This window comes from Myroides odoratimimus (assembly GCF_038039805.1).
Classification (GTDB): domain Bacteria; phylum Bacteroidota; class Bacteroidia; order Flavobacteriales; family Flavobacteriaceae; genus Flavobacterium; species Flavobacterium odoratimimum_B.
In genome coordinates, this window is record NZ_JBBPHK010000007.1 from 1 (window position 1) to 57,671 (window position 57,671).

Sequence of the window (57,671 nt, forward strand, 5' to 3'; positions counted from 1 at the left end):
TTATTGAAGCAATATTGAACAGATATTGTAGCACTCTTGAACAAGACTAATTAAAGTACAGCAACAAAAAAGCCCTAGACTGTATAAGCCAGGGCTGTAAAATTATCTAATATTATTTCTTACTTCTTTAATACTTTTGCTCTAATCCGTTCTCCTCCTACATTTATATTCAATAAATATATTCCTCTTTTCAATTCTCTCATATCAATCACTGCACGATTAGTCGCTGTAAAATTAAATCGTTTTACTAATCGATTACTTAAATCAAAAACTTCTACCTCAGAAACAGTAAATACTTTATCCTTGGTCACTTCTACATTTGCAATATCTTCAACAGGATTTGGCCAAATCACTATATCTTGAGGATCTACTCCTGTAGTACTGGCTACTTTTTCTATTCCTTCTAAATCATCATTACTGATTAATAGACTAAAGTCCTGTCTACCATAAGACAATTTACCTTTATGGCTCACCACTACTTCATATTCTCCTGCATCAGGGTCTATAACCTCTATTCTTTCCAGATTATCGACATCATTGTCTCCTTTTAAAGCAATTAGATTATCACTATTTTTATTTAAATACCATGGAAAATACTCTTCTCCATCTTTATACAATCTAATATCTAAATCATTGATAAGTTTATTATGCTTAAAACTTCCACTTAATTCTCTTGAATCAACTAGCGCTTCGATATCTGTCCAGCTTAATGTAACTAATAATCTATCTGAAGGATTATTCAATTTAAACTTGTACTTAAAATCTTTTTTATTAAGCAAAACACTTTCTTTTAGAACAGCCCTTTCATCTTTTACATTCTTAATGAATTGTATTCCCCTCTCTGCATTAATCATTCCCCAACCTATTTTATTCGTTGGGTATTTTTCTTCCAGATACTCTGCTGTATGCGTCATCAGTCCTCTTAACGTAGCAGAGCGCATCGGAAAATTATATACTTCTATATATCCTTGTTGCCAAAGAGTCAAAATACCAGATACGACAGGTGAAGCCATAGATGTACCACTCATCTCTTTATATATACCTACTGTAGGATTAGCATGATGATATCTAGGCAACTCATATCCTGAAGATATAATCTTTACTCCTGGAGCAGCAATATCGGGCTTAATTCTAAAATCTCCAGTAGGACCATAACTACTAAACTTAGCAATACTTAATTTATCAGAGCTATCTAATCCTACTGCAGCTACTACCACTGCATTCTTTGCGTTAGTATTCCCTAATAATAGATCATTGCCATTCATAGTAGGATTTATTACAGCAAAATCTTCCCTATCATTCCCTGCTGATATTACAGGTTGATAATAAGGGTAAGTATAAGTAAGTTTATCCAACTGATAAGCATCTTTATTATAATATCCAAAATATGTTGCAGGAACAAGCGGTATATCGTCATCATCTAATGCAGCTATCCCATAAGAATGGTTAGATACTAACAAACCTGATTGTGCTGCTGAGGCCATCTCTACTATATCATTATTCCAATCATAACTCCATACACTAGCCTCAGGAGCTATCCCCTTAGCTGGAGCATAAACTCCACTTGCTATCAAAGTTCCTGTTACATGAGTCGCATGATTCTTTCCCTGCTCAACGCGATCTAACTCATCATTATTAAGTTTGGCAATATTACTATCTTGGTCTTTTAAAATCACACGACTTGCAGCCATATTCTTAAACTCCTGATGTTGATCAAAAGCGGGTTTGCCATCCCATACCCCTATAATCATATCTCTACCTTGGAGATTAACACTCTGCCTCCCCCCTTTCGCAATACTATTTACACCTGTAAGACTACGTGACAACGCATTCTGAGTAACATAATAAATGGGAATATCTCCACTATCAATACTTCTCAATTGATAAATACGTCCATCCTTATAAACTCCTTTAGTAGAAACATTATTTTGTTGCTGAAATCGCAATACAGCTTCTTTATCTGACATTACCTCTCTGCTAAACTGCTGAATAAGCTCTCTGTTCTTCTGCTCATTCTGTTGATTACTAATCTCACTTCGCAATTGAGGGCTTTGGGCAAACAGTGAACTACTAAATAATAAAGCATATACTATACTTCTTACATCCTTCATCAATATCAATGTGGTTAGAATTATATTCTTTAGAAGTCCAAAATATAATTGTGTTCTAAAAAAACTATTATTTTGAATATAAAAATACAACCAAAATAAATAATCTATCTAAAAAAGAAGTATAAATATACCTTAAATACTCAATAAAACATATCTTTCTAAGCTACTTCAGATACATATCTCTCCATTTAGAAACAAGGTTATATAGCTGAATCGACATCCACACTCTTCACCTACCCTAACTACAATGCGGTATAATGTATAGAACAGATGTCGTGGGATCAGACATAAATCTTTATATTTGAACAAATCTAACAGTAACCTTAATATTTATGAAAATCAAAAAAACCGTACTTGGTGTAGTCACAGGGGCATCGATTTTGTCTATCTCTTGTGATAAAGTAAAGAACGAAACTGCTTCATCAGGAGATTGGAATGAAAGTAATGCTTTCTTTAATGAAAGCACATTGCCATACTATACAGCAGACTTTGACAAGATTAAAGACAAAGATTTCAAACCTGCTTTATTAGAAGGCATGCGTCGTCAGATGGAAGCTATCGACAAAATAGTAGCGAATACAGAGGAACCTACTTTTGAAAACACTTTAGAAGCCCTAGAGCGCTCTAGTGAATTACTAGATAGAGTGAGCTCTGTATTTGGTCTATTGACAGGAGCTCATACTAATGATGAACTAAAAGCAATTAACGCAGAGTTGGCTCCTAAATTTGCAGGACATCGCGATGCTATTTACTTAAATGATGGTCTATTTCAACGAATTAAAAAACTTCATGACAATCAAGCTTCACTTAATCTAAATGAAGAACAGAATAGACTGTTAAATGTATACTATGAAGACTTCGAAAAATCAGGTGCTAATCTATCTCCTGAAGATAAAGAGAAATTAAAGCAACTGAACCAAGACATTGCGACTTTGAACAATCAGTTTGGGGATAAATTATTGGCAGCTACGAAACAAGGTGGCGTTAAGTTTACTAAAGAGGAATTAGCAGGATTATCTGATGATGAGCTTAATGCCATCAAACAAGAAGATGGCAGTTATGTAATCGCATTAAACAATACTACTCAACAGCCAGATCTAGATAAACTGACAAATAAAGAAACTAGAAAAAAACTATTTGATCAAGCATGGATAAGAGCTGAAAAGGGAGATGATAATGATACAAAAGCATCTATCTTAGCTCTAGTAAAAAAACGTGCTGAGAAAGCTAAATTAATGGGATTCGATAACTATGCAGAATGGAGTCTACAAGGTTCTATGGCACAGAATGCCACTAATGCTACTAAAATACTAAAAGACCTAAGCCCTTATGCAGTAGGAGCAGCTAAAGAAGAAGCAGCTGATATCCAAGCATTAATTAACAAAGAGGCAGATCCATTCACTCTAACAGCTGCTGACTGGAACTACTATGCTGAGAAAATCAGAGAAGAAAAATATGCTTTAAATCAAAATGAACTTAAGCCTTATTTTGAGATGAATAGTGTATTAGAGAACGGCGTGTTCTATATGGCTACGCAATTATATGGCCTTAGCTTTAAAGAACGCAAAGATATCCCAGTATGGCAAGAAGATGTAAAAGTATACGAAATCTTCAATGAAGATGGTAGTCAAGTAGGGTTATTCTACACAGATTACTACCAAAGAGATTCTAAACGCGGTGGTGCATGGATGAGTAATATCGTAGGTCAGTCTAAATTATTAAACAGACTTCCAGTAATCTACAATGTAGGTAACTTCCCAAAACCAGCGAAAGGTCAACCTACACTATTATCACAAGATAATGTAATCACAATGTTCCACGAGTTTGGGCATGCGTTACACGGGTTCTTTGCTAATCAAACTTACCCTACTCTATCAGGTACTAGTGTGTCACGTGATTTCGTAGAGTTCCCTTCACAATTCCACGAGCACTTCGCATTCGAGCCTTCTGTATTAAAGAACTATGCTAAACATTATAAAACAGGAGAAGTAATCCCTGATGCTTTAGTTCAAAAAATGAAGAATGCAGGAACATTCAATAAAGGATACAGCATGACAGAGCTATTAGGTGCATCTCTATTAGATATGGAATGGCATACTGTGTCTACTGATAAGAATATCACTGATGTACTTGCTTTTGAAAAAGAAGCCTTAGCTAAGTATGGTTTAGACTTACCTACTGTTCCTCCTAGATATAGATCTACTTATTTTAGTCACATCTTTGCAGGTGGATATGCAGCAGGATACTATTCATACAAGTGGTCAGAAATGTTAGACTTCGACGCTTATGATTGGTTAGTTCAAAACGGTGGTATGACTCGTGAAAATGGTCAAATCTTTAGAGATAAGATTCTATCTAAAGGAAACTCTGTTCCATTAGATCAATTATATAAAGACTTTAGAGGTAAAAACCCTACAATAGATGCTTTATTAAAGTACTCTGGTTTTACGAAGAAGTAATCAGAGTCATCTTATAAGTAATTACTATCATAAAAGCCCCTCATTCTAAGAATGAGGGGCTTTTATATTAGGTAATAAGTTGGTCTATTACTTTAACCTATTTACTTAAAATAGCCTTTAGTTTTGTTTGCTTGTGCTTCATCAATTGCCCAATGGATTAAATTAAGTACAAACCAAGCATTGTAGACATCTCCCTTAGTATTACGAGTTGTAGCTGGTTCCCTATTAGAATCAACACCTACTGGATAACCATCAAGTGAACTACCACTTCTTCTACCTCCCATAAATGAGCCATTTCCTACTCCTACAAATGGATACTCCGTATGTCTAAATGCTAAAGTACCACCATTATCATAATTAATTAATGATTCATAGAACATGGGATTTATAGCAAAAGAAATATTCGCATTATTATGCTCAGAACCGTGATTGGATCCTGTAATTCTTCTATTATCAATAAGTACATTCTTATACTTATAGAAATTCTTACCAACCTGACCTCTAATAAGTTTGGACTCTTCTGAAGAAGCTCTAAAAATCCCACCAGGTTTCGCATTTGCATGCGTCACAGGATTCGCAGATATCTGAGAAGACACTCCAAATTTCTTAGTTAAACTTACCATATACTCTGATTTACTTTCACCATAAACTAAAACACCTCCATCATTAATCACATAGTCAGCAAGTGCTTGTAAAGCTCCGTCACTTTTAGGAAATAATTGTGCATTACTATTATTCTCAAAACGACCACGACCACCAATGAATACCATATCTGCTTCTAGCAAATCTATTTTCAACAAATGATAATTACTTCCCATATAATCTAATAAAAAAGTTGGTACACCATCACCTACATTAGGAATAGATGTAAAAATCTTAAAACCATCTACACGTACCTTCCCATTCCAAGCAAAATGGTTTTCATTACTCAATAAGTGTCCTAAACCATCCCATGCTTTATCCACATCATTAAATTTACCAGCAGGATGCCATGCTTGATTACCAATTGAAAGTAACTTCATAGGTTGATAAACAAAATCTATATACACTTCACCTCCATATTGGGCTGAAGATCCATCAAAACTCTTACCCATCACAATAAACTGCAAAGGATCTGAATCATTCTCTGATTCACCATAAGCCTTCAATGTTACAGATATCGTTTTACCAATATCGTCAGTAGAAAATATATCATTCGCTTTAAAATAAACTCCATTCATTTCATTTGTAAAAAGTTCAAATTCACCCGCAGATTGAACTTTAACATCAATTTCAAGAGTTATTTTATCAGTTCCATTAGCTCCCATTTTTGTACGTGGAGTAATATAAGATTTATAATAATCAACACCGGTACCAGTAAGGGACTTAAACGGACTTTTAAAAATTACATCAGAATATGGAAAGGTATATTTAGCAAAATCACTTTCCACATTAATTGTAAATCCACAACTGCTTTCTACAACAGCTGGTACAGGATCTACAAAAGGATCATAATCGTGTTTTCCGTTTGATCGAAGTTCTAACTTACCAGTTAGTTTTCCACTTGTTGTCGGTTTACCAGTTCCATATACTGGATACAAAGCCACAGTCTGAACCCTACCTACATCAGTCACTCTGAAATCAATCATTTCAGATTCATACTTAATTACTTCTGTTTGTTTACCTGATTTACTTACATCACCAAACACTTTTCCTCTACCAGGTTTAGTTACTGTAAAAGGTACAATGATACGATTTGCACTACTTAAAGGTTCGTCAACTTTATACTTTCCTTCAACAGTGATTTTATTATTAGCATCATTACAAACAAAAGCAGCTTGTAAAGGCTCAAAGTCAGGTTTTACGTGATTTTGAACTTGACAAGTTACTTCCTTCTTGTTTAAGAAAAATTTGATTGTATCTTTTACATTTGTATCAGCACTACCTACTTTAGGTGTACCACTTCCTTTGAGTACCAAAAGGAAGTTACCACTTGAAGGAAATACTCCTCTTGCCGTAAAGCTATAACCATTCTCTGCACCAGTAGTAGTATAAGCAATAGCTTCAATCTCGAATGTACCAGGAGTACTCACATTGACTTCTAAAGAAATAATATTTCTTCGTTCGTTCAACAACACACCTTGTATGTAATCTCCACTAATCTTGTCCTTTAATTCATTACACTTATCCAAAGGAATAGTAAAAACTGCAGGTTCAACATCACCACACATATTCATCCACAACTGTCTATTAGTATTGTAGAACTCAATACATCCAATTGTTGTATTGTAGATAACTAAACCAGCAGTTAAGCTTTGTTTAGGAATATTATCTCTTTGTCCGGTGGTTAGTCGAGGCATCAAAAAACCACGTTCTGTAGAGCTCAAATCCAATAAACTAAAAGAAAGGGGATCTAGAGAATTAGGTGTAGAATCATCGGATATTTGTGTACCCTTAGCTGTTCTTTGAGTAACTTCTTGTGCGTATACATCACTATTAAAAATCACACCAAAAGCAAAGATAAAGGTAAATAGGCCTCTAATTATATACTTTAACTTACTATATTTTTTCATACATAAAACATTAAAACAAGCCAGGGCATAGATGCCCTAGCTAAATTATTTACCTTGTTTATTTCTTATGCTCTAATACGTATTCAATAGCCCATTTCAACATATTAGCATACAAAATACTGTTTGAAACTTCGTACTTACTTCCACTATATAAGAAAGGTTTAGAAAATAGTCGTCCACTATTATCATAAGCAGCAGGCCAAATAGTCAAATCGGGATGCCCTCCTTCGCTACCTGAAAAAGCTCCACCATCACCTATAAAAACAAATCCATACTCATTATGTCTAAAACAAGAAATCCAATTTTCGTCTTTACTACTTACAATTAATGGTTTATAATCTTTCTTACTAAGATTACTAAAATACCAACCATTTCCAGCAGCATCATTTCCTGTATACTTAACACTTCCAAATTCCGTTGACTTAATAATTGGGTCATTTGAAGCATCTGATTTAGCAATATTAACCATTGTGAATGCTTCACTTCCATTTGTAGACTGTACATTCGTAGAACCTAATTGCAGAGCATTAACCAGCATATTAGCTGTTCCAGTTCCTGCCCTATTAAGGTTTAACTCATCTGCTAAAATAACAGCTCCCTTATCATTTTTAATAAAATCTCTTAAAGCCATAAAGTCTGATTCGCTAAATCGTGTTGGATACCCTATAATCACAATATCGATATCATTACTCTTCAAATAACTCGCCAGGTTATCCGGCATTCTATAAACGGGACTATTTTTAAAGATTCTAATATTCTCAATGCTCACTTTTCCATTTGGTCCAAATAAATTAGTATTTTGTATAATAGCATTTGGAGCATATCTTTTAGCATCATCTGTCGGTGCATAAGCGATTGTTCCCACAGCCAATACATTAATAGTTGGTCCTACAAAGTTTACTCTAGCCTCACATACGTGATATACTGAACCATCAGCCGCTAAAGAAGTAACCTCAAAATGATGAACTCCATTATCTACAGGTGTTCCTGTACCTTGCAGCCTAATTCTCACTGTTCCATCAGCTCTATCCTGATCTGTAAAAGTTCCAGACCCTTCAAAAGAAACGCCATTAACAGTATTCGTTTTGATATGGTATTTATCTGCATAGCCAACATCAACACTAACCAAGATTCCATCTTTCGTACCTACTAAAGGCTGTCCTATTTTATATGTACCCGTAGCACTTACTTTACCACAATTCACTGAATACACTTTAGATCGCTCTCTAACGGGTACAGTAGGCATTGTAGAACACATTGTTACAGATTCAGGCTTCATTGATGTAAAAGTAATCGCCGTTGTATTTAAAGGAATTTGAATGCGATCAGCACTTAAAGTAATTTCTTGAATATCTCCTTTTTTCCCTAAAAATATACCAGTCGCTTTAAATTTAGCTTCTTGACTAGAATTTCCACCAGTAAAAGACCCTATTAGTTCAATATCTATTGGCCCTGGATTAATAACCTTTACAGGTATTGTCACCGAATTACCACGACTTAAAGTCATTCCTTCTTGATAATCACCTCTTGCAACAAACTGAGAACTCATTTCACTACAAGCTAACTCAAATGAAGCTTCAAGAGTCGTAATATTAACAGTTACATTAGGTGCTTTATTATTTTTGGAGTTAGTAACAAACTTAAAGTTACTTACACCCGCTTTCTGAGGTGTACCCTGTCCATAAACATAAATTTTTTGTGTTGTTCCAACATGAGTATCGTCAAACTCTCCTGATCCACTTAAACTAATTCCATTGTCTGTTTTCTCACTTTGGATTCTCCAAAAACCAGCCGTCGTAACGCGAACACTTAATTCAATCTTATTATCATCGCCACTTAGAGCAATACCTTTATAAGCATTCCAATTAAAACTTGCTGCACTTAAAACTTCATAATCAATCTCAGAAGATTTAACTTTTACGTTTGTTCCAGAACAGTTAGGATCTGCTTTACCATTAAGCGTAAATGAAACCAAATCTCCCTCTCCACTACTTGCTTCCATAGGTGTTCCAAATCCTTCTAATGCGATTGAATACACACCTGGAGTTTCAAATACCCCAGATTTACTAAAAGAGTAACCGTTAGAAGATACTGCACTAATTGTGTAAGAACCAGAATGTATCACCTTAACTGATACATATAAAATATCAGTATCACGTAAACTACGTCCTTGTGTTAGCTCTTTTTGTCCACTGGCATTCAATGTAGCCTTACAATTATTCATTTCTACTGTAGCAGGAGGCAATGCACCGCAAACGCTTAGCCATTTTCCCTCAAAAGATCCATCAGGCTTTTTCGCACCAGCAGTCTTGCTCCAATAATTAATACAATCATCTGTAATATTATAGATAGCTAAACCATTTCCACGGTCTTTGTCTGTTATTTTAGCGGTTAATGCATCGCGTTCTGATGTAGTCATACGCGGCAACAAAAACCCCTTAGTATTACTCTCTAACTCTAAGATTGCAAAATCAACCGCGGGTTGATTTATACCACTTCCAATACTACCATCTGTAATTTTAGTAGTTTTAACCGGATTCTGTCCTAATGATAGTGTTACATTCATTAACAACGTAATTACTATCAACAGAATCGAATGAAACGGTTTTATATTTATATAGTTACTTTTCATCAATACAAAATTTAATAATTATTACTTCGTTAATAATGCTTCTAATGCTTCTAAACGCTTAGCCATGTCAGATATTTCTGATTCTAACTCCTCTATACGTCCCTCTTTTGCATCTAACTCTTTTTGTTGCTCAATAACGTGTAAGAACAACTCTTCTGTTTTTTCCAGTAATTGGATCGATAATTCAGAAACGTTAAACGAATAACCTGTTTCTGTTTTTTCCAAATCACTTATTGGTGTAATACCTGGTAAGTGTCTATTTGAAGCAATAAAATCGCTCACGCTACTTAAATCATTAAACTTATAGTCGTATTTCAAATTAGAATATCCTTCAAAGTAGCTTTCAAAAACGTAATCGGCATAGTAACTATTAGTTGCAGTTATACTACCATTAACACGTAATTTCTCATTGATATTATCAGCATTTGGAGATTTTTTATCATAGCCAATTCCTACCCAACCTTGTGTGTAGATATCTTGATTATTCTTAGTCGCTTGTTTTGCAACATCATTTGTAGAAGTTTTTGCAACGTACCATGGTTCTTGCACTAAATCGTCAAAAGTATCAGTTTTAGGTATACCTGTTTCGTTGGTATAAGTAATCTGGCGATTAGTATTGTCTATTTCTAAAGTTGTAATCGTCTCAGATTGTTTAAACATATCTCCAATTCTAATAAAACTCTCTTGTTTCAGCTCATCCACATACACTAAGCATGGACCATTTTCTTTATAATTTTCAATAAACAAAAGAGAAGTCAGAGTTTCCAAACCTCCATTAGGATCTGGATTTTCTCCTTGTTTAATCTGACGCATTAAATCACTACCTTTCACTTCTACTAATTCGCCTTTCTCATTCTCATAAACAATTTTATTAGCTTCATATGTATCATGCAATACCTTATTTCCAGGATCTGTTAGAGCGTTATCGTAAACATATGTTACCTCTTCTTCTCCTTGAGCATTAACTTCCTTATATACAAACACTTTATATTTTTCTAAAGCAATATTAGTCAATGTCTCTGCAAATTTAACATCTGCTTCTCCTGCTTTCCCATTATTAAAAGTAAAACCAGCTTTCACTTCATCTGCATTCTCTGCAGCAGGCGTTACTTTCATACTTGAAACGGCACCTGGACCTGCAACATCTTTAGCGATATTCTCGATAATTGTTTTATTCGTACCTGTATTAACAATTGTGGCAAAGTCATTACTTACATCTTCTGAAACTGATATATATCTAGCTTCTGGTGTTTCATTATCGTACTTATAATAAGTAAAGCCATCTGCAGGTTTAGCTGAATTCTCAACTTGAGCTCCTGTAGCATCAAATTTTGTTACAGCAGTTTTTGTTTCATACTCTTTTACTATACTAGACATATCTAAAGTCTGAGGGTTACCATCCTTATCTGTATAATTAAAGATGTGTTTGTTATTCTCAAAGGTATATGTAACTGTTCCTCCTGCTGGTGGATTAGCTGTGAAGTAATCATTAAATATCTTCTTAACGTCTTCATTATTAATAACATCTCCGAAGTTATTCGCTACATCCTCTGTTACATTAATGGTAATTTCTGTACCTTTTTCAGACTTGTATTTATATTCCCCTGTACGAACATCTTTTCCTCCTACATCCTTTAAAGTAGCAGTAATAGGCGTATCTGTCTCTTCTATTAGCGTACTTAAATCGATTAATTCTTTCGTTATAGTTCCTCCTTCATTCTTCACAAAATAGAATTTATCGCCTTCATAAGTAACATTTCCTTCTGCGTTATCTTTTAAATAATTATTAATTACATCCTTGAACTTTTGATTCTTAACAATCGTATCAAAGTTATTCGCTACATCATCTACTACTGTTATCTTAACATCTGTTCCTGCCTCATTCTTATATGTATAGGTACCTTTTGTATCTGATGTTATCGTAGTTAAAGTTTCGTAATCCTTAACTACCTTAGACATATCTAAAGTCTGAGGGTTACCATCCTTATCTGTATAATTAAAGATGTGTTTGTCATTCTCAAAGGTATATGTAACTGTTCCTCCTGCTGGCGGATTAGTTGTGAAGTAATCATTAAATATCTTCTTAACATCTTCATTGTTGATAATATCTTCGAAGTTATTCATTACGTCACCCACTACTGTTATCTCTACAGGCTCATAATTCGAATCTGCTCTCTTTTCGTTATAGTACTTATAGGCACCTGTCTTTTTAGTACCATTCATCACAGCAATTATACTTGTTTCTGTTTGCTTTTCAGCAATAAGCTCTGTTAAATTGACAGTTACAGGTTTATTATCTTCTTTATATCCAATGATAACATCTCCATTGCCATTCTTAGATACAGTGACACTACCTGTTGCACCTGAAATAAACGCACTTAAACTATTATTTACTGTAGGATCTTTAATAATCTCACTAAAACTATTAATCACATCTGAAGTAACTGTAATTTGCGTAGTTGCATCATTTGCACCTGTTTCATCTTTGTAATTATAAGCTATATAATTACCTTGTTTACCATTTTCTGTACCTTTTGTGATCGAAGTTAATGTCTCTGCAAACTCGACAGATGTTGACCCTGCTTTACCATCATTAAATGTAAATACTCCTTTTACATTGTCCGCATTAGTCGCGTTTGTCAACACTAAAGAAGATAGATAAGAGTTGTCTTTTATGATTTCTTCTATACTAACTTCTTTTTGTTCATACGTATCACCATTTTTGATTGTATAATAAAACTTGCCGCCTTCATAGGTAACATTACCCTCTACATTCTCTGTTAAATATGTATCGAATACTTTTTTAAACTCCTCATTATTAATAATATCCCCGAAGTTATTCGCTACATCCTCTGTTACATTAATGGTAATTTCTGTACCTTTTTCAGACTTGTATTTATATTCCCCTGTACGAACATCTTTTCCTCCTACATCCTTTAAAGTAGCAGTAATAGGCGTATCTGTCTCTTCTATTAGCGTACTTAAGTCGATTAATTCTTTGGTAATAGTATCTCCGTCCTTCTTCACAAAATAGAACTTACCGCCTTCATAAGTAACATTTCCTTCTGCGTTATCTTTTAAATAATTATTAATTACATCCTTGAACTTTTGATTCTTAACAATCGTATCAAAGTTATTCGCTACATCATCTACTACTGTTATCTTAACATCTGTTCCTGCCTCATTCTTATATGTATAGGTACCTTTAGCATCTGATACTATCGTAGTTAAAGTTTCGTAGTCCTTAACTACCTTAGACATATTTAAAACTTGAGGCTTACCATCCTTATCTGTATAATTAAAGATATGATTACCACCATCTAATTTATATGTCACAGTTCCTCCTGCTGGTGGATTAGCTGTAAAGTAATCATTAAATATCTTCTTAACATCTTCATTATTAATAACATCACCGAAGTTATTCGCTACATCCTCTGTTACATTAATGGTAATTTCTGTACCTTTTTCAGACTTGTATTTATATTCCCCTGTACGAACATCTTTTCCTCCTACATCCTTTAAAGTAGCAGTAATAGGCGTATCTGTCTCTTCTATTAGCGTACTTAAATCGATTAATTCTTTCGTTATAGTTCCTCCTTCATTCTTCACAAAATAGAATTTATCGCCTTCATAAGTAACATTTCCTTCTGCGTTATCTTTTAAATAATTATTAATTACATCCTTGAACTTTTGATTCTTAACAATCGTATCAAAGTTATTCGCTACATCATCTACTACTGTTATCTTAACATCTGTTCCTGCCTCATTTTTATATGTATAGGTACCTTTTGTATCTGATGTTATCGTAGTTAAAGTTTCGTAATCCTTAACTACCTTAGACATATCTAAAGTCTGAGGGTTACCATCCTTATCTGTATAATTAAAGATGTGTTTGTTATTCTCAAAGGTATATGTAACTGTTCCTCCTGCTGGCGGATTAGTTGTGAAGTACTTGTTTAACTCTTTCTTGAAAGTTGGATTATTAGCAATAGTTTCGAAGTTGTTTACCACATCATCTACTACTGTTATCTCTACAGGCTCATAATTCGAATCTGCTCTCTTTTCGTTATAGTACTTATAGACACCAGTCTTTTTAGTACCATTCATCTCAGCAATTATACTTGTTTCTGTTTCGGTGATACTTGCAGAACTAACGAATACTTTCAGAAACTCATTAAACTCCTTACTATCTTTAAGTAGTTTTGTAAGATCTATTTCTGTATCAGGTGTTGTGCTATCCTCATTTTTATAAACTAAAATAGCCTTTTCAGTACCTGTACCAGGAGCTAAAGTAGTCACTGTTTCAAACTCTTTTACTAAATCACTGATAGAAACCTCTTTCTCCTCTTTAGTTGATTTATCAATCCATTTAAAAGTAAAATTATTATCACCTTCATTAGTAATTGATACATTGCCATCTTGAGCTGTTTCTTTAATATACTTATATAATGTACTATTTGAAACCAAAGCATTCCACTTAGCATTTGACCAAAAGTAAAATCCTGCTTCTAAAGTAGTATTACCTGTATGATATACCATTAAACCAGTCGGGTAATCCCCGCCTGTAATAGTTGTCTTATCTGTTTCACTCTTAAGTTCTAAGCGTGGAATCAGCATACCTTTATTGTTTGAAGAAACTTCTAACTCAGCAGCTCCATGAGGTAGCGGAGTACCTATACCTGTTTGTGCATAGAGACTCATAGTACCAAACAGTACAAATAATGGAATAATTTTCTTTTTCATAGTATATTTTATTTACATACAAAATTAACATAAAATAATAGTAAATACATGTTATTTTTTCATAAAACAAATAAAAACACATATAGTAAATCAAAATAACAACACATAATACATAAAAAACAAAAAATAAATTAAAAATATTTACTTATACAGTAAAACGGATAAAAAAAAACTAAACTTACACTCCTTTAACTGCTTATATAATAAAAATTACAATTAAAAGAACATACATACACAATCTGTCTAGAAAAAGTTATAAATAAAAAAAGAGAGATTTCTATCTAGAAATCTCTCTTCATTATAATAAAAATACTATTTAAAGAGTCATTACTTCACGTAATCAATGACAACGTAATAACTCCCCGCAGGTAACTTCTGACTATCAATATCATTCACTGTGATATACGTCTTGCCATTATTCACCTTCTTATGTAACAAATCTCTTGTAACAGCATTAGTTGTCTCGTTAATCAGTTGAAAATTAACAATTAATCCTCCTATTTCTTTTTCAAATTCTACTACATTAAAATCAGTAGCAACGTTTAGGCGCTTTGCATATCTCAGTAGATCTTTATCTATCCACTTACCTACTACCTCATCCTCTTGAATCTTCTCATTAACACCTAAGGTATTTGCACTCCTCAGATGATTATCATTCGGATTAAAAGTTCCGTCGATTAACTCCTTGATATAATCTTGAAAGTCATAACTTTCTGCAATTAGTTTAGACAAATCAAATTCGTGAACATCAGCATTTTCATCTTTAAAGGTAAGCTTAGTAGTCTTTTTATCTGGTGTATTAAACACATCTATTGCAGTTACCGTTTCCATTTCCCTTATCCATGTAGGTAAGAACTTACTTTCCTGAAGACCATTTTCTCCCTTCCATATAAAACCTAATTCACCACTACTTACATAAGCTTTCACATATCCCTCTTGTTCTAATTTCTTTTCTTCAATATCAGACACTATATACTCCAATAAACTTTTCATAGGGGGTGCCGTAAAAACTTCATAGCTCCCATCTATAAAAGACTGTACCAAGTCTATCTCATACTTTTTACCACTTTCACTTATATAATTATACTTCCCTGTAAATTCACCATTCTCACGTATTTCTTCTATACTCGTATCTGTTTCGACAAGATTATTAACTTTAATCTCTTTTAATTCTAAATTCCCTTGTTTTCTAACGACCTCATAAAAAGTATCATCCTTATAAACAATACTATTCTCTACCCATTCAGTATTCTGAGAAGTAAACTTCTTTAATTGTTCTTGTACCTTATTATCTTTTAAAACGTCTTGAAAATTATTCTTAACATCTTCTACAACAGTTATTACAGTGGGTACCTCTTCTCCATCTTCCTCTTTCTTATTGTAAAAATTATATACCCCTGAATGTTCACCATCATCATTTAACTCAGGTTCTAATTTCGATACAATCAGATCTAAAGAGGCAAAAGCCCCCATTTCCTCCATCATACTTTCCTTAAAGCGAGGATTTTTAAAGAACATCTCTGTCAAATTAAACTTCGATTCATTACTATCTTCATCTTTATAAGTAAGTATCACACCATCCTCTTGACCTACAACCTTCAAGGAGGTCAAAGTCTCAGATCCCGTAACAATATCCGTCAAGTTAATTTGTTCAATTTCTCCACTATCGCTTTTCCAAGTTATGTACACTTTACCCTTTTCTTCTTTAATAGAAACCTCACCTTCTTCTTTTTCAATCAACTTGATAATTTCATCTTTAACTAATTTCTGTTCAAAAATTGTTTTACTATTCTCTATCACATCTTGTACGATATCAAAAGTAAATACCTCCTTTTCTTCATTAACATACTTATAGCGACCTGTGTACTTTCCATCTCGATCAACAATGGCTGACAACTCTGTATTAGTCTCCTTTAAATCCTCAATATCAGAAGCAATAATTAAAAAATCTTGGTAATTGTTGTTATCTTTTTTGGTCACGTAGAACTTACCTCCAAAATAAGTTACAGCATCCTCTTGATTTCTTTTAAAATATTGATCAAACTGATTCTTTACATTTGGAACTTCCAATAGCTTTCCAAAATTAGTTGCTACATCTCCGATCACATTAAGCTTTGTGGGTACATAAGTGGGATCACTATCTCTTTTTTCATTATAATAGTAATACACTCCTGTTCTAACATTATCCACTACATCAGGTACAATTTCAGTAATGGTTTCTTCTTTAGATACCTGATTAACGTAATCTATAATATACTTTTCAAAAACAGTACTTTTTTTGAGAATGTCCGTTAAATCAATTGTTGTCTTATCTCCTTTTTCATCTTTATAAATAATTTGAGCTTTTCCTTCCTCAGCCGAACTAGATAACGAAGTCAAATTTTGGAGATTATTCACAATTGAAGAAATACTAAAATGCTGATCTAAGTTATTCTCGTCTTTCCAATGAAAAATATAATCATCTCCATTTTGCTCTACTCTCACTTCTCCTGAAACACTATTACTTCTAATAGCACGTGTTTTTGAGGATGCAATATATTTTTGAATAGTTGAATTTGACACGAGAGTGTTCCACTTCTTACCTTCCCAACAATAAAACCCGGCATCTAATGAAGGCGTCCCTAAATGATAGACAATTAAACTCTCAGGATATGGAGCTCCATCTATCGTTGTAATATCTGTATCTGAACTCAGTGTGACTCTCGGTATTAAGACCCCTTTTTTTGTAGATTGTACTTCTAACTGCACACTAGGATGGGGCAAGTCTGTCCCTATTCCAATTTGAGCTTGTGTTGTTATTGTTCCCAACAAGAACAACATTGGTAATATATTTAACTTCATACGTATCAACCTTTAATATCTATTGTTTTTTTAGATAATCTATTATCACATAATAATTACCTTTGGGTATTGTATTATCAGAGTCTTTTGCGTTTTTTAAAAAAAACTTAGCCTTATCTCCTGAACTACTTACTAACTCTATTTTATTGTAAATCAAATTAGAATCTTCATTGATTATTTTTACTTCTAATGGCAAGCCGTCTTTCCAATTAGCTAAAACCAAGTCATCAGTATCACTTTGCTTTACCACTCTCTCCATATACCTAAATCTCTGCTGGTTATTGATCTCTCCCACATAACTTTCTCCATCCAACAAATACTCGTCTAATGACTGATTAACTAGTTTAGTACTCTCTCGATGCTGATCAACATTGGTCGTCTTTAACTTCGCTTTTGCTTGATCAATATATCCTTGAATTTGTTCGCGTAAGGTTTCGTTTTCCGTCAATTTTTTTGCCAATTCTCCTTGATTATAGGCCAAGCTTTCACTTTCCAAATACAATATCCCTTGATGAGCGCTAAGCATTTTTACCTTTCTGTACATTTGGTAAACTTCTTTTAAAAGTCTTCGTTTAGTGATAAAACTAATATCTTCACTATACTCATCCATAGTTATCCACTCATACCCTATTTCTCCATTCTCCACAAAGAATTTTGGTCGCCTTTCTATGCCGTCAACACCACTTTCAATAGCAGTTAAGACTTTAGGAACACTCAATATTCTATCTATAGAAGACTTTACGGCATCACGAGATCTTAGTGGATATTCTTTCTTTTTCTCATTTACATAAACATAGTCTACAGGATAATTATTCGTTTCTTCTTTTCTAAAGAAAGTCTGGTTTTGTCCTAACATATTCATATTGACTGGTAGAAAGACATCTTTATTATCTTCTATTACATAATATTTAAAACTATCATCTTTAAATAACACTAAGTTCTCAGGTAGAACTGTTAGTTTTGAAAAAAAATCTGAAAGAAGGCTCTGCACTTTAGCGTCATCGAAGACAACCTCTGAATTATTTGTAAAATCATTGAGTACATCCATTATGGTGTTATCATTCATACTATCAAGTGACCAATTTTTAAACTTATATGGCACGTATGGTTTAGTAGGATCTCTATAATAAAAGTAAGATGAATTTGGTATCATCTTTAAAAACTTTTCGTACTGTACCACAAGCAAGGGGTCTTTTCCTACCCCCTGTAAGTAAGTAGAGTAATCTTTCGCTTCAATGATCTCATCACTAAAATAAATAAAATTAGTATTCTTCTTTTCATCCAAATACTTTAAATTATAATAATTTGAAGTATCCCATCCAATTCCAGTTGATTCTAACTTTGTTAATGTAGGTTCGTTATCTACTATATTTGATAGCAAAAAAGTCTTTATCTGATTATTACTATCTTTCCAAGTAAACTTAATATCACTACCATTTACAACTTCTACTGTTATTGGGGCATTATTTTTCCGAGCATTCTTTACTATTTCACGAGTATACTCATTATCAAATATTTCCTCACTTCTATTGACAATATCACCTAAGACATGGATCTTATAAGAGAGGTTATTCTCTTCTATATATTCAAATCCAATAGTATCTTTTCCCTGTTCGTCTTTAAGTGAGCGTATACTCGTTGCTGTTTCCTTAAAGTCAAACAACTCTTTATAATCGACCTCTTTCTTTTCTAATTTTTTATCTGTTAAAGTAGTAACCCAAAACTTGCCATTCTCAAAGGTCAATTTCTTATCCTCTGCAGAAAGAGCAAGTTCTTCAAAACCTCGTTTAACATTTTCATTATTGAGAAAACTACTAAAATTGTTCTCCAAATCCTTAATTACATCGATTTCTAATGGAGTGTAATTTAAAGACAGGCGATTCTCATTATAGAATTTATACTTTGCATCATAAGTAGATACTATGTCTGTTGTAGTCTCTTTAATAGCTTCTTGCTGTATAAAAGACTTAATATAATTTTGAAATTCTGAACTACCTGTTAACAAGGGTGCTAAATCAATGGTCGTATTCTGAGCCTCCTCATCCTTATAGATCAGTGCTACTCCCCCTTCTTTATTAGTAGATGTCAAAGAGGTGACTTGTTCTAAAGCTTTGACAACATCACTTATAGAAAACTCTTGAGCAGCATTAAACTGATCTTTCCATTTAAATACATAATCATCCCCTACCTTTACAATTTGCAGTCCTTCACTGGGAACCACTTCAGTAATGTAATCTTTGATATTTTCGTTGGTTACAAGAATATTCCAACGCTTATTTTCCCAATAATAAAACCCCGCAGATAGAAATGAATTTCCGCTGTGATAAACTAATAAGCCCTCAGGATAAGGATACCCTGCTACTGTGGATTGATCGCTCACTGATTTAAGTAATAACCGAGGAATTAATACTCCCTTGCGATCAGAACTAACCTCAAGCATCGCAGATTTATCTGGCAATTTTGTACCTATACTTGTCTGGCTGTATCCTGTTATAACCCCCAAAAGAAATGTAACAGATAATATCCTTCTTTTCATTAACCATATTTTAAGACAAACTTAAGTTAAAAATAAATACAAATAATAATTTATAAACAACAATTAGAATAATTGATTAAAATATAAACTAATTAACTTTATAAAATTCACTAAAAAACAACAAATACAAAATATTTACCAATAACAATTAAACAATATTACTTTTACTTCTAACAAAAGCTCAATCCTGTTTGAATTTAAAAAAAACATAAGCAACTACTATTAAACCACTTACTATGTATATTCCATTTATTCATTAGTAGTTTTATTACTAACAAAGTATCCTTTTAGGATACTTTAAAAGAATCAACTTCATCGATTATTTGTTTATTACTATATCTAAAATCATTATTTTTCTTATTCTACATTAAGTTTTTGAAGAACCAACATCATCTATCTTTGTCACATCAAAACATTAAGATTACAAGATGAATATACTAGCTTTTGCTGCTACTAATAGCAGTACTTCGATAAACTTAGAATTAATTAAAAGTGTTGTCAATCAATTGGAAGGACACAACATTAGTATACTAGACATTAACGATTATGAAATGCCTATTTATTCTCAAGACAGAAATAACCAAGGTGTACCTCAGCAAGCACTAGACTTTAATAATGCTATTAAAAATGCTGATGCTATTATCATAGGATTAGCAGAACACAACGGTACCTTTAGTACTGCTTTTAAAAACATATTTGATTGGGGATCCAGAGTGGAGAAAAATTTCTTTCAAAACAAACCAATGATGTTATTATCTACATCACCTGGTCCGCGTGGAGGACAATCTGTCATGGATAGTGCTTCAAGTATATTTCCTTATTTTGGAGGGAATATCAAATGTCAGTTTTCATTACCAAGTTTTCAAGATAATTTTAGTAATGGAACAATTAATAAACCTGAATTAGCTTCTCAATTAACAGAGAAAATTAATAGTTTTAAACAACAACTTTCTTAAGTATTTAAAGTAAAAATCCCTACAAGAATTTGTAGGGATTTTTTATTCTAAATACTCTGGTTGTTATAGATTGCCGATAACCATTTAATCACTTCCTTTAAGTCTTCACTTATAAAACTCAAAGTGATGACTTCTCCAGTTCTTATCCATAATTTTAATCTTGAATGAATAGTGTCAATATCTGTAATAGAATAAGAGATTACTTGTTTTAACGGTAATACCCTGTATTCGACAGCACCTCCTGCTCTATTAAAACTAAACATGAATTGAGAATAGGTCAATGCGAACTGCCCATCAACACCCTTATAAGCAATACTGAATTTACTCCGACTTGCAAACCTTTCAAAAGTAACTTTAGCTACACTGTTTTCTACTTTCTTTAGATCCTCGATTACATAGTTAACTTCTCCCATATTCACTTTTTTATTTTAAAGATATACATTTATACTTATATTTTTTACTTCAATAAAAAATTGAGTAAATAAGACTATAATAAGATGTAATAATCACGATACTTATCTAATTAATCTCTGTCATTTTACTTCTTTCATTCTATTTCCTTACCTTTGTGTTGTTCAAATGCTTATCAATACTAAAGAATAACTTATCTCTTATACTTACATGATAAGTAAAAGCATTTCCACAGCACTAATCTCAATTGAGATAATTTTTAGAATCAACGAAATGAAGAATAACTTTTTTGTCAACTTGTTACAACAAGAGAGCAAAACACTATTTAAATTAAAACACAGCGAACGACTTTGGCATATCCCTTTAATGGCTATGCTTGCCACAGGGCTTCCCCTATTAACAGGGTGGTATTGTGACAATCTTCAAGCCGGCCTGTTAGCCTGCCTAGCTGGATTAGTCATCCTATACCTTCCTTCTAATATTCCTACACCTCAGCGCATGATCACCATGTTGGTCTGTTCCTTTGGTTTTATGCTATCTTTTGCTGTAGGAATATCGTTTAGTTTTAACTTTATTGCCTCTGCTATAGCCTTCGGTATATTTGTTACTGCAATACACTGGGTAAATCTATATTTTAACACTCGCCCTCCTGGTAGTTTCTTTTTTATTATGGTAGCTTCTATGTCTAGCAATATGCCTTTTAATCTAGAGACTATCCCTACACGCTTAGGATATGTAGTAATGGGAACCATGTTTGCTTGTACTCTAGCGCTAATCTATAGTGTACTAGTAGGTAAGAAATACAATAGTAAAACAACAATACGTCTAGTACGTCCCGTCCCTGTAAAAGACCAATTCGATTACCTTGTCAAATCTGTTATAGTAGGTACCTTTATGTGTATTTCTTTACTCGTAGGTCATCTATTGAAATTTGACAACCCCTATTGGATTCCCATTTCTTGCGCTGCCATTATGCAAGGGATTTCTCTATACCACGTTTGGCAACGTGCACTTCAGCGTATCGCAGGTACTTTTATCGGGTTAGGGCTTTGTTGGGCACTTATCTCTATCTCAACAGCACCTCTATATTTATGTATTTGTATCATGGTGCTTCAGTTTATTATAGAAATGTTTATTTCGCGTAATTATGCCGTAGCAGTCATTTTTATTACAGCTCTTACTGTACTCCTCGCCGAGGCAGGTAATCCTATTATCACAACACCTAATGTATTAATCCAAGCCCGCTTTATCGATATCGTGATTGGAAGTATTATAGGAGGTATCGGTGGTTGGTTCTTACATCATGAGTATCTGAGAAAACAAACACGAGATAGTCTACGCACTACACGATTACAATTACTCAAGAAGAAAAGACTAAAAATGTTTCAACAGCACCTATAGACCAAAAAAGCCTATACAGATAACTCGTTTACTGTATAGGCCTTTATCTTTTTAAGAATTAGTGTTACCTCTATTCTTTACTCACTCTGTTTCCCTTGTAAACTAAAATATCTTTTCCAGGGTGAAACTCTTCTCCATTTAATAAGTTAATATAAAAGCAATTATATACATTCTTCAGCTCATCCTTCTCTCTTTCTAACTCTACTTCAGCCAAATATTCTGTTCCATTTTTCACATTAGTGAATACAGGATCATACACCACGACTCTAGTAGTAATATCTAATATTCCATACAAACCATTTTCTTCTAATTGGAATACACAAAATTTGATATTATCCATCAAACGCAAAGAATAAAAATCAGGCGATAATAGCCACTCGCGAAGATCTACATTCCACACTCCTACTCTACTTATCTGATCTTTTTTTATTGACACAAAATAAAGAGGTTCTTTTATACTACTTATTGTTCTTATCTTCTCTAGTAAGAATCCCTCTGGAATATCTTTTTCATCTATTAATAATTCTTTAGCAGGCCATAGTACCTCATTATAATAAGAGGTAATGGAGTAATCGCTTGGCTTCTCTAAACAATCTTTAAGTACTCCATGCTTTGTCAAGATATAAAACTCATTTACTCTACTTTCAACGTTAACAGGTACTACTTCTACTATAAAAAAATGCTTAGAGACTACGGGATATATATTCAACACATTCTTCCATATATCCTGTATACTGCGTTCGCTTTTTATATCTATTACTTTTAGATGAACAGGAATATACATATCAAACTCATAGTTGACATAATATCTCCCATTTCCTATCGTATCTCTACAGATAGTAGGTTTCGACATTAAGTGAGACTTAGCTGTCTGCATATATACCTTATATTCCTTTCCTTTATAAGTAATAGGAAAAATAGGTTGAGGAATTACTTCATAAGATTTAATTTTTTTACCTTTCAGATTATACACTCTTACCTCATCATCATTTACTTTTCGTACCCAGCGCAACCCATTGTCATACGTACTCACTACTTTTTTGACTATGCGCTTTAACCGATCTTTTTTAGCAAAATACAGATCATCTTCTACCTGCACTAATTTACTACCTATCTGTTTGATTCTAACAGAAGTACCACTTCTATAGAGCTTATCTTTCGTAATTGTCTTTGTATCTAATACCTGTTTTGTATCTAATACTAATACCGTTACTTTCTCTCTTATGACCTCTGTTCCCCACAAGGGTTTAAAGGAAGAACTAGTACTCATGATATTAAAGTTAGGCAAGAACTTCCATTGCCAAAAGCGGCTGTGAACAGTATATGACTGCACAATATTAGCTACTGTAAAACGTCCTACCTCATACAGCTCTATTCGATCATATCTGCACTTCAACACCTCTTTATTCTCTAGGTCTATTACACCATACCTTCCTTGCTTATCTCGCACAACAGCATAACCCGACTTAGTGAATAATCCTCCACTAGCATACTGCTGACTGATAACAACTTGTTTATCTTCATTACAATATCCATACATTCCTTTCTCATCTACAAAAGGGTATATAGCAACGGTCTTATTAGTTAATGTGGTGTTCATAAGCCTGAAGTTTAAAAAGTCTTTTAAATATAGTGATTTTTTTAAACTTCTTCTTTAAAAACAAAAACTTAATTAGCTAAAAAGCAACTATTTTAACACTCTATTATTTCTTTTCCTACTACATCCACTAATTAAGCACATATATAAAATACAAAAAGGTTATCTAATGAAAGATAACCTTTTGTCTTTATATAATATACTTTGTCTAATAAGACAGAATACTCTTAATATATAATTCATAATTAAATTAGTATCCTATAGCGATATCATCTCCACGTGTATCCGCTCCTGCTTGGTAAGTACCATTTTTATTTACTAAAATACCCTCTACGCGTCCATAAGGTTTGCGCTCTTTTAGGATATATCCTTTATCTGTAAGTGCTTTGCGAACACCAGCCGTAATCGCTGTTGGTTCATAATCGATATGATCAGGAAGCCATTGATGATGAAAACGAGGTGCTGATACCGCCTCCTGCATATTCATTCCAAACTCAGTAACATTCAGAATCGTCTGAAATACAGAGGTAATAATAGTCGATCCACCTGGTGTACCTACTACCATATATAACTTGCCATTTTTCTCTAAAATTGTTGGAGACATTGAACTTAACATTCGCTTTTCTGGTTCTATCGCATTCGCTTTTCCTCCTACTAATCCGTACATATTAGGTGTACCAGGTTTTACAGAGAAATCATCCATCTCATTGTTCAACAAGAATCCTGCTCCTCCTACTATCGTTTTAGAACCATAAGAATCATTTAATGTAGTTGTTGCTGATACAGCATTTCCCCATTTATCTACTATACAGTAATGCGTTGTTTCATCACTCTCGTACCCACCTATCTCTCCTGCTTTAATATCAGCACTCCTCGTTGCTTTATCAAAAGACATAGATTCCATACGCCCTACATTATACTCTTTATTGACTAATTGATTTACAGGTACTTTATAGAAGTCAGGGTCTCCTAAGTGCTCAGCTCTATCCGCATATACACGTCGTTCTGCCTCTACCATTACTTGCACCGCTTTTTCTGACTGGAACCCCCATTTTGCCAAAGGGTATTTCTCTATAGATTGAAATAAAGAGATTAGCGCTATTCCTCCACTACTAGGAGGTGGCATAGAGATCACCTTCATTCCCTTATATTCTCCTACTATAGGAGTTCTCCACTTTGCCTCATAACGTTTTAAGTCTTCTAGAGTTATCATTCCATTCCCTCTCTTCATCTCAGCCACAATTAGCTCAGCTGTCTTACCCTCATAGAATCCTTTACGTCCTTCTTTTTGAACACGCTTCAGCGTTTCAGCCAAATCTTTTTGAACAAACAATTCTCCTTTAGTCCAATTCTCTTTAGCTGTTAAAGCACTTTGTTCTGTACTATATTTTACAAAATTACTATACTGTTCTTTAAACTCATTAGCTTGTTTCTCAGTAATGTTAAATCCTTTCTCAGCAAGCTCTATAGCAGGTTGTACTAACTCTTCCCACTTTAGCGTCCCATACTTAGCATGTGCTTTTACCATTCCATCGATTGTACCAGGTACACCTGATGCTAAGCCCCCTTTCATACTTAACTCTGTTATCGCTTTTCCATCGCCTCCCCAGTACATATTCTCTCTTGCTTGTATAGGCGCTTTTTCTCTATAATCTAGCGCATCTATCTTTCCATCGTGACTGCGGTACACGATGAACCCTCCTCCACCGATATTACCAGCATTTGGATATACAACAGCTAATGCTAGCTCTACTGCCACAGCAGCATCTATAGCATTACCTCCTTTTTTTAGGATATCTACTCCTACTCTACTTGCCTCTGGGTGTGCTGATACAATCACTCCATTCTTATACGCTTGAGGATTTTGTGCCACCACTTGTAATAAGCTACCACATAGGATAAAGGCTGATAATATTACTTTTTTCATATTTTGTTCTTTTGTTACCGCAAGATAAATATTTTGAATTTATTATTAAAATAAGTGTTCAGTTATAGACAAAAATTTAAAAATATATCAACATCAAATAAATACACTATTTACTCTTATCTTTACAATAAATCACAGCTATGAAACTATTTAACTTCCAAAACAATAAAAAAGAAAAACAAGATCACCTTCCTACTGAGGAGATGCTTTTAATGGATGAGTTAATTAATCAGATCACTACGTTAGACTATGCTGTATTAGTAGATGAAGCTACTCAGATTATCATCGTTAATGATCAATTATTAATAGAGTTCAGAATCATCAGAAATCCTGATTATGCAAAAGAACTAATGCACCTCATGATTAATACTGCTCACCCTACTCATTTTCCTGACGGTATTATGGAAAGCATCGCTGGGATAGGCGAAACGGTACAAGACAGAATAGCGTCTGTAATAGAGAACTATATCACTTCTACCTTTAAACCCATAGCAGAGAGCCTTACAGATACTCATTCTCCAGAATATGATTTTACTAGTGACGACGTGTTATGGCATCCTGCATTAAGTGACTTACGTATTCAAGGTTCTTTTAACAGAGAGCTAAGTGGTGATGAATTATATTTACTATTAGCTTCTAAACTTGAGTCTATGTTATCTAGAAATCAGAAGTTTCATTGGCTAAAAATGTATATATCAAAACAACAGTCAGGAGAAATAATAGGTGACTGCCTCTTAGATAACGAACCTTGGGATGAAGGATTAGATATATTAGCTGACTATATCAGTACATTCCCTGTAGAAAGCACATTTATAGGCATCAAACAATTCGCAGTGTTTAGACGATGTGATAAGTATGATTAATACAAAAATTAAATATCACAAATAAGCCCATACTCTTACTAGATTATGGGCTTATTTATTATTTATGTCATCATCACTTATACAGCTACTTCATCAGGTAAATGACCTATAATCTCTTTCAGCATCTTATCACCTTTGACAGTTGTGATAATAAGATGATCTCCTTCAAAGTCAATACTATTACAATACTATTACAATACTTAAACACATAGTATATGACACCAATAATAAAGAAAGGTAATACAACTAATAAAAACCACTCTACTGTATCTGGTATTTTATTAGTAAGAGTTAATATCATACTAACCATAACACCGATACCTCCAAACCATACTAACTCACAAACCATACTAACTCAACTAATACAAATACTATCAAATGGTTATATGGTCTTTTCATATTTTTTTACAAAAATATGAAACGCATAAACTCTTTCTCTATGAATATATAAATAGTACCATAACTAATCTGATTATTACCACCAATACCTAGGGTACTTTCTCAGTTTGCTAATATTGTTAAATAACAAGGCTATTACTGTGATAATAACAGATCCTGCCAATACAGGATTAACAATAAAAGACCAACTCACTCCTCCTAGTATAATGACTAAAGGATCTGCACCTGCTGGTGGATGTGTAGTCTTAGTCACCAGCATTAAGCCTATCGCTGCACCTACCCCTATCGCTAGAGAATACCACTCTGTCCCTAAAAAAGTAAGACACAGTAGTCCTACTATACTCGCTAACAGATGGCCTCCTATGATATTACGAGGCTGAGCTAAAGGACTATCAGGTACTCCAAATGCCAATACACAAGTCGCTCCAAAGGGAGCCATGATTAAAGGCATTTCTAATTCTTTAGTCATAAAAGCTATCACACCTATCGCTAACATACCTCCTATCCCAGAGTATATAGAATGCTTAGAAGTAGCTGATTGTGGACTAGTCTCTGTTGTTTTAAACTTTGCTATATATCGTTTCATTTAGATTAAATCTTGTTTTAGTAATTCTATTGTTTTCTTTACGCAGGCTGAGTTCTGATAGACTTGACTCTCTGTCAGCCCTGCCTCAAACAGCATATATAACATAAAAGCTCTATTCTGATCTGTCACCAATGCCTTAAAATACGCTTGTAATTCTGTCTTATGCAGATGGATGACTTCATAAATTTTTCCTTTATGCTCAGGTAGCTCTGACAGCATATTAAGAAATGCACATCCTCTATACCCCTCCTTCTCATTCATCTCTATAATATAGGTAAACGCTGCTATGATACGTTCCTTAACTGTACGCATCTTTTCTACAGCTGCTGTCAATCCCATAAACCAATAGTCATGTCTAGCTTTTAGATAGGCTACAGCTAGATCATCTTTCGTTTTATAATGGTCATAAAAGCTAGATTTGGCCACTTTCGCTTCTTCTATCACAGCATTGATCCCTGTGCTATTGTATCCATATTGGTGAAAGAGTAAAGTAGCAGCCTCTAATACTCTCTCTTTAGGTGATTTATTCTTCATGAAGCAAATATATAAATAAAAACAGACAAGTCTGTCTTTTTTGCCTTTTTGATTGATCATATTTTGGTTGAGAGAAGTCATTTGTGACCATTTTAGGCCATTTATGTCCATTTTTTCCCTTCTCCCAAAAAAACAAATTCATAATTCAAAACTTTGTAAAGAGAACAAGCAAAAATAATAACAGAATAGAAGCTGCTTTTACATTTGACTTCTGCTTGTATTCTAGTAGGGTTTCACTTGAGTTGAGTCCGTAGTAAGTCCGCTATAACTGCGTAGTGCCTCCGTTAAATCAAACAAAAAAACGGAGACGTATCTCAAGTAGTACTCACATAATAATAAATCAACCAAATCAACAGTCAAAGAAGACTAATATGAAAGTAAAGTATAACCAATAAATTATAAAAATTATGGCAAAAATAGATGTGCATGGGAGACCTCAAGGAAAGTACTTAAACTCTGTATTCAGAGTAGTAGATGGTAAAGTAATCATGCAAGGTAAACCCTCTAAACAAAAACAAACCCAAAATACAAAGCAAGCGGCTACAGATTTTGGCACTGTACAGAAATGCAATAGACAGCTCAGACACCTTATCCAACTGGCTATGAATAACAATCATTGTAAAAAAATGCACCTTAGACTGAACACGCTTGCATTAGCACAGCTACGTAATAATGAATTATTCCCATTAGGTCAACGCACTTACTTTAATACTGATCTAAGCGGGATGGTAGGTTTTGACTTTAATACGAATACTCCTTTTGTAGAGTATTGTACCCTACCTATCGCTTTTCAGAAGTTAGATAGTCAAAAAACACGTATTAGCATAGATACCTCTACTATCAATGACTATTTTAACTTTGAGCATAATACGTCTGAGATCAAAGTAGAGTTATTTATACAGCATCATCAACTTAACTATCAAGAAATCCACAAAACAGAAAGTATTTCCTTCACTGTCAAAAAAGGAGAAATCCTCTCTGCTAAAGAGTGGATCATACAGAATACGTTAGAGAGCAGTATTACCCTTGTCGTAGGACAGCTCTGGTATCTAAAGCAGACCTTAACTGGTCAATACATTATGATTAATAATCGGGAATTCCATCCTAGTAGTATTCTCTATCTAGATAATGGCCTTTAAAACACAATGAAAAACCCAGTAGATAAAGGTAGAGAATCACTGATATTCTCTACCTTTATCTTTTTAACTGTAAGTGTATGGGATGGTTTTCGAATAAAAGTAAATTTCCAAAAGAGAATAAGGATAGAGGAATCGTAAAAATAACAGATAACAAAATTATTATCACCAATAGGTCTTATGAAAGTGAAGATGAAATAATCCTTATCCCTAAAATAGAATACATTTATCTAGAGACCTCTGACTATAGTGAGCCAAGTATGTTTATCTATCAAGATAGACAGTACTACATCCCTGGTGATTATGTAGGTACAGAAAAACTATGGCTATACTTAGCCGAACAGTTTCATTTCGATATCAACTTAGTGATTCAACACCTCAACGATAAAACAAATAATATACATAAGCTATACAGAACTACCTACAAACAGAATTATAAACTAACGAATACATCTCATAATGATTATCTCGAGGGCTATGAAATTCTAGCCCCTACCCCAATATTTATACCTTGGAACACGACTAAAGAAGAATTATTAGCACAGGAGTATATTTATTCGGATGGATTCTATGCAGAAACAACTTCTCCTGTACGCATTGGCAATATGATTATAGATAACTTAGGTACCTATATAGATGATGTACGTGCTGATGTAGCTCCTACGAGTTACTATGCTAAATGCTATGCTACAGATGGATCTGACACTAGCTTATACCAACTAAAAGAGACTCTAGAACACGATCTAGGTGCTACTGCTAACTATACGTTTTATGATGAACACCACTTGTTTTTCTATGCAGAATCTGACCATATCACATTTGAACTAAACTATACTATAGATGATCCTGAGTTTAGAACTGTAGCATATAGCTTCACTTCACTGAATATCAATACTAAATATGATTATCCCGACCTATTATCAGATGACATATATACACCGAAACTAGTATTATCAGCTACTTATGTTTTTAACTACTCTCTTAGTGCTCCAAGTAATTACCTAAGGAATGAAAGAATCAAAAGTACTCCTGATATTGTAAAATTACAAAGTAAAAACAATCCTGTTATATGGATAGATAAGCCGAATAATATTATAGGGTTTGGGGATAAAGTCTTTGCTATTACGTTTAATAGAGAAGAAATAGATTCTCTTACACTCTGGAATACCCTACCTGCTAAAGGTGGAGGATTCTGCATATTATCTGTAAATTTAAAAGAGGGTAATGCTGTCACTGTCTTTGAAGGAGCACACGATACGATTAAGCATGACTTAGAAGATTTAGAACAATTCTTAGATTTACAAATTAGCTTTTATGAAGATTATAATTGTTGATTTTACAGATTAGACACCATTATTTCATTAAAATTTCTTAGTTTAGAAGAAACTAACTCCTCTTACTATGGGATTTATATCAAGACTATTTGGGAAAAGAGAAAACACCCCCATCTCTGCTAATACATCGACAGTACCTAGTGTATATATTGACCTATCAGAGGAACAAAAAAACGCACTGAAACAGTCTATACTTCCTTTAAGAACAGGACAGCTGTATATGCACTATTGGGAGGAGGATTTATCAGCCGAAGACTATGATAATGTAGACTGGGCTCATAGGGTAGTTCACTTTTGGGAAGCAGAAGAAGTATTTGAAAAGAAATCACTACCACTCCCGTTTTTAGATCTAGAAGAGATGTATTTCTTATTTAAAGGAGACTTGACTAATATAGAATTTGAGATTGGAAAAGCACTTCCTTGGTCTGGTTTTCCAGGAGGCGCCACGAAATATACTACCTATCTCAATGAACAACGAATCTCTATACCCCAACTATCTACCTACGGAAATATAGATTATATAGAACACATCCACCTTAACGAACACAACTTAGATATACTCACTGAGAGCAATGACCACCTGTTGCTCCTCGATGAAAGAATAGTTCAATACAATAAAGGTGAGTTTCTATTAGACAATGCTATTATACCAATAGATGTAGCGTATAGTATAGGTGGACTGCATTTAGTTAGAAAGCTTATTAAATAAATGATTAGGTTTAGCCTATTTTAGAAATAAACATAAAAAAGACGACTCTTTCGAATCGTCTTCCTCATATTATTATAATTCTACTTATATAAAATAAGCAGCTACTACTCCTAATATTATAGCAATAAGCTTATTGATATTAAATGAATGTCCTTCGTTACTCTCAAAGATAATAGTCGATGAGATATGGAATAAAATACCTACTACTATAGCAGATATCTCTGCGTAATACTGAGTTAAGAACTCCACATTACTAGAAACTAATGTTCCTAATGGTGTCATCAGAGAGAAGACAACCATAAAGAAGAACACTACCTTCTTATTCATATTCGCATTTATAAAAAAGGCGGTCAATATCACTGCTATTGGCAAGTGATGTATCGCTATACCCCAAGCTAACTCTTCATGCTGGCTAACTGGCATTCCCTCAAATAAGGCATGGATACACAAACTGATAAATAAAAGCCAAGGTACCTTGTCTAATTTATCATGGGTATGTACATGACCATGCTCTGCCCCTTTAGAGAAAAACTCTAATATAATCTGGAAAACAATTCCGATCATAATAAAGAAACCAATATTACCAGAACTGTGGTCATGTCCGTGATCATGACTGTGTCCCGCATGCTCTGCTAAAGATGCTGCTTCACTAGCTGCATACACATCAGGTAACAAATGGGTAACTGTCAATGCTAATAGGAATGATCCACTAAAGGCCATTAGCAACTTTAAATTCTTTTTGTTTTTGGGCTGTAATAACACTGCTATTAGATACCCTGCAATAACTGATAATAAAGGTATAATATAAACCATTGGCTTATTTGAAAATCATAATTAATCGATCTGATTCTTTTTTATAAAACTTGCGTAACTTATAATCACCAAAAACATCTAGAAGATAAATTTCTTTCTCATTCATCATAGCTTCAAAATCTTCTAACCTTAACGCTTTAACACGTTCTACATATTCGTGATGTTCTCCATCTGCATCAAAGACTATCTCTTTGATTATAAACCCATCTTCATATTTTCTAGTAATATGGAAGTCAATACCGTCTACTGTTTTAACCTCAGAAGGCACTAAATTAGCAATTACTTTATCAACATTCATAAAGTCAATTACAGCTAATCCGTATTCGTTTACACTCTTATGTATAGCATCTAATGTACGCATATTATCAGCTGGATCAGGAAAATATCCGAAACTAGTAAATAAATTAAAGATTGCATCATACTTCTCTGTAGAAGGCTCTCTCATATCACGCACTTCAAAATGAAGTGTATCTGTAGCATACTTGCTAGCTTCTTCTATACTATTAGGCGACAGATCTACTCCAGTAACATCATAACCTAAAGAATTTAAATATATAGAATGTCTTCCTTTGCCACAAGCTAAATCTAACACTTTTGCCCCTTCTTCTAAATTTAAATAATGAGTTAAATTATCAATTAACACTTGTGCTTCTTCGTAATCCCTATCTTTGTATAAAGTATGGTAATAAGGGGTGTCAAACCACGACTTATACCAATCTTTGTTCTCTTTTGACATACTTTTATTTTAAAACTTTTTAATTAGCCTGCAAATTTACTTTATTTTTGCGGATTAAACCTAGGATATATCACAGACATATCAGGATTTTATAACTAGTTAAAATAGTCTTAAAATAATGATATAATGCAGTAAATTATAGCGTTTTTATCAAATGTAGTATATTAGTTTAAAGCAGAATAGTCAATTATTCCTTATATAAGAAGAAAGATGGAAAATTTTAAAATGGTAGCTAAGACCTTCTTCGGTTTTGAAGAAGTATTAGCAAAAGAATTACAATTATTAGGTGCATTAAATGTACAACAGGGTACTAGAATGGTAAGTTTTAAAGGAGATAAAGGTTTTATGTATAAAGCCAATCTATCTCTGCGTACAGCTTTAAAAATCTTAAAACCTATTGCTACTTTTGCAGTATATAATGAAGCAAACTTATATAAAGGAGTTCAAAGTATTGACTGGAGTGAGTATCTAACAGCTAATCAGTCCTTCGTAATAGATGCTACAGTATTCTCTGATAATTTTAACAACTCTCAATTCGTTGCGTTGAAAGCAAAGGACGCTATCGTAGATCAGTTTAGAAATAAAAGTGGAGTACGCCCAAGTATAGATAAAGATTATCCAGACTTAAGAATTAATGTTCACTTACAACAAGATCTTTGTACAATATCACTAGATTCGTCGGGAGCTTCTCTACACCACCGTGGATATAGAACAGCTACTAATATAGCTCCTATCAATGAAGTATTAGCAGCAGGAATGTTATTAATGTCTGGATGGGATGGTAGAAGCGATTTTATGGATCCAATGTGTGGTTCTGGTACAATTTTAACTGAAGCAGCTATGATTGCATGTAATATTCCTGCAAATATCAATAGAAAAGAATTTGCTTTTGAAAGATGGAATGATTGGGATGCAGATCTTTTTGACAAGGTACAAGAGTCTCTACTAAAAAGAATACGCGAGTTCCATTATACAATAAAAGGATACGATAAGGCACCTTCTGCAGTATTAAAAGCGATAGATAACGTAAGAAATGCTAACTTAGACGAATATATCGAGATAAAAACTGCGAACTTCTTCGATACTCAAAAAGAGACAGAAGGCCCACTACATATGGTATTCAATCCTCCTTATGGAGAACGTTTAGACATAAATCTAGAACGTTTTTACAGAGAGGTAGGTGATACATTAAAACAAGGGTATCCTGGTACAGAAGCTTGGTTTATCACAGGTAATGTAGAAGCTTTAAAATTCGTAGGCTTAAGACCTTCTAGAAAAATTAAATTATACAATGGAAAACTAGAAGCTCGATTAGTAAAATACGAATTATACGAAGGAAGTAAAAAAGGAAAATATATTAATAAAAATGATTAAACCATGAGTGTATCTACTAAAACCATCCTCTTACAGTTTGTGAGTTTTGCTGTACTATTCATTTTATGTCGTTTAGCATTCTCTACTTTTACAGCATTAAGTGGTTTCTGGTTGCCACTGACAAGTGCTGTAACCGCTACAATCTTAGCTCCTCAATTTAAAGTATTCAAAACTGATAAAGGAGACAAAATATGTATGCGTTGGATATTCTTAAAAGGTGTGAAAATTTTAAACTAATAAAAGAGCAAAAAGATAAATAAGCTCTATTTTACCTTTTAATTACACAGATTTACTCTATTATTGATAAAAGAGTTTCATCTTACAAAAAAGACATTTTTTGGCTTTTATACTAGTTATAAATGCACTACATTTGTCACATATCCCTTTAAAAATTTAAATACTAAAAGCCAATTGCTCATAATTAAATGAACAATTGGCTTTTTTTCTTTATCTAAAAATATAACTCACTATTTATCAGTTAATATAGATAATAACTCTGCATCCACATATCTACCCTTCTCAAAAAAGTAATCTCTAAGAACACCTTCTGTTTTCATCCCATTCTTCTGTAAAACACGACGAGAAGCATTGTGCGCAGGATCAATAAAAGCTTCTATACGATGTAAATCTAATGTATCGAAGCCAAACTCTATCATTAAAGCTACTGCTTCACTAGCTATTCCTTTTCCCCAGTAAGCAGGAGTTACTTCATATCCGATCTCTGCTCTACTGTTCTCTGGCGATAAACTATGAAATCCACATGTTCCTATTAGTTCATCATTCCCCTTTAAAGTTATAGCCCATCGAAGACCTTGTCCATTTGTCGTTCTAGTATTCCATATTTTGATTAATTCTTCCGCTTGGTCTACAGTTGTAAACGTTGCTAAATCGTAGTACTGTGTTACTTCATCTTTAGAGAAATAATGAAATACCTGAGGAGCATCACCTACTCTTAATTCTCTTAACACAAGTCTATCACTTTTTATGATTGGAGTTTCTTTTATTATTTTCATCTTTTTACTTTTTACAAATTACTACAATTTAATTTAGACTATCATAGTTACTTTATACAAACACCATTGATATAAGCTATCTTATTTACAACACTTCTAAGGTTCATTTTGAGAAATAATTAACTGTTTTACTTTTTATTCAACTACTTATGCTCTATTTTTGAGTTCTAACCTATTAACTATAACTATTATGAATAGAAGAGCATTTCTTCAAAATACCAGTATGGCTGGTATAGGTGCATTAATCGTACCTACTTCTTTATTTAGCTTTTCCAACAACACTAAAAAAGTACGTATCGGGATGATTGCTGTTGGGCTGAGAGGGCAAGTGCATTTAGATGAATTACTAAAAAGAGAGGATGTAGAAGTGATCGCAATGGCTGATCCTGATGACAGAATGATTAAACGCGCTCAAAAAATCGTAGATAAACACAATAAGAAACAACCTATCGTATATGACAAAGGAGATTATGACTATCAAAATCTTCTAAAACGCAATGATATAGATGCTGTGATCATTTCTTCTCCTTGGGAATGGCATGAAAGACAAGGTACAGAAGCTATGCGTGCAGGCAAAATAGTGGGTATGGAAGTATGCGGAGCGATGACTCTAAAGGAGTGTTGGAATTATGTGAATGTGTATGAAGAAACAAAAGTACCTCTGATGATGCTAGAGAATGTATGTTATCGTCGTGATATTATGGCTGTCTTCAATATGGTCAAAAAAGGTAAGTTTGGGGAATTAATCCACGGTACTGGAGGTTATCAGCACGACCTTAGAAATGTCTTATTTAACGATGGAGTACAACCTTATGGTGGAGGTGTAGAATTTGGTGAGAAAGGATTTAGTGAAGCGAAATGGAGAACAGATCACTATGTCAATAGAAATGGAGAGTTATACCCTACGCATGGTGTAGGCCCTTTAGCTGCTATGTTTAATATCAATAGAGGAAATAGAATCACTCATCTTACTTCTATGGCATCTAAAGCGAGAGGACTACATCAATACATCGTAGAGAATGGTGGTCAAGATCACCCAAATGCAAAAGTAAACTTCAAACAAGGAGATATCGTCACTACAACGCTTAAATGTGAGAATGGAGAGACAATGGTACTTACTCATGATACTTCGCTACAACGTCCCTATAATTTAGGTTTTAAAGTACAGGGTACTGATGGTATCTGGCAAGAGATAAGTTCTGGTGGATTAGACAAAGGATTTATCTACTTCGAAAAAGAGATGAATCATTCTCATCAATGGGCTAATTCTAAGGATTACTTAGAACAATATGATCATCCACTGTGGAAAAATAATGAGGCTAAAGCTGTAGGAGCAGGTCATGGTGGTATGGATTACTTTATGATTAATGCTTTTGTGGAAAGTATCAAAAGAAATATAGAATTCCCTTTTGATATTTATGATTTGGCTACTTGGTATGCTGTGACGCCTCTAAGCGAAAAGTCTATAGCAGCACATGGTCAAGTACAAGAGATGCCTGACTTTACTAAAGGCAAGTATGTAAATAGAGAGACAGTATTTGGTTCTAATAGTGAATACTAATTGATAAAAAAATCCCTGTTATGTATAACAGGGATTTTTTTCCTTTATTTTAAGTGCTCTGAGATAAAGCCCATCATACATTTATAAAAAGCAATACTGTTCTCTTCTTTTGCAAAGCCATGCCCTTCATCATATTTTACCATATAAGGTACTTCAAAACCACGCGCTCTTAGTGCTTCTACAATTTGATCAGACTCTGCTATTTTTACCCTAGGGTCATTTGCTCCTTGAACAACAAAAAGAGGCTTGTTGATTTTATGTAATTGATAGACAGGAGATACTTCACGAGCAATCTCTCTTTCTTGTTCATTATCTAAATCATACCATATCTCTTTAACCATATCTTTATAAGGCTTCCAATATTCTGGGAATGACTCAAAGAATGTGAAAATACTAGATACACCAACATAATCTACTCCACAAGTGTAAAGCTCAGGAGTTTTCACTAATCCCATCAGTGTAGCATATCCCCCATGGCTAGCACCATAAATAGCAATCTTAGAAGCATCTACCCATCCTTGTTCAATAACGTATTGTACACCATCTTCTACATCATCCATTACTTTTCGTCCGATTTGTTTAAAACCAGATGTAAAGAATTCTTTCCCATAACCTCCTGATATACGGAAGTTAACCTGTAGCGTAGCATATCCTCTACTTGCAAATAATTGTGTCTCTGGATTAAAGCCCCAACTGTCTCTAATACCTTGTGGTCCTCCATGCGGGTTCACTATTAAAGGGACTTTACTTCCTTCTTTAGCAGATTTAGGTAATGTAATATATCCGTGTAGTTTAATCCCATCACGACTCATAAACGAAATAGGTAACATCTCTGCCATATCCTCTTCTTTTAATTGAGGCATTAAATCGTAAAGCAGAGTAATATCACCTGTAGCTTTATCATAGTTATAATACTTACCATAAAGCTTATCACTCTGTACTATTATTAAATAACGGTCTTCTTTTTCTGTCTTAGCGGCTATAGAGTACTCATATTCTCCAAAATGTCTGTCTAAATCAGCACTAATCTTTTTAAAAGTCTCACTTACTGGCTCTATCACAACTTTCTCGCCTTCGTACCCAAGATAGTCAATCTCCCAATTTCTATTACGAGATAATCCAATAATAGACGCATCATATTCTGCATTGGCATATACTTCTTTAACTACCGACTTTGTTCTAAAATTATAAAGTACAATGCGTTGTTTATCAGAATCTAAATTAGTCAAAACATAAGCTTCATCTTTATCTGTAGACGCATAATTAAACGCCATAAGCGAGAATGTATCTGACCAATTTATAGTATGAAATAATTGGTAAGTTGTTTCTCCTTCTGCTTTGTAAAAATACTGTGTTTGTATTCCATTATACATCTTAGAATACCCTCTAAGATTACCATCTTTATCAAAATCATAATCAGAAACAGGATTAGATGGATCATCATTTGTAAACAACTTGACATATTCACCTGTATTGATATTAATCTTATAAGGCTCAAATATTTGAGCATTTTCTAGATTCATTGTTATGATAATATAATCTTTTTGTTCTTTAAGCATATTCAGAATGCCTGCTTGAACCTTTTCGAATGGGGTTAAATCCATATTATTAGTACCATCGACATTCACAGCATAGATATGGTAGTTCTCATCTCCTCCATTATCCATTACATACGCTAAACGATCATCATTAATCCATCCATACCCTCTTACTAACTGTTCTCCTTCTTCTATTACACGGATGATATTACCTGTCTCAATCTCTTTTACATAGACATGGCGTTTATTCTTCTCGTCTTTCTCTCTATAGGACAAATACTTCCCATTAGGTGAGAGTTGAAATCCAGATGATGTAGGACGTTGAAAATAATCTTCTACTTTATACTTATACTCCCCTTGTTCTTTATTAGCTAAGACCATTAATTCATCTTCCGTAGATACTAATGAAGGATTTCCTGGTAGAGTAATCACTGTTTTTTCAAAAACGATAGGTAATTCTTGCTCCATTTGACTCATCTTTCCTTCTATTCTATCTTCTATATAATGACCCACAAAGCTCATTCCAATAGCTGATAGAGAGAAACTTAAATCGGATTCTTTATAAACTATATTGGTAGCTGCAATTCCCATCGCTCCTTGACTCGGAAGGTCTAAAGTCACATCATCTATTTTTTTAATATGCAGTACTAGGTCTAGTTTCATTTCTCCTAAGTCTAAGACAGCTTTATAATCTCCTATAATTTCTTTCATAATCCTATTTTTCTTTTCTATTTGCACTCCCTTTCTAGTTGAGAGCTTTACAAAAATACTGTTTTAAATATTCTTTCTAACCTAGTTTATAAATTAACTATATAGACTAAAAGAGTGAATATGACTCTGTAATCATGCTAATAAATACTATTCCACAACAAAAAAGAGTATTATGACCTCACTTCATTCCACAATAATCTACACTATGTGTCATTCGTTTTGTTAAAAAAAGGCTCAAACAGCCTAAAACAGTGATGGCACAACTATTGAAGGTATTTAAATAACTATTTGGTTCATAAAACTTTTATAATGAGATATATTCTCAAATACAAACGCTAAAAATAAATTATAAAACAAACACACAAATAGTATAACAATATTAAAAGATAAGGTTATGCAAAACGACAAAACGATTAATACGCCACAATCAACTCCTTTAGACAAACAAGAAGGAAAACCTTTAAAGACAAAATCATTATCTACAACTGATTATATCGTTTTAGGAGGTACCTTTTTACTAATGGGGGTAGGATTATTTTTAATTTACAAATTACAACCATACTTCGAGAGAATACGTTTCGAACAATTAAAATCATTTTGGGGTTCTACTGTAATTAACTTTGGACTTGTTCTATTTGTTTTACAAATGAGCTTCTTACTTTATATAGTATATCTTTATTTTAGATATAAACCTGTTACTTCATTAAGTGACGAAGAATTACCAACATGTACTGTTATAGTTCCTGCTTATAATGAAGGTCGTCTAGTATATGACACACTACTTAGTTTAGCCAATGGTGATTATCCAATAGAGAAATTAGAGATTATTTCTATAGATGATGGTAGTAAAGATGATACATGGAACTGGATGCTGAAAGCTAAAGCTGAACTAGGAGATAGAGTATCTATATTACAACAACCTAAAAACCAAGGAAAAAGACACGCTCTATATAGAGGTTTTAATATTGGAACAGGTGAAGTTTATGTTACAGTAGACAGTGATTCTATTGTAAAAAAAGATACCCTTAGAAACTTAGTTAGTCCATTCGTACACAATGAGAAGTGTGGAGCTGTAGGAGGAAATGTGAGGGTACTAAATACAGAAGATGGAATTATACCTAAAATGCTAAATGTAAGTTTTGTATTTAGTTTCGAATTTATTCGTTCTGCTCAGAGTGCTTTAGGATCAGTACTATGTACTCCAGGAGCATTAGCAGCATATAGAAGAGAGGCTGTAATGCATTGTTTAGAAGATTGGATCAACCAAACTTTCATGGGACAACCTTCTGATATAGGTGAGGATAGAGCCATGACAAATATGATTTTAAAACAAGGATATCATGTACTATTCCAACGTAATGCTTATGTATTAACCAATACTCCTGAAGAGTACAAAACATTATACAAGATGTTTATTCGTTGGGAAAGAAGTAATGTGAGAGAGAACATTGCTATGAGTAAATTTGCTTTTAAGAAGTTTAGAGAAGGATCGACAATAGGGCCAAGAATTTTACTATTAAACCAATGGTTAAGAGTATTAATGGCTTATCCCCTATTAATTTTAATGATATTCTTCGTAGCTACAAAACCTCTAGTGTTTATCACTTCTGCATTAGTAAGTATTTTTATTTTCTCGAGTATTCAAGTATTTTTCTACTCGAAAAGATATAGCATAGCAGAATCTTTCTGGGCATATCCATATAGTATTTTCTATACGTTTACACTATTTTGGATTACTCCTTATGCTATCGCTACAGCTAATAAGAGAGGTTGGCTGACAAGAACATTACCTGCACAAAAATAGAGTAGTTGAATATATTGATTTTAAGTAAAAAAGACAGCATGCACTTCGCTGTCTTTTTTCGTTTTACTCTATTCATTACTTCATTTTAGAAAGTTACTATAAATAAAGAATGGCTATTCTGTACAGAATAGCCATTCTTTTGTTCTTATCTACTTAGATTATTTCACCTGATCTTCTGTTAGATCAAATCCCCAATCTTTTCCTTTCATTGTTGCAGGTACTCCTTTTACCATCCAAACTGGTGCTTTACCGTCTTTTAGGTAATAATCGAAGAATTGTTGTTGACGTATTTGAATATCTTTTCTATTTTGACGTTTCATCAAGTTGTGCTCATCTCCATTATAGTTTAACATCCAAGCTGGTTTTCCTAAACGTCTTAATGCCATAAACATTTCAATACCTTGATACCATGGTACTGCCCCATCGTTATCATTATGCATAATAACCACTGGTGTTTTTACATCTGGCATTCTAAATAATGGTGAGTTTTCAATATATAAGTCATGTCCTTCCCAAAGTGTTTTTCCTATTCTACTTTGTGTTTTTTCATATTGGAATTGACGGCTCATTCCACTTTGCCAACGGATACCTCCATAAGCTGACGTCATATTCGCTACTGGAGCTCCTGACCATGCAGCTGCATACATATCTGTTACTGTAATTAAATGAGCTACTTGGTATCCTCCCCAACTTTGTCCTTGAATAGCAATTTTATCAGCATTAACCCATTTATTTTGCTTTAAGTATTCTACTCCTGAGTTGATATATTCTTCTGCTGATTTACCTGGATATCCATCTACATAACTAACATCTGGAGTAAATACTAAATAACCATTACTCACAAAATATGGAATATTTAAACGAGATGGTGTTGGTGCTGGAGCTTCATATCGATGTAAATTATCTGATAACTTCTCATAGAAGTATACAATCATCGGATACTTTTTATTTGCATCAAAATCTTCAGGTTTAAATAATACTCCCGTTGACTCATATCCTTTAGGTGTAGTCCAATGCACTAGCTCTGCAGTTCCCCAATTGTACTCTTTTTGTTGTGGATTAATATCACTTAATTGAGTTGCTGATACTAAATCATTGGTAACATATAGATTCATTGACTCTGTAAAAGAACCTTTTAAATAACCATATACATTAGCATCCTTCGCTTTAAACAAAGAACTATAACCACTATATGGTTGCATTAATACCTCTTTAGGGGTTTTTGTACTCTTTATTTCTGTAGTAAAGAATCCTGCATCTTTTGTTTTTTCATTGAATGCAGCTAAGATTATTTGTTCTGTTCTGTTGAATGAACGCTTTTCATCATCTAACTTTAATACATCAAAAGCAATATTATTCTTACGTCCATATCCATTAGTAACCATTCTAGGAGCTTTATTACTATTCAAATAAAATTCCCAAATATCAAAACGATCTCTAATTAAAACTGACTCGTCGTTATCTGTCCATGCTTGGATTCCATAAGAAGAGGCATTGTCAGGCATATCAAAAGTCTCATCAGCAAAAGATACTGACAAACCTTTATTTAAGTGTTTTGTAATCTTTGTTTTAATATCATAAGCATACCAATTACCTTCTTCACTATTATAGTACACCACTGCTGTTCCTTTTGGTGATATACGAGCTGAACCTGGTAAGTCGGCAACTACCTCTACTTCTTTACCTGTATTTACATCTACAATATAATAAGAAGAAACTCCTGAGATATTCCACTGTCTTTCTACTCTTCGTCCAAAGTCTGAAGAATTAAACACAATATTAGCGTTTCCTTCGTCTACTAATTGGCTTCCATTGATTTTTTCATCAGCTAAAGCAACAAGCTTACTTCTATCTTTAAGGTTAATAGTAGCTAAAAAACTTCTCTTTAAGTCCTTATCTAGATTCACTAACTGTTGAGGCTGAATATAGTCTTCATTATAATGCCATATATCTACTACAGCATGATCTTCTGCTATAAGTGTAGTGTCTTTAGCAATAGGCTGTGGTGCAATACCTAAATACAATCTTCCTCCATTCTTACTAAAACGAGGTTTGTTATTTTCTGAAACAACCCAATCTTTAGGCATTCCCTTTGTAGTATTAGAAGCTAATACTGTAGCACCTGTCACAAGATTAGTATAGTACAAGTTATATTTCTTTACTAATACCTTCTCCTCATCATTCGTTCCAATAAATACTAATTGCTTACCATTGTCATCAAAAGAGAACTGAGAATACTTACCTGTACCTTCTAAGATTGTTTTAACTGCTTTTGTTTTCAAATCAACTACAAATACTCCGAAAGGTCCTTTTGCTTTCTCTTCTTTAGCAGTTTCTTCTTTTGTATCTGCTACTTCATTAGTTTCCTCAGTCTTATTTTCTTCTTTTTTATCATCCTTTTTCTTTGCATTAGGATCTTTTGTAACAAAAACCAAGTACTGTCCTAAATCATCAAAATAATAGTCTGTTACATTCTCATAAGAGATTTTCTCTCCTGTTACTAAGTTCTCAAATACCAATTCTAAAGGAGCATCTTTGTCTGATTTTTTAGCAGGTTTCTTTACCTCCTTTTTGTCTTTTGACTTTGCAGTATCTTTAGCTGGCTCTAATAAATATGCTAAGTAATCTCCTTTTTTCTCTGGAACTTTAAAAGACTTAATATCTGATTTCTTTACTAAAGTTCCTGTTTTTAAATTGTATATTCCTAAAGAATCTTTAGCAATTTCATCTTCTTTTTTCTTTTTTGTTCTTACTGCTTTCAAATCAGCATAAGTAGGACGAATAGAGAAAACAGAAAAGTTAGACGTCCCTGTAAATACAGGTTTCTCCCCTCTTGGAACTACAAGTTTTTTAGTTTTTTTTACCGTCTCTATATAAAGAGTCTTATCTCCTTCTTGTGGATTAACTTGATATAAGATCCAGTCTCCATTATTAGAAAAAGTTTTTGTCCCTATAGATTGCCATCCATCATATACAGAATGGTCTAAAGGCTTTTTTTGTGCTTGGGTAGTCAAACTTCCCAAAACAAAAAGACCTATCCCTAACTGTTTCCAAAAATAACTAGGATTAGATCTTCTTGATGGTTTTGTTGTTGATGTTAATTTCATATTACGTTAGTTAATTTACGGCTTGGAAGTTACCGCAAATTTAGTACTTGACCAAACAACTATTTTAATTGATTTAGCTCATACAACTCTCGTATACGTTTCTTACTGATTTTACCAACACTTGTTTTAGGAATATCGTCTACAAATACAAAACGATCAGGTATAGCCCATTTATTTATAACTTGCTTATCAACATACTTTTGCATATGATTTATTAGGTCTCTTTCGGTAATATCTACTTCTACTTTTTTTACTACTAAGGCAAAAGGGCGCTCTCCCCACTTATCATCAAGAATTCCAATTACAGCAACATCTATAACACCTAGATAACTACTTATCATCTCTTCTAAGGCAAGTGAAGACATCCATTCGCCTCCTGTTTTAATCACATCCTTAGAACGATCTACTATTTTTACATCATTATTCTCATTAATCCATGCAATATCTCCTGTATGCAAATAGCCTCCTGCCCATAGCTCCTCACTCTTCTTAGTATCTTTATAATATCCCATGGTAAGATAAGGTGCTCTTACTACTATTTCTCCTAGTGTTTTACCATCTTTAGGTACTTCTACACCTTCCTCATCTACTACTTTTAAATCCACTAGTAATGCAGCTCTACCTGTCCTTGTTCTAATATCTAATTGAGACTCTAAATCATTTTTAATAGTCTCTAAAGATAGATATGAAGTCGTTAATAATGGACAAGTTTCAGACATACCATATCCTGTCACTACTGATATACCTCTTTCCATAGCCCTCCTTGCTAATGGTTTGCTCAAAGCAGACCCTCCTATTAATACACTCCAATTTGAAAAATCAATATCACTAGCGGCAGGACTAGTCAATAACATATTTAATATCGTAGGTACACAATGTGATATCGTAGGCTTCTCTTTTCTAAAGATTTCTAAGAAACTCTGTGGTTCAAATCTACCAACATACACTTGTTTTAAACTTAATGCTGTCGCTACATAAGGAAGGCCCCAAGCATGGACATGGAACATTGGTGTTAAAGGTAAATACACATCTTTTGATGTAATTTTAAACCCTTCATTCATCAGAGATAACACACTCATCTCTACCATCGTATGTAGCACTAATTGTCTATGAGTGAAATATACCGCTTTCGGATCTCCTGTTGTTCCTGTTGTATAAAATAAAGTTGCTACTGCTTCTTCAGAAAAATCCGGAAAACTATACTCTTTCGAAGAAGAAGTAACTAAGTTGTCAAAGTAACCCTTTATATTTAAAGTTGTCTTGACTTCATTAGTGTGGTCGCGAATAATGATAATCTGCTTTACAGTAGTCATTTTGTCCTTAATCGATTCTATTATTGGGACAAAATCCTCATGCACAACTAATACCTCATCTTCTGCATGATTAATAGTATAAAGCATTTGCTCTGGAGCTAGACGCCAATTAATAGTATGCAACACATTTCCCGAAATAGGAACTGCAAAATAATTCATTAAATAGCGATGACTGTCATAATCTATAACTCCTACAACACTACCTCCATCTAATCCTAATTCTTTATATACATTACACAGCTGTTTCACTCTACTATACAATTCATAATAATCGAACCGCTCTTGGTTCTTATAAACTATTTCATGTTTTGGATTAACACGAAGCGAGTTCTCTAATAAATCTTTTATCAACAGTTGATAGGCATGTGCATGACTGTTAGATTCTATTGTTTTTATTTTCATTTGATTGTTTTTTGTTGGTGTACTACAATATAGCAAAAATGTTTCAAAACTCAACCTATCAACTCATTACCAATACTATATGGTAATAAAAGCACTCTACACTAACATGACAACTGAGCATAAAAAAAGCCTGTGAAAGATTTACATTCACAGGCTTTTTTAAAAATATATCGCGATTTCATTAGCTTCTCAATGATGCTATAAACTCTTCCACATCTGCATCAAACGTTGTTTCTTGAATTAATTCAAGAGATAAGGTTGTCATCTTTTTAAAATGTGTTTTAGAAAAACTTCTTCCTCCAAAACTCTCTCTACAGAAGTCTCCTATAATACCAAACACTCCGTTTACTTCGTCTATAGTAACTTCTTTCTGATCTGCGTATCTTCCTCTTAATACAGCAGCACCAACATAAGCCCCAATCTTCACAACTAAATCTGTATCTAGAATTTCCTTTTTATCAGCTAAATAAAATAACTCATCTAAATTATGATGTATTAGCGTTTTTATATCCATATCCTCTACTTCTCTTATTTTAAGCAAAGGTAAAAATAAAAGTAGAGATATACTTATACTTTTAATATGAACTATACTTTACACTAAACCTAAAATTGAGTACAAAAAAAGTGTTGAATCATCTTCAACACTTTTTAATTTTATAATTCGATATTATACAATTTCATTTTATTGTACAATGTCTTTCTATCTATTCCTAATACCTGTGCAGCCTTAGTTTTATTAAACTTAACTTTTTCTAATGCAGTACGAATAGCTTGTTCTTCATTTCTAGAAGAGAATAACTTGAGATCATCCTCTACTGCTTCGTTACTTACATTAGCTTTAATTACTTCTGATTTTGGCACGAGAATCTCTTGTGGCAGTACATCTTTTTCTATTACTTCTCCACGAGTCAAAAGAACTGATCTTTTAATAATATTCTTCATTTCTCTTAAGTTCCCAGGCCAATCATAAGTTAAAAAGATACACTCTACCTCAGAAGAGAATTTTTTTACTTTTTTCTCAAGTTCGATATTAGATTCGTTTAAGAAATGCATTGCGAACATTAATATATCTGCTCCTCTATCCGCTAATCTAGGAGCAACAATACCAAACTCATTTAATCGATGATATAAATCCTCTCTAAACTCACCCTCTCTTACTGCCTTTGGCAGATCCTCATTCGTTGCAGCAATAACTCTAATGTCTACATCTATTTCATTACTACTTCCTACAGGCTTTACTTTTCGTTCTTGAAGTGCTCTTAGTAATTGCACTTGTACTTCGTAAGATAAATTACCTACCTCATCTAAGAATATGGTTCCTCCATTAGCCGCTTCAAAGTGTCCTACCTTATCCGTAACTGCTCCTGTAAAAGATCCCTTAATATGCCCAAAGAACTCACTAGAAGCTAAATCTTTAGGAATAGCACCACAATCTACTGCAATATAAGGTTTATCCTTACGCTTACTTTTTAAGTGAATAGAATGTGCTATATTTTCTTTACCTGTACCACTATCTCCAATAATCAAAACAGACATATTAGTAGGTGCTACTAAATCAATGTACTCGTGTAACTGTTTAGATACATTACTTTCTCCTCTTACATAATCTAGCTCTATACTATTCTCATCTGTATCTTCTACATCTTTTACCACCGTAGCCTTAGCTTTCGATTTTAAAGGTTCGCCACTTTCCACACTAGCTTTTCTTTCGAGCGCTTGTTTAATTGTCAAAAGTATTTCATCTGGGTTAATTGGCTTAGCTACATAATCGAATGCTCCTAACTTCATTGCATTCACAGCTGTTTTAATTTCGGTATATCCCGTCATTAAAATAACTTGTGAAGTTCTACATTTTGATTTTATATATTTAAGTAACTCTAGACCATTACTATCAGGTAGTCTAACATCTGTAAGAACAATATCATAGCACTCTTCATTAATACACTGTTCTGCTTCTGTACTACTAAATGCATTAGATACTATATACCCTTTTTTAGATAAAAAAGTTTTTAGCATTTCGCAGAAAGGAACATCATCATCTATAACCAGAATCTTGTGACTCATATTTTTATTTTTTATGTGCTAAATGCAAATTTAAACTTTTTATCATTCATTCCCAATGTAGACCATAAATTAACCATTATAAACAGCAAAAGGGAGCCTAAGCTCCCTATTCACCTGAAGATTTCTCTTCTTCACCTTACTAACGATCTAACTTGTTATCTCTCGATAACATAACTTTTAAATAAACACTTAAATTTTCTTTTTCAAAAGCAGGAAGTTTTACAACTTCTTTACTTTTTTTATAACACCTTACTGTAATAGTATATATACAAAACCATGCCAAACCCTATAGACATAATAACAAACCACATATCTGTTTTATATTCAATTCATTATGATATTTTAAAAAAAACTCCCCAACTTTCCACAATAGGAAAAGATGGGGAGTTTTTTGTGTATTGTTTCCACACATATTAGAAAGGATACCCAATAGCGAAGTTAAACATCAGATTGTCTTTTCGCCATCTACTACTTCCAAAATTGATATCATCTATTACCCAACGTTCGCCAGGTGCATGATAGGGCACACGCAATGGAAAAGCAAAATCAAAACGAAGAACTAAGAATGTTACATCAAATCGAAGACCCGCTCCTGCTCCTATAGCTAATTCATTTAAAAAATCACCACTAAACTTACCTCCTGGGCGATCTGATACTTCGTTTAAGTTCCAAATGTTTCCTGCATCAACAAACAGTGCTCCATGAACAATACTAAATAATTTTTTTCGATATTCTAAGTTCATTTCTAACAACATATCTCCTGATTGATCTGGTATAAACTTAGCATTGTTAATCTCTGGATTAAATGAACCTGGTCCTAAAGTACGTGCTCTAAAAGCTCTAATACTATTAGACCCTCCTACATAGAACTGCTTCGTATAAGGCATCTGTTTAGAATTACCATAAGCTACACCTATACCTGCATGTACTCTACTTACTAACTGAGAAGTTCTACTTAGTTTTAAATAATATCTAAAGTCATGTTCTGTTTTCACATACTGGCTAAAAGGTACACCTATCAAACTTTTTTCCTTATCCTTATCCACATTCGCCCCCATTAATAAACCTGTGATATTAGCAGATAAATCTAATCCACCACGATAATATATTGTCCCTTTTTTAAACTTCTTGCTAGTATTTGTATAAGTATAGGTATAAGTAGGTCCAAAAGTCAATTGCTTATCTAATACCCTTTCTAGTGATGGGTTACCCTCCGCATACTCTTTATAGTAATCAGTGACATGCCCAGGTTTTACATAATTGATATCAAATATTTTCAAATCATGTTCTCTAAAAGCGCTTTCCTTCCATAAGTATCCCCAAGAGGCTTTAAATGACTGTAATGAATATAATTGACTACGTTCTAGATATTCTCCTCCAAGAATAGCACGAGTTTTAGGGATGTAAGCACTAGTAGATTGTAGATTAAATGGAGAAATTATCTTAGGCCAAGTCAGACTAGTCTCAAGACCTACCTTGTATACATTGTATCCATTATTAGCTGATGACATCTGAAAGTCTGCTCCTCCATAAGCAGACACAGAAAACACCTCAGCTCCTCTCATAAAGTTCTTATTACTCCAGTTCAGATTTAATTCTGCTCCATTGTAACTAGCGGAATTCATCTTACCTAACAACTCAAGTCTAATAGCCTTAGGATTATCAGGAGTTAAAAAATAATAAGCATTTAATTTATGATTTAAACTATCTGATATCTCAAACTGATTCTTCACAAATTTAAAAACACCTAAACTTACCAATCTGTTTAGAGATAAATTATGGTCATTTCTATTATACGTATCTCCATGTTTTAAATGAATTGCTCTATCATAGATAGATGGTTTAAACTTTCCTTTAGGATCTACTATTTTAAAATCTTTATATACTTGTGCAGAGTCAAGAGCCTGCATATAATTCGTATCAGACAAAACATAGTCTGAAAATATATAAATATTATCGATGGTATAAGGCTCTAGTGCTAATTTAGGTGTATTCTCTTTGATTTTTAAAGCCAAGTCTACCTGATGATGCCCCACACTACTATCTACCTGTACTAATAAGTTATCAGCACTGAAGTAATAATATCCCTTATTCTTTAAGTAATTATCAAATCTAGTACGCTCATCTTTAATAACATCTAAATCATAAGCTCTTCCCTCTCTTAATCTTGTATAAGGCATAGCTTGAGACAATACTTGCTTGATACCTGTAGAGTCTTTTGCAAAGGTAAACTCGCGTATTTTATATTGTTCACCTGGAGTTACAGTGTATTCCACCCCTTTCTTCTTATCACTAGGTCTAACGGTATCATAAGTCACATCTACATTAAAATATCCTTTATTCTCTAAGCGATTAGATAGAATAGCTTTATTGTTCTCCATATCTACTTGGTCAAATAATACAGGGGGTTCACCTAGTTTATTTCGCATCCAACGACGTAGTTTATTACTCTTTTCAGGATCTCCTGCTAGATTATAAAAAAACAATTTAGGATGCATACCTAACAACGTGGCATTAGGAATAGGACGTAGTAAACCATGAAGTTCATCATTCATCTCAGACTTTTGAGACTTGGATAATGAGTCACTATTAATTACTACTTTCCCTCCTGAGTACAGATACTCATCTTCTGCCAGATGACGAGTTGTATTACATGAAAATATAAATAATAATCCAAGACATCCTGCTAATCCATTATATATTTTACTCTGCTTTAGCTTCATCTCTTAATTGCTTTTTTAATTGTCTTTTATCTTTACTACGTTCAAATAATTCGCGGAATCTCTCATAACTCATTGTTATTATAAATCCGACACCTGTCTCTACAATTTGACCTTGAAGAGCTACCTCATAACGGTTTTTTCTATACACTTTCATTAAATATCTACCGTCTTTTGACAATGCATATTCTAATTCAATATCACCTGCTATATTAGCTGCTTGCTCGTTCTCACGAGCATTCCCCTCTACTTCGAAACTACTTCCTACTGTCACTTTTAATCGATCAGAGAATAAGCGTTTTGACACTGCAACATTTAAATCTGTCCTATTCTCTTTACTTCCTGAAGAGTAATCCTCTGAAGATTCTAAATTAAAGTTAAGTTCTACACCTGCAATTAAGTTACCTGCCAAGTTATTCAACTGATCTGATAATAATCTACTCACACTCTGTCTAGCCATAGACCCTGCACTCATTCCTCCAGCACTACTCTCAAAAGGATTCTCACCTATAAATCTGTTTAATAACAATAACGCAAATACTTGTTTATTTAGTTCAGACTCATTCTGTCTTAACTGTTCTAACTTCGTCTTCGTATTGCTTAGCACATCTCCTGATACACTTGTAATTCCTTCTTTTAGTTGCACATCGAAAGATATCTCGGGTTTCAGTAATTCTCCTTCCATCTTTAATAAAGCTTGGAATGGTATCTTCTGCTTATACATATTTTGCTGTGTAGGAGATAGACTGCTTAGCTGATTTCCTAATAGATCTATCGGAGCAGTCTTTGTCTCATAGATAGCAGTTAAGTGTAGATTAGCATCTGTAGGATCTCCTGCCCAGATAATATAACTTCCTTTTTCAATCTCAAATTTTCTCTTCATCATATTGAAAGACAAATCATAAGAACCTTGAGAGAACTCATATCTTCCAGCCAAAGTTACTTTACCTGATGGATCAATTCCTCCTACTAAGTCCGCCTCTCCTTTTAGAATGATCTTATCTCCACTTGATTTATCCATTATCATAGTAAAACTAGCTTCTTTATCTACTTTAATCGAAACAGATACATCTAACCCTTTTAATGCTGAATTATTAAAATCTTCTTCATACTTTCTCATTTCAGCTAATTGTAAGCTATGCTGATCTACGAACTCTACAATACCTTCTCTATCTGCTATACTAGGATCTTCCTGTGGTAATACAAATGAGAAATCTGTCTTCTTACCGACTTCTATTCCTCCAGTAACAATAGGTTTATTTAAATCTCCTTTTATCTTAATATCACTGTCAAAAACCAATTTACCATAATACATCTCATTATCTTTAGACGTAGAGTTCACTGCTTTAAAATCAACTGCCTTAATACTTAGGTTAAAAGCAAAATCTTGATATGATTTAGTAAGTACCTGCCCATCTACCACTAGTAGATTTCCATCTGTATCTGTGATACTAAACTTATCTAATTCTATCCCTCTATTTGTAAAAGAAATCTTTTCGTTAATTTTTCTAAAGTCAGCATTTAATCCATTTACATGAAAACCTATATCATTAAAGTTCATAGCTCCTAATATTTTAGGATCTGTAAACTTCCCTCCTATTTTTAGATTACCCGAGAAGAATCCTTCTGCTTCTGATAACTGTTCTTTAGCAAAATACTCTATCGCTGCCATTTGAAACTTAGCTAAGTTCACATTCATATTCATCTCCTGAGTATCAGCATCAGCCCATCCGTCGATAGATATCTTATTCTCTCCTCCTTGTAAAGTAATATCAGTTATAAACTTACTCGCACTCTCATTCTTAACGCCAACATGTAAGTCTCCTAGCCCTATTTCCATCACGTGTAGTTTAGAAATATCAATATCTGAGATAAATCTAAAGTCTGTTACCAAATCTTTTAGATACACCTCACCATCAATAAATCCACTAGCTAAAAGCACATCTTTTTTAATCATTTTAGTCAAACTCTCAATGCTAAAATCATTGAATGACAACTTCATTGGACTATTGGCTACTTCATCTTTAGATTCTATTGCTAAAAGACTATTATTATACGCAAGTTTAAAGTCTTTTGCATAGAAACCATCGGGTTTAAGTATAAATCTATTATTAGGGTCAACAGTCCACTTTTGATAATCTAACACAAAACCATCAGGTCTCAAACGATGAATCAGATCTCCCTCTTTTGTACTGACTTCTCCAGCTATTAAATAACAAGGAGCTCCTGTCTTATCTTTTAAATTTAAGTTGTAACTTAAGGTATTATTTTTAATATCCCCCTCTAGAGCCAGACGTTTTAATGCTATACTAGCATTAGCAATGCGCTCTATGTCTAAAGCGTAGGTAAGGGCGCCATCGACTGGCTTAACATCAACAGAAATATTATTTATCTCATTCTCTCCATATTCGATTAAAGGAATAGTACCTTGCAAACTGATGTAATTAGAATCAGACTCATATCGTCCACTAAACTGTATAGGTTGTAATTCTTTTAAATCAGGCAATACAGAATGGATAATACCATTATCCTTAACCTTCAGCGTATAAGCAAAGAAATGGTTTGGCAAAGGCTTAGAAGCATCCTCTATTAGCTCTCTTTGCTGTTTTTCTTCTACCTCATTATTGAAATAGCTCTTCAATGAATTAGTAAATAAATCTGCCAATAGAGTCATCTTATACTCTCCTTGCATACCAAACTCTACTAATTCAGAGTTTAAGTGTAAAGATTTTTTTACTCCATTTGTTACAGCCTTAACTTCGATCGGTTTTAGTGTGATTACCTGTTCTTTTGTACCATAAGACAAATCGCTAACTACTATTGCTCCGTCTAAATCATCTGGAACGATATTACTTAGCTCTGTCTGTATTTTAGCTTTAAACACTGCAGGAGCATCCACTAGTTTTAGTCGATATAAATCAATATGCTTAAAGTCTGCTAATAAGTCTAAACTGATATTATAATCTGTCCATTTTCCATTTGCATCAATAGCAAAGTTTAAATTAGGATCGTCATTAACTGAAGTGACTTGATAACTTCCTTTCTCTAAGACAGCATCTAATTGTATATTGTTATAAGTATAATCATTATACGTAGCACTAACTACTTTTACACCACCTTTTGCTACAGCTTTATCTGGATCAAAACCAACACCATTAGCCTTAAAAGACATCGTTAAAGCTCCGATAGAATCATTCTTTAAAATATGCCCTAATTCTAAATTTTGAAGGTTTGCTTCTACACTATATTTCTCACTTCCCTTTTTGTGTTGATCGAAGAACACTTTTACATCTGCATTACCAGAAGTCGTTTTAAGGGCTAATTGAGACTGTATAGCCTTCATTCCTCCCTTTACATTACCTGATAGCGATAAGTGCGAAGGAATCGCTATATTCGCTGGCAACACACCTTTTGGTGCGATGCTAAAGATATCCTTAGCAGAAGTCTGAAATTTATTCAGTTTTAAATCTACTATTGCTTTTTCAGGAGTAGTAGCTCCTTTTATATTTCCAACCACATTGATAGTTGTTGACTGTAATCCAGTCAATAAAAACTGTTCGATAGACAAATCCCCTACTATACCTTTTGCTTTGATGTCTACAGCTAAATTTTTATTGGTTAAACTTGTTAATCCAGCTTCTTCAAAAACAGTAGGCATGGCTAGGTATACATCTCTTAGTCCTAGATAAGACTCTTTTATCAGTACGTCCACAGAGGTATCCTCTAAATGCTCTGACAGCTTATTTACATCTCTATAATTCAACGTTACATTAGCGTCAAACTTAGAGTTAGGAGTTTCTAAAATGAAGTCTTTGATGAAAGTAGTTTGATCGCCGTATAGAAAATAAGTTTTGAACTTATCTACTTGCAACCCGCTCTTTTCTTTAAAAGAAAACCCCTCTAGATTTCCTCTTATCACATTAGGAGAAAACTGAAAATCTTTTAAATCAAAATTAATATCTGTAAAAGCGATATGATTAGGGTCTAACCCAAAAGATAATGCCTTAAAATTATCGTTGTCAAACTTGACATCAATAGAGTTTAGAGCAAATTCTTTTATGCCTAGTTTCCATGGAGCAGCCTCATCCACTACAGGAGCACTTTCCTCTTCTTTTACAGATTCAGCAGCCTTAATAGTTATAGGAAGTAAATGAACTACAGCCTTAGTATCATCTAAGCGGATCTCTTTTAAATCTATCTGTTGATTCTTTAAATCAATTTGCTCAAATGTAGTTTTAAAAGCTCCTAACGCAAGATTAGCATATAACCTACTCTCCTTATCCTCAAAAACGATATTACTATCTGTCCACTCTATAGTTCCTAAATCTACTATAGGCATCACAGAAGTATTCGACTCTTCCTCTATCGGCTCTACAACTAACTGTGCTGCCTCAATAGAAGCCTGAGAAGGCAATTCTTTTTTATAATTTAAATCTATTCCCGCAATCGCAATCTTAGGAATAGCAAATTTCATCTCCTCTAAATCAAATTGTTTAAAACGTGTAATAAATCTCTTTAAACCAAATGAGACGTGATGACCATCATAATCATCATTGTACTTCACCTGGATATCGCTAAGGCTTATCTCGCCTACATCTATAGCCATAGAACTACTGTCCTCTTTATCCTCTTCTTCCTCTGAAGCGAAGGCTTCGATGATATAATCAAAGTTAAAGCGTCCTAGACTATCGCGTTTAATATCTGTCTTTAGTCCATCTAACTGAACACTATTGACATTGACAGAGCTCTTCAGTAGAGCGAATAAGCTAATATCTACACCTAGATAATTAGTATATAACAAAGTATCCTTCTGCTGAGACTCAACATAAAGATTCTTAACCACTATTTTTTTAGGAAAGGCAATCTCTATCCTATCTAAGGACACAGGGGTACCTATCTTATCCTGTACAAAGGTGATTGCAAAATCCTTCACCTTATTTTGGACAGCAGGTATCTGTATCGCAACGATAAGAAGTAGTAATATTAGAAATAAACTAAGTAAGAACCAGCCTAGTACCTTACCTATTTTAATTGTTATCTTCTTCAAAACAAATTTTTTATACAAAAATAACAAAAATCGTACCTACCCAACAACGATATTCAAAGTAAAAGGAAAAAACTTTAGGGCAAAAAAAAATCTCCAACACGGAGATCTACTAATAAGAAAAAAATGGCAAGCTACCTACATCGCACCGCTACAACCTCAGACCTTTGCTGCGTTCCCACCCTGGAGGATTAAGAGGGAGCTGGTCGTGTAGGACTTGCCACTGCAAATATACAACGGTTTTTTATTTTTCCAAGCTTTTTCAACTATTCGCATTAGATTTGTATATTGTATCAAATTAAAAAATGACAATGAAAAAATATAACATTCTAGTTCCGTTAGTATTAGGAGTAGCTTTTATGAGCTGTTCGAACAAAAAAAATTTAGAAAAAAATGTTTTATCTATTGATACTACTCATCTAAAACAGCTATATAAGGGAAATGAAGACATAAAACTGAGTCTAAAAACTACCGAAAATGCGCAAGTAGACTCTGTAATTTATTACTTCAACGACAAAAAAGTAGGTGCTTCTATTAAAAATGAGGTGTTAAATCTAAACTTAGGTGAACAAAAGTTAGGTAAAACAACGATTAAAGCTATCGCGTATGCTGAAAACTCGAATAAAGAATTCACTACAAATATAGAAATAACAGCTCCTAAAGCTCCTGCTTTTTACAGCTATAAATTAGTAAACACTTATCCTCATGACCAAGATGCCTATACACAAGGTCTAGAATTCTACAATGGTATTTTATACGAAAGTACAGGTAATGGTGAAGGCGGAGGAACAACGAACACTGGAAGAGGAACAGGTAAAAAAGGAATCTCTAGTGTACGTCAAGTAGATTATAAAACAGGTAAAGTCATCAAGATTCACAAACAACCAGCAGAAATCTTCGGTGAGGGGTGTACTATCCTAAATGGCAAACTATACCAACTAACTTATCAAAACAATGAAGCTCATGTATTCAATGCAGAAACATTAACAGAGGAGAAAACACTTCCATATTTTCAGAAGATGGAAGGTTGGGGACTTACGAATGACGGTAAACATCTGTATATGACATCAGGTTCTGAGTTTATCTATAAACTAGATCCAGAAACATTTAAAGAAATAGACAGAGTAAGTGTATATACAGATAAGAATGTTATTCCATACGCTAATGAACTAGAATGGGTAGATGGTAAGATATATGCTAACTTCTATGGACAGAATGCAGTAGCAGTAATCAATCCTCAAACAGGAGCAATAGAAGCTGTTATAGACTTCAGCGAATTACTAAACCTAACTACATATCACGAAGACAGAGATGTAATGAATGGTATCGCTTATAACCCACAGACTAAGACATTCTTCCTGACAGGTAAAAACTGGGACAAGATGTTCGAAGTACAGATTATTAAATAATTTAGGGAACTGAAAACAGAAAACAGGGAACTATAAACTGATAACAAAAAATGCTGACCATGGTCAGCATTTTTTATGATATATTTTTTTATTTTATGAACAAATATCTTTTAAGATTCAATCTTATATAATACTTAAATCTTAAAAGATAAAACATTAATATTTTCCTCTAAACATATATTAAATTGAAAATAGTAACATGGAACTGTAATGGTGCATTCAGAAATAAATTCAAACAAATTTCAAGCTTAAATGCAGATATTTTTATCATACAAGAATGTGAGAATCCTATGGAAACAAATGATCAAAGCTATAAACTATGGGCAAAAAACTAT

At 33.5% G+C, this 57,671-nt stretch carries 34 protein-coding genes and 1 other RNA gene (1 of these 35 running past the window's edge); 13 read left to right on the forward strand and 22 right to left on the reverse strand.

Going from position 1 to position 57,671, the window contains the following annotated elements; translation table 11 throughout:
* Positions 1 to 119: 119 nt before the first annotated feature.
* Positions 120 to 2,111 (reverse strand): S8 family serine peptidase, encoded by a 1,992-nt coding sequence (locus AABL85_RS07335; RefSeq protein WP_341309653.1) that lies wholly within the window; start codon positions 2,109 to 2,111, stop codon positions 120 to 122.
* A 332-nt stretch (positions 2,112 to 2,443) separates the two neighbouring features.
* Here AABL85_RS07335 and AABL85_RS07340 point away from each other — a divergent pair, with 332 nt between their 5' ends.
* Positions 2,444 to 4,570, forward strand: coding sequence for a M3 family metallopeptidase (locus AABL85_RS07340; protein WP_341309654.1), 2,127 nt, complete (start codon positions 2,444 to 2,446; stop codon positions 4,568 to 4,570).
* A gap of 101 nt (positions 4,571 to 4,671) precedes the next feature.
* Here AABL85_RS07340 and AABL85_RS07345 read toward each other — a convergent pair whose 3' ends face one another.
* From AABL85_RS07345 to AABL85_RS07365, 5 genes are all read right to left on the reverse strand, one after another.
* Positions 4,672 to 7,122: a hypothetical protein gene (locus AABL85_RS07345; RefSeq protein ID WP_341309655.1), complete on the reverse strand. Its 2,451-nt coding sequence runs from the start codon at positions 7,120 to 7,122 to the stop codon at positions 4,672 to 4,674.
* Positions 7,123 to 7,180: 58 nt separating this feature from the next.
* Positions 7,181 to 9,754, reverse strand: coding sequence for a hypothetical protein (locus AABL85_RS07350; RefSeq protein WP_341309656.1), 2,574 nt, complete (start codon positions 9,752 to 9,754; stop codon positions 7,181 to 7,183).
* 21 nt (positions 9,755 to 9,775) lie between these two features.
* The gene (locus AABL85_RS07355; protein ID WP_341309657.1) at positions 9,776 to 14,497 is read right to left on the reverse strand and encodes a hypothetical protein; all 4,722 of its coding nucleotides are present in this window, start codon (positions 14,495 to 14,497) and stop codon (positions 9,776 to 9,778) included.
* 327 nt (positions 14,498 to 14,824) lie between these two features.
* Entirely contained in the window at positions 14,825 to 17,338 is a 2,514-nt protein-coding gene (locus tag AABL85_RS07360) for a hypothetical protein (protein WP_341309658.1), read from the reverse strand.
* Between the two features lie 19 nt (positions 17,339 to 17,357).
* Positions 17,358 to 19,874: a hypothetical protein gene (locus tag AABL85_RS07365; RefSeq protein ID WP_341309659.1), complete on the reverse strand. Its 2,517-nt coding sequence runs from the start codon at positions 19,872 to 19,874 to the stop codon at positions 17,358 to 17,360.
* Between the two features lie 428 nt (positions 19,875 to 20,302).
* On the opposite strand from AABL85_RS07365, the gene AABL85_RS07370 reads away from it, so the two are divergent.
* Complete coding sequence (locus AABL85_RS07370; protein ID WP_286415835.1) at positions 20,303 to 20,830, forward strand: NADPH-dependent FMN reductase; 528 nt, start codon at positions 20,303 to 20,305, stop codon at positions 20,828 to 20,830.
* A 47-nt stretch (positions 20,831 to 20,877) separates the two neighbouring features.
* Here AABL85_RS07370 and AABL85_RS07375 read toward each other — a convergent pair whose 3' ends face one another.
* Complete coding sequence (locus tag AABL85_RS07375; RefSeq protein ID WP_341309660.1) at positions 20,878 to 21,243, reverse strand: hypothetical protein; 366 nt, start codon at positions 21,241 to 21,243, stop codon at positions 20,878 to 20,880.
* Positions 21,244 to 21,514: 271 nt separating this feature from the next.
* Here AABL85_RS07375 and AABL85_RS07380 point away from each other — a divergent pair, with 271 nt between their 5' ends.
* Complete coding sequence (locus AABL85_RS07380) at positions 21,515 to 22,642, forward strand: FUSC family protein (protein ID WP_341309661.1); 1,128 nt, start codon at positions 21,515 to 21,517, stop codon at positions 22,640 to 22,642.
* Positions 22,643 to 22,712: 70 nt separating this feature from the next.
* On the opposite strand, the gene AABL85_RS07385 is transcribed toward AABL85_RS07380, so the two are convergent.
* Positions 22,713 to 24,242, reverse strand: a complete 1,530-nt coding sequence (locus AABL85_RS07385) for a WG repeat-containing protein (protein WP_341309662.1) — start codon at positions 24,240 to 24,242, stop codon at positions 22,713 to 22,715.
* 247 nt (positions 24,243 to 24,489) lie between these two features.
* Positions 24,490 to 26,166: a gamma-glutamyltransferase gene (gene ggt / locus AABL85_RS07390; protein ID WP_286415840.1), complete on the reverse strand. Its 1,677-nt coding sequence runs from the start codon at positions 26,164 to 26,166 to the stop codon at positions 24,490 to 24,492.
* A 140-nt stretch (positions 26,167 to 26,306) separates the two neighbouring features.
* Between ggt and AABL85_RS07395 the strand changes: the two genes are divergently transcribed.
* The gene (locus AABL85_RS07395; RefSeq protein ID WP_341309663.1) at positions 26,307 to 27,029 is read left to right on the forward strand and encodes a DUF6348 family protein; all 723 of its coding nucleotides are present in this window, start codon (positions 26,307 to 26,309) and stop codon (positions 27,027 to 27,029) included.
* Between the two features lie 475 nt (positions 27,030 to 27,504).
* On the opposite strand, the gene AABL85_RS07400 is transcribed toward AABL85_RS07395, so the two are convergent.
* Both AABL85_RS07400 and AABL85_RS07405 read right to left on the reverse strand, forming a co-directional pair.
* On the reverse strand, positions 27,505 to 28,014 hold the full coding sequence (locus AABL85_RS07400; protein ID WP_341309664.1) for an HPP family protein: 510 nt from the start codon (positions 28,012 to 28,014) through the stop codon (positions 27,505 to 27,507).
* A complete protein-coding gene (locus tag AABL85_RS07405) occupies positions 28,015 to 28,548 on the reverse strand; it encodes a TetR/AcrR family transcriptional regulator (protein WP_341309665.1) in 534 nt (177 codons plus the stop codon).
* A 407-nt stretch (positions 28,549 to 28,955) separates the two neighbouring features.
* On the opposite strand from AABL85_RS07405, the gene AABL85_RS07410 reads away from it, so the two are divergent.
* The 3 genes from AABL85_RS07410 (at position 28,956) to AABL85_RS07420 (ending at position 31,727) form a co-directional block, all read left to right on the forward strand.
* Positions 28,956 to 29,687: a hypothetical protein gene (locus AABL85_RS07410; RefSeq protein ID WP_341309666.1), complete on the forward strand. Its 732-nt coding sequence runs from the start codon at positions 28,956 to 28,958 to the stop codon at positions 29,685 to 29,687.
* A gap of 77 nt (positions 29,688 to 29,764) precedes the next feature.
* On the forward strand, positions 29,765 to 31,018 hold the full coding sequence (locus AABL85_RS07415) for a hypothetical protein (RefSeq protein WP_341309667.1): 1,254 nt from the start codon (positions 29,765 to 29,767) through the stop codon (positions 31,016 to 31,018).
* Positions 31,019 to 31,085: 67 nt separating this feature from the next.
* Complete coding sequence (locus AABL85_RS07420; RefSeq protein WP_341309668.1) at positions 31,086 to 31,727, forward strand: hypothetical protein; 642 nt, start codon at positions 31,086 to 31,088, stop codon at positions 31,725 to 31,727.
* Between the two features lie 84 nt (positions 31,728 to 31,811).
* On the opposite strand, the gene AABL85_RS07425 is transcribed toward AABL85_RS07420, so the two are convergent.
* A complete protein-coding gene (locus tag AABL85_RS07425) occupies positions 31,812 to 32,540 on the reverse strand; it encodes a ZIP family metal transporter (RefSeq protein ID WP_286415850.1) in 729 nt (242 codons plus the stop codon).
* A 4-nt stretch (positions 32,541 to 32,544) separates the two neighbouring features.
* A complete protein-coding gene (locus tag AABL85_RS07430) occupies positions 32,545 to 33,276 on the reverse strand; it encodes a class I SAM-dependent methyltransferase (RefSeq protein ID WP_286415851.1) in 732 nt (243 codons plus the stop codon).
* A 225-nt stretch (positions 33,277 to 33,501) separates the two neighbouring features.
* Here AABL85_RS07430 and AABL85_RS07435 point away from each other — a divergent pair, with 225 nt between their 5' ends.
* Together AABL85_RS07435 and AABL85_RS07440 are read left to right on the forward strand one after the other, a co-directional pair.
* A complete protein-coding gene (locus AABL85_RS07435) occupies positions 33,502 to 34,650 on the forward strand; it encodes a THUMP domain-containing class I SAM-dependent RNA methyltransferase (protein ID WP_341309723.1) in 1,149 nt (382 codons plus the stop codon).
* Between the two features lie 3 nt (positions 34,651 to 34,653).
* Entirely contained in the window at positions 34,654 to 34,887 is a 234-nt protein-coding gene (locus AABL85_RS07440) for a hypothetical protein (RefSeq protein WP_286415852.1), read from the forward strand.
* Between the two features lie 230 nt (positions 34,888 to 35,117).
* Here AABL85_RS07440 and AABL85_RS07445 read toward each other — a convergent pair whose 3' ends face one another.
* The gene (locus tag AABL85_RS07445) at positions 35,118 to 35,663 is read right to left on the reverse strand and encodes a GNAT family N-acetyltransferase (RefSeq protein WP_341309669.1); all 546 of its coding nucleotides are present in this window, start codon (positions 35,661 to 35,663) and stop codon (positions 35,118 to 35,120) included.
* A gap of 190 nt (positions 35,664 to 35,853) precedes the next feature.
* On the opposite strand from AABL85_RS07445, the gene AABL85_RS07450 reads away from it, so the two are divergent.
* Positions 35,854 to 37,224 (forward strand): Gfo/Idh/MocA family protein, encoded by a 1,371-nt coding sequence (locus tag AABL85_RS07450; protein WP_341309670.1) that lies wholly within the window; start codon positions 35,854 to 35,856, stop codon positions 37,222 to 37,224.
* Positions 37,225 to 37,268: 44 nt separating this feature from the next.
* Here AABL85_RS07450 and AABL85_RS07455 read toward each other — a convergent pair whose 3' ends face one another.
* Positions 37,269 to 39,473: a S9 family peptidase gene (locus AABL85_RS07455; RefSeq protein WP_341309671.1), complete on the reverse strand. Its 2,205-nt coding sequence runs from the start codon at positions 39,471 to 39,473 to the stop codon at positions 37,269 to 37,271.
* Between the two features lie 394 nt (positions 39,474 to 39,867).
* Between AABL85_RS07455 and AABL85_RS07460 the strand changes: the two genes are divergently transcribed.
* Positions 39,868 to 41,277 (forward strand): glycosyltransferase family 2 protein, encoded by a 1,410-nt coding sequence (locus tag AABL85_RS07460; protein WP_341309672.1) that lies wholly within the window; start codon positions 39,868 to 39,870, stop codon positions 41,275 to 41,277.
* Positions 41,278 to 41,435: 158 nt separating this feature from the next.
* Here AABL85_RS07460 and AABL85_RS07465 read toward each other — a convergent pair whose 3' ends face one another.
* The 7 genes from AABL85_RS07465 to ffs all read right to left on the reverse strand — a co-directional run bounded on the left by AABL85_RS07465 (position 41,436) and on the right by ffs (position 56,150).
* Positions 41,436 to 44,384: a S9 family peptidase gene (locus tag AABL85_RS07465; protein WP_341309673.1), complete on the reverse strand. Its 2,949-nt coding sequence runs from the start codon at positions 44,382 to 44,384 to the stop codon at positions 41,436 to 41,438.
* A gap of 59 nt (positions 44,385 to 44,443) precedes the next feature.
* Positions 44,444 to 46,099 carry a fatty acid--CoA ligase gene (locus AABL85_RS07470; protein WP_341309674.1) on the reverse strand — a complete coding sequence of 552 codons (1,656 nt, stop codon included), beginning with the start codon at positions 46,097 to 46,099 and terminating at the stop codon, positions 44,444 to 44,446.
* 181 nt (positions 46,100 to 46,280) lie between these two features.
* Complete coding sequence (locus tag AABL85_RS07475; RefSeq protein ID WP_341309675.1) at positions 46,281 to 46,613, reverse strand: hypothetical protein; 333 nt, start codon at positions 46,611 to 46,613, stop codon at positions 46,281 to 46,283.
* A 140-nt stretch (positions 46,614 to 46,753) separates the two neighbouring features.
* Positions 46,754 to 48,163 (reverse strand): sigma-54 dependent transcriptional regulator, encoded by a 1,410-nt coding sequence (locus AABL85_RS07480; RefSeq protein ID WP_341309676.1) that lies wholly within the window; start codon positions 48,161 to 48,163, stop codon positions 46,754 to 46,756.
* Between the two features lie 413 nt (positions 48,164 to 48,576).
* On the reverse strand, positions 48,577 to 50,886 hold the full coding sequence (locus AABL85_RS07485; protein ID WP_341309677.1) for a BamA/TamA family outer membrane protein: 2,310 nt from the start codon (positions 50,884 to 50,886) through the stop codon (positions 48,577 to 48,579).
* Positions 50,867 to 55,930, reverse strand: a complete 5,064-nt coding sequence (locus tag AABL85_RS07490; RefSeq protein WP_341309678.1) for a translocation/assembly module TamB domain-containing protein — start codon at positions 55,928 to 55,930, stop codon at positions 50,867 to 50,869. Before AABL85_RS07490 ends, AABL85_RS07485 begins: the two co-directional genes overlap by 20 nt.
* A 121-nt stretch (positions 55,931 to 56,051) precedes the next feature.
* An RNA gene (gene ffs, locus AABL85_RS07495) (signal recognition particle sRNA small type) lies at positions 56,052 to 56,150 on the reverse strand.
* Between the two features lie 88 nt (positions 56,151 to 56,238).
* Between ffs and AABL85_RS07500 the strand changes: the two genes are divergently transcribed.
* Positions 56,239 to 57,336, forward strand: a complete 1,098-nt coding sequence (locus AABL85_RS07500; protein ID WP_341309679.1) for a glutaminyl-peptide cyclotransferase — start codon at positions 56,239 to 56,241, stop codon at positions 57,334 to 57,336.
* 185 nt (positions 57,337 to 57,521) lie between these two features.
* Positions 57,522 to 57,671, forward strand: the start of a protein-coding gene (locus AABL85_RS07505; protein ID WP_341309680.1) for an endonuclease/exonuclease/phosphatase family protein. Its footprint extends 555 nt past the window's final position; 150 of the gene's 705 nt are visible here — the first part of the coding sequence; the start codon lies at positions 57,522 to 57,524; the stop codon falls past the right edge of the window.

Excerpts from the sequence above, each read along its gene's own strand:
- AABL85_RS07335 (WP_341309653.1), bottom strand. The coding sequence starts at position 2,111 with ATGAAGGATGTAAGAAGTATAGTATATGCTTTATTATTTAGTAGTTCA.
- AABL85_RS07340 (WP_341309654.1), top strand. The coding sequence starts at position 2,444 with ATGAAAATCAAAAAAACCGTACTTGGTGTAGTCACAGGGGCATCGATT.
- AABL85_RS07345 (WP_341309655.1), bottom strand. The coding sequence starts at position 7,122 with ATGAAAAAATATAGTAAGTTAAAGTATATAATTAGAGGCCTATTTACC.
- AABL85_RS07350 (WP_341309656.1), bottom strand. The coding sequence starts at position 9,754 with ATGAAAAGTAACTATATAAATATAAAACCGTTTCATTCGATTCTGTTG.
- AABL85_RS07355 (WP_341309657.1), bottom strand. The coding sequence starts at position 14,497 with ATGAAAAAGAAAATTATTCCATTATTTGTACTGTTTGGTACTATGAGT.
- AABL85_RS07360 (WP_341309658.1), bottom strand. The coding sequence starts at position 17,338 with ATGAAGTTAAATATATTACCAATGTTGTTCTTGTTGGGAACAATAACA.
- AABL85_RS07365 (WP_341309659.1), bottom strand. The coding sequence starts at position 19,874 with ATGAAAAGAAGGATATTATCTGTTACATTTCTTTTGGGGGTTATAACA.
- AABL85_RS07370 (WP_286415835.1), top strand. The coding sequence starts at position 20,303 with ATGAATATACTAGCTTTTGCTGCTACTAATAGCAGTACTTCGATAAAC.
- AABL85_RS07375 (WP_341309660.1), bottom strand. The coding sequence starts at position 21,243 with ATGGGAGAAGTTAACTATGTAATCGAGGATCTAAAGAAAGTAGAAAAC.
- AABL85_RS07380 (WP_341309661.1), top strand. The coding sequence starts at position 21,515 with ATGAAGAATAACTTTTTTGTCAACTTGTTACAACAAGAGAGCAAAACA.
- AABL85_RS07385 (WP_341309662.1), bottom strand. The coding sequence starts at position 24,242 with ATGAACACCACATTAACTAATAAGACCGTTGCTATATACCCTTTTGTA.
- ggt (WP_286415840.1), bottom strand. The coding sequence starts at position 26,166 with ATGAAAAAAGTAATATTATCAGCCTTTATCCTATGTGGTAGCTTATTA.
- AABL85_RS07395 (WP_341309663.1), top strand. The coding sequence starts at position 26,307 with ATGAAACTATTTAACTTCCAAAACAATAAAAAAGAAAAACAAGATCAC.
- AABL85_RS07400 (WP_341309664.1), bottom strand. The coding sequence starts at position 28,014 with ATGAAACGATATATAGCAAAGTTTAAAACAACAGAGACTAGTCCACAA.
- AABL85_RS07405 (WP_341309665.1), bottom strand. The coding sequence starts at position 28,548 with ATGAAGAATAAATCACCTAAAGAGAGAGTATTAGAGGCTGCTACTTTA.
- AABL85_RS07410 (WP_341309666.1), top strand. The coding sequence starts at position 28,956 with ATGGCAAAAATAGATGTGCATGGGAGACCTCAAGGAAAGTACTTAAAC.
- AABL85_RS07415 (WP_341309667.1), top strand. The coding sequence starts at position 29,765 with ATGGGATGGTTTTCGAATAAAAGTAAATTTCCAAAAGAGAATAAGGAT.
- AABL85_RS07420 (WP_341309668.1), top strand. The coding sequence starts at position 31,086 with ATGGGATTTATATCAAGACTATTTGGGAAAAGAGAAAACACCCCCATC.
- AABL85_RS07425 (WP_286415850.1), bottom strand. The coding sequence starts at position 32,540 with ATGGTTTATATTATACCTTTATTATCAGTTATTGCAGGGTATCTAATA.
- AABL85_RS07430 (WP_286415851.1), bottom strand. The coding sequence starts at position 33,276 with ATGTCAAAAGAGAACAAAGATTGGTATAAGTCGTGGTTTGACACCCCT.
- AABL85_RS07435 (WP_341309723.1), top strand. The coding sequence starts at position 33,502 with ATGGTAGCTAAGACCTTCTTCGGTTTTGAAGAAGTATTAGCAAAAGAA.
- AABL85_RS07440 (WP_286415852.1), top strand. The coding sequence starts at position 34,654 with ATGAGTGTATCTACTAAAACCATCCTCTTACAGTTTGTGAGTTTTGCT.
- AABL85_RS07445 (WP_341309669.1), bottom strand. The coding sequence starts at position 35,663 with ATGAAAATAATAAAAGAAACTCCAATCATAAAAAGTGATAGACTTGTG.
- AABL85_RS07450 (WP_341309670.1), top strand. The coding sequence starts at position 35,854 with ATGAATAGAAGAGCATTTCTTCAAAATACCAGTATGGCTGGTATAGGT.
- AABL85_RS07455 (WP_341309671.1), bottom strand. The coding sequence starts at position 39,473 with ATGAAAGAAATTATAGGAGATTATAAAGCTGTCTTAGACTTAGGAGAA.
- AABL85_RS07460 (WP_341309672.1), top strand. The coding sequence starts at position 39,868 with ATGCAAAACGACAAAACGATTAATACGCCACAATCAACTCCTTTAGAC.
- AABL85_RS07465 (WP_341309673.1), bottom strand. The coding sequence starts at position 44,384 with ATGAAATTAACATCAACAACAAAACCATCAAGAAGATCTAATCCTAGT.
- AABL85_RS07470 (WP_341309674.1), bottom strand. The coding sequence starts at position 46,099 with ATGAAAATAAAAACAATAGAATCTAACAGTCATGCACATGCCTATCAA.
- AABL85_RS07475 (WP_341309675.1), bottom strand. The coding sequence starts at position 46,613 with ATGGATATAAAAACGCTAATACATCATAATTTAGATGAGTTATTTTAT.
- AABL85_RS07480 (WP_341309676.1), bottom strand. The coding sequence starts at position 48,163 with ATGAGTCACAAGATTCTGGTTATAGATGATGATGTTCCTTTCTGCGAA.
- AABL85_RS07485 (WP_341309677.1), bottom strand. The coding sequence starts at position 50,886 with ATGAAGCTAAAGCAGAGTAAAATATATAATGGATTAGCAGGATGTCTT.
- AABL85_RS07500 (WP_341309679.1), top strand. The coding sequence starts at position 56,239 with ATGAAAAAATATAACATTCTAGTTCCGTTAGTATTAGGAGTAGCTTTT.